A 56,132-nucleotide genomic window follows, 5' to 3' on the forward strand; every position below is an offset into this window, starting at 1 on the left:
CGCCTACCGCCAGTTCGTGGTGCGCGGTGCGGACGGCGAGGGCGCGCGCGACGACACCGAGGCCATGCACGAGGTCATCACGCGCCGGTTCAAGCGGATGGCCGCCGAGCGCGCGGGCCAGGAGGAGGTCGACGACGACGGCGTCCCGATCATCCGCGGCATCGACCCCACCACGGGACGACCGCAGCGGTTCGCCTACGCGCCGCAGCTGATCGTCGTCGACGGCGGCCCGCCCCAGGTCGCGGCCGCGCGCCGCGCCATGGACGAGCTGAACATCACCGACGTCGCACTCGTCGGGCTGGCCAAGCGCCTCGAGGAGGTGTGGCTGCCGGGGGAGGACTTCCCGCTGGTGCTGCCGCGCACGAGCGAGGGCCTCTACCTGCTCCAGCGCGTCCGGGACGAGGCGCACCGGTTCGCCATCACGCACCACCGCAAGCGCCGCGGACGTGCGATGACCCGGTCCGTGCTGGACGACGTGCCCGGTCTCGGCCCCTCCCGGCAGGCCGCGCTCCTGGCGCGCTTCGGATCGGTCAAGGCCGTGCGCGCCGCTGGGCCCGACGTCATCGCCGAGGTGCCGGGGATCGGGCCGAAGCTCGCCGTCGTGATCCACGAGGCGCTCGTGAAGCCTGGCATCCTGGAGGCATGACCGCTCCCGAGCAGCCCGAGCACGTCGAGCACGCCCAGCCCGAGCACGACCGGGACGACCCTCCCACGGTCCCCGGGGGCATCCCGCTGCTCGAGTCCGTGACCACCAAGCCCTCCTCGGAGCGCAGCGAGGTGCTTCTCGTCACCGGCATGTCGGGCGCCGGTCGCTCGCGCGCGGCCGCGGTGCTGGAGGACCTCGACTGGTACGTCGTGGACAACCTGCCGCCCCGGCTCCTGGCGCCGCTGGTCGGCATGATGTCGCCCACGGGCGGTGTGCGGCGGCTGGCCGCCGTCGTCGACGCACGCGGCAAGGAGTTCTTCTCCGAGCTCGAGGGCGTCATCGAGTCCTTCCGCGCCCACGGAATCGAGTACCGCATCATCTTCCTCGACGCCGACGACGCCACCCTCGTCCGACGGTTCGAGCAGGTCCGCCGACCGCACCCGCTGCAGGACGAGGGCACGATCCTCGACGGCATCGCGGCCGAGCGCGAGCTCACCGAGCACCTGCGTGCCCGCGCGGACGTCTATCTCGACACGTCGCGGCTCAACGTCCACGAGCTCGCCTCGCGCGTCCGCTCGGAGGTCGCGGGCGAGGGCCAGCGCCCGCTGGACATCACGGTCGTCAGCTTCGGGTTCAAGTACGGCATCCCGCTCGACGCCGACCACGTCGTCGACGTGCGCTTCCTGTCCAACCCGTACTGGGTCACCGAGCTGCGCCACCTCACGGGCAAGGACGAGGCCGTCTCCAGCTACGTGCTCGGCCTGGCGGGTGCCGAGGCGTTCGTCGAGGGGTACGCCGACCTCGTCGAACCCATCACGGCCGGCTACCTCGCCGAGCAGAAGCCGTACCTGACGATCGCGTTCGGCTGCACGGGCGGCAAGCACCGCTCGGTCGCGCTCTCGGAGCACCTGGGGGAGCTGCTGCGCGCCCGGGGCTTCTCCGTGCGCAACCTCCACCGCGACCTGGGTCGGGAGTAGCGGTGGCGGAGCGTGCGCTCGATCCGCTGCGGATCGAGCCCCTGAAGATCGTCGCGCTCGGCGGTGGGCACGGGCTCGCGGCGTCGCTGCTGGCGCTGCGCCACCTCACGCCCGACCTGACGGCCGTCGTCACCGTCGCGGATGACGGCGGCTCCTCGGGCCGGCTCCGGCAGGAGATGGGCATCCTGCCGCCCGGGGACCTGCGCATGGCGCTGGCGTCGCTGTGCGACGACACGCCTCGCGGCCGCGCGTGGCACGACATCCTGCAGCACCGCTTCGTGACCGACGGCGACCTCGACGGGCACGCGCTCGGCAACCTGCTGATCGCCGCGGCGTGGCAGCACGCCGGTTCGGCGGTCCGCGGCCTTGACCAGATCGGTGAGCTCATCGGGGTCCGCGGCCGGGTGCTGCCGATGGTCGCCGAACCCCTCGTCATCGAGGCGGACGTCACGCGTCGCGGCCAGGCGGACATCGTCGTGCGCGGCCAGAGCCGCGTGGCCGTGACCAGCGGTCGCGTCTCGAACGTGCGGCTGCTGCCGCAGGAGCCCGAGATGTGCACCGAGACCATCGAGGCGATCCGTGCGGCCGACTGGGTCGTGCTCGGACCCGGCTCCTGGTACACCTCGGTCCTGCCGCACCTGCAGGTGCGGCAGCTGCGCGAGGCCATCCACGCGGCGGGGCACCTCGCCCTCACCCTCAACCTGCAGCAGCAGGAGGGCGAGACCGACGGCTTCACCGCGGCCGACCACGTCCGCGTGCTCCGCGAGGTGGACCCCGACCTGCGTCCCGACGTCGTCGTGGCTGATCCCGGCTGGGTCGACGACGTCGGCCAGCTCGAGGAGGTCGCGGCCGAGCTCGGTGCCGGACTGCTGCTGCGCCAGGTCAGGGCCGACGACGGCACGGCCCGGCACGACCCGCTCCGCCTCGCCGCCGCCTACCGCGACGCGTTCTCGGCCACGTGGGGCGACGTCGCGCGCGAGGCCTGACCGCACGAGTTTCCCTGAGGGGAGCCTCACGCACCCCTGACGCGGCGTGGGTCCGTCAGGCGCGGAACGACGCCGCTCAGCGACGTTCGCAGGCGGGGCGGGATCGGGACCTCACGCGCCACGTGGGCCCGGCCCGTGGCAGGATGTCCGGCATGTCTCTGACCGCTGCCGTGAAGGACGAACTGGCCAGGGTCCGAGTTGATCGCACCTCCAGTCGCAAGGCCGAGGTCTCGGCGACCCTGCGTTTCGCCGGGGGCCTGCACATCATCTCCGGCCGCATCGTGATCGAGGCCGAGCTCGACAACGCCGCCGCCGCGCGGCGCATCCGCGTCGCCATCGCCGAGGTCTACGGCCACGCGAGCGACATCATCGTCGTCTCCGGCGGCGCACTGCGTAAGGGCAACCGCTACGTGGTCAGGGTCGTGCGCGACGGCGAGGCCCTCGCCCGCCAGACCGGCCTCCTGGACTCCCGGGGGCGCCCGGTGCGGGGCCTCCCGCCCCAGGTGGTCTCCGCCAGCGTGACCGACACCGTCGCCGCCTGGCGCGGGGCGTTCCTCGCGCACGGTTCGCTCACCGAACCCGGGCGGTCGGCCGCCCTCGAGGTCACGTGCCCCGGACCGGAGGCAGCGCTCGCGCTCGTCGGCGCCGCGCGCCGACTCGGCCTGGCCGCCAAGGCGCGCGAGGTGCGCGGCGTGGACCGTGTCGTCGTGCGCGACGGCGACGCCATCGCCGCCCTCCTGACGCGCATGGGCGCGCACGACGCCGTCATGGCGTGGGAGGAGCGTCGGATGCGCCGCGAGGTCCGCGGCACCGCGAACCGTCTCGCCAACTTCGACGACGCCAACCTGCGCCGCTCGGCCCGCGCCGCCGTCGCCGCCAGCGCCCGCGTGCAGCGCGCGTTCGAGATCCTGGGCGACGAGGTCCCCGAGCACCTGATCGAGGCCGGCCGCCTCCGCCTGCAGCACCGTGAGGCGTCCCTGGAGGAGCTGGGACAGCTCTCCGACCCCCAGCTGACCAAGGACGCCGTCGCCGGCCGGATCCGGCGTCTCCTCGCGACGGCCGACAAGCGCGCGAGCGACCTCGGGATCCCCGACACGGAGAGCATCCTGACGCCGGAGATGCTCGATCTCTGAGAGCCCCCGCGCCCCGGCGCGGAGCGCAGTGTGTCAGGTCTTCACGACCCTGTCCCGGGCATCTCGTCCCCGGGCCGGGAGGTGCCCGGCGTAGTAGGGTCGTGGATGGAGAAACGGGGACGACCCCCTCCGGCCGCCCGGGTAGGGCGAGCCACCGGACGACCGCGTGCACTGCACGCTTGGAGGACCAATCGTGACCATCCGCGTCGGGATCAACGGGTTCGGCCGCATCGGCCGCAACTTCTACCGCGCCATCGTCGCCTCGGGCGCCGACATCGAGGTTGTCGGTGTCAACGACCTCACCGACAACAAGACGCTCGCGCACCTGCTGAAGTACGACACCGTCCTGGGTGTCCTGCCCTCCGAGGTCACCTACGACGACGACAACATCGTCGTGGACGGCAAGGCCATCCGCGCCCTCGCCGAGCGCGACCCGAACAACCTCCCGTGGGCCGAGCTCGGCGCCGACATCGTCATCGAGTCGACCGGCTTCTTCACGGACGCCGCCAAGGCCAAGGCGCACATCGACGCCGGCGCCAAGAAGGTCATCATCTCGGCCCCCGCCTCGAACGAGGACGGCACGTTCGTCGTCGGTGTCAACCACACCGACTACGACCCCGAGACGCAGCACATCATCTCCAACGCGTCCTGCACCACGAACTGCCTCGCCCCCATGGCGAAGGCGCTCAACGACGCGTTCGGCATCGAGCGTGGTCTCATGACCACGATCCACGCCTACACGGGTGACCAGAACCTGCAGGACGGTCCCCACAAGGACCTGCGCCGCGCCCGCGCGGCCGCGCAGAACATCGTCCCGACCACCACGGGTGCGGCCAAGGCCGTCGCCCTGGTGCTCCCGGAGCTCAAGGGCAAGCTCGACGGCTACGCCCTGCGCGTCCCGGTCATCACCGGCTCCGCCACGGACCTGACCTTCACCGCCTCGCGCGAGGTCACGGTCGAGGAGGTCAACGCCGCGATCAAGGCTGCGGCCGAGGGCCCCATGGCCGGCACGCTGGAGTACACCGAGGACCCGATCGTCTCCTCGGACATCGTCGGCAACCCGCACCAGAGCATCTTCGACGCCGGCCTGACCAAGGTCTCGGGTGACCTCGTCAAGGTCGTCTCCTGGTACGACAACGAGTGGGGCTACAGCTCCAGCCTCGTGAAGCTGACGGAGTACGTCGGCGGCAAGCTCTGATCGACGGGTGCTAGCGCCGTCGTGACACCGCTGTGACTGGATGCCCGCGTCCGCACCCTCCGGGTGCGGGCGCGGGCGTCGCTACGCCGGACGCGCACCGACCCCGTCGGTCGCACCGGCCCCACCCCACTGCATCGTCCGCCCGCAGGGGCGGGGAGGAGACACCTCGTGAAGACGCTCGCCGATCTCGGTGACCTGCGCGGCAAGACCGTGCTCGTCCGCTCGGACTTCAACGTGCCGCTCGACGGCACGACCATCACGGACGACGGCCGCATCCGCGCCGCCCTCCCGACGCTCAAGGCGCTGCTCGACGGCGGTGCGAAGGTCGTCGTGACCGCGCACCTCGGCCGTCCCAAGGGCGCGCCCGAGGACAGGTACTCGCTCGCTCCCGTCGCCGCACGCCTCGGCGAGCTGCTCGGCCAGGAGGTCGCGCTCGCCGGCGACCTGGTCGGCGAGAGCGCGGAGGCCGTCGTCGCGACCCTGACCGACGGTCAGATCGCGCTGCTCGAGAACGTCCGGTTCGACCCTCGCGAGACCTCCAAGGTCGACGCCGAGCGCGCCGCCCTCGCGGGTGAGCTGGCGGCCCTCGGTGGGGGCGTCGACGCGTTCGTCTCCGACGGTTTCGGCGTGGTGCACCGCAAGCAGGCGTCGGTGTTCGACGTGGCCGAGATCCTCCCGCACGCGGCCGGCACCCTGGTCGAGGGCGAGGTCGCGGCGCTCGGCAAGGCCATCGCCGACCCCGAGCGTCCCTACGCGGTCGTGCTCGGCGGCTCCAAGGTCTCCGACAAGCTCGGCGTCATCGCCAACCTCCTGGAGAAGGCCGACACGCTGCTCATCGGTGGCGGCATGGTCTTCACCTTCCTCGCGGCCCAGGGTCACGAGGTCGGGAAGTCGCTGCTCGAGGCCGACCAGATCGACACGGTCAAGGGCTACCTCGCGCGCGCCGAGGAGAAGGGCGTCACGATCCTGCTGCCCACCGACATCGTGGCCGCCGAGGCGTTCGCCGCCGACGCGAAGCACGAGGTCGTCGCGGCCGACGCGATCCCCGCCGAGTCCCTCGGTCTGGACATCGGCCCGGAGTCCGCGAAGGCGTTCGCCGAGGCCATCAGGGCCTCGCGCACCGTGGTGTGGAACGGCCCCATGGGCGTGTTCGAGATGGACGCGTTCGCCGGCGGCACCCGCGCCGTCGCGCAGGCCCTCGTGGACGCGACCGCCGACGGCGCGTTCACCATCGTCGGTGGTGGCGACTCCGCCGCCGCCGTCCGCCAGCTCGGCTTCGACGAGTCCGGCTTCAGCCACATCTCCACCGGTGGTGGAGCCTCCCTCGAGCTGCTCGAGGGCAAGACCCTGCCCGGCCTCGCCGTGCTCGAGAACTGAGGAAGACGACATGAGCAACTCTCGCACCCCCCTGATGGTCGGCAACTGGAAGCTGAACCTGGACCACCACCAGGCCATCCAGCTCGTCCAGAAGCTGGCCTGGACCCTCGGTGACGCCAAGCACGACTACGACGCGGTCGAGGTCGTCGTCTCGCCGTCGTTCACGAGCCTGCGCTCCGTGCAGACGCTGGTCGACGGCGACAAGCTCGGCCTGAGGTACGCCGCCCAGGACATCTCCGCGCAGGAGAAGGGCGCCTACACCGGCGAGGTCTCGGCCGCGCAGCTGTCCGCGCTCGGCGTGAGCTACGCGATCATCGGTCACTCCGAGCGTCGTCAGTACCACGCGGAGTCCGACGCCCTCGTGAACGCGAAGATCCTCGCCGCCCTCGGCGCGGACATCACCCCGATCGTGTGCGTCGGCGAGGCCCTCGAGGTCCGTCAGGCGTCCGAGCACGTCGCCTTCACGCTGGCGCAGGTCGACGGCGCGCTCGCCGGCCTGAGCGCGGAGCAGGTCGCCGCGCTCGTCATCGCCTACGAGCCCGTCTGGGCCATCGGCACCGGTGAGGTCGCCACGCCCGAGGACGCGCAGGAGATCGCCGAGGCGATCCGGGCGCGCGTGGGCGAGCTCGTCGGCGCGGACGTCGCCGCCGGTCTCCGCATCCTGTACGGCGGCAGCGTCAAGGGCGACAACGTCGCCCAGATCATGGCGAAGCCCGACGTCGACGGCACGCTCGTCGGTGGCGCCAGCCTCGTGCTGGAGCAGTTCGCGGCCATCGCCGGGTTCGACCGAATCTGATCCGGCGGTCCCACCCGGGACCATCTGAACGACCTGCAGGACCCCGCACGACCGGCGGTGGGGTGCGGTGTGATGCACCGCACCCCATCGCCTATCCTTGAGTCGCCACCACGTCGGTGGCGCGACATCGAACGAAGGAACACACGCCGTGGACGCGCTTCGGATCGGACTTCAGGTGCTGCTCGTGATCACGAGCGCAGTGCTGGTCCTGACCATCCTCATGCACAAGGGCAAGGGCGGCGGCATGTCCGACATGTTCGGCGGCGGCCTCTCCTCCAGCGTGAGCTCCTCCGGTGTCGCCGAGCGCAACCTCAACCGGATCACCATCGCCACCGCCGTTCTCTGGGGTGTCGTGGTGCTCCTGCTGGGGCTCATCCAGAAGTTCGTGGTGATCTAGGGGGTTCGACCGATGGCCGGTGGAGGAAGCGCGATCCGTGGATCGCGGGTGGGCGCAGGCCCGATGGGGGAGGCCGAGCGGGGCGATGCAGCGCCGCGCGTCTGGATCTCCTACTGGTGCGCGGCGGGTCACGAGACCCGTCCGAGCTTCGCCGACGACGTCGGCACGGTCGCGCCCGAGAGCTGGGACTGTCCGCGCTGCGGTCTCCCGGCCGGGCAGGACCGAGCCAACCCGCCGTCGGCCCCGAAGAACGAACCCTTCAAGACGCACCTCGCGTACGTGAAGGAGCGCCGCAGCCCCGCCGAGGGCGCCGAGCTCCTCGAGGAGGCGCTGGGCGCCCTGCGCCGCCGCCGCGGTCGCTGAACCGCAGCACCCCTCACGCCGAGACGACGACGGCCGCCGCCCCTCAGGGGGCGGCGGCCGTCGTCGTCCTCAGGCCGAGGTGGCCTCGCGCAGCGCGGGCAGCGCCTTCGTCAGCACCTTGCCGTACACGTCGTCGGGGTCGAGGCGGCGCAGGTCCTCGATGAGGCTGTCCGAGAGCGTGCGCAGCGGCAGCGAGACCCGGTGGCTGACGCCGGAGGGCTCGGAGATCCGCAGGATGGTGGAGTCCACGGGCCGCTCCATGACGACGTCGCCGTTGGCGCGGTGCAGCGTGACACCGGTGATCGCGGGGGCGTCGTCGTGCTCCAGGTTCACCGGGATCCCGAGGCTCTGCCGCAGCCACGCGGCGAGCAGCAGCAGCGAGGGGTGCTGGGTGTTGCCGCGCACCGTGACCGCCGTCAACGGCGTGAACGGCGGCTCGTCGAGGGCGGCGGCGATGAGTCCGCGCCAGAGCGTCACCCTGGCCCACGCGAGGTCGGTGTCCCCGGGCCGGTAGCCCTCACCCAGACCCGCGAGCACGTCCCCGGGGGCGGGGCACTCGAGGGCGTCGGTGATCCGACGCTGCGCCATGGCGCCGAGCTGGTCGGTCGAGGGGCTGGCGGGCGGCGTCGCGGGCCACCACGTGACGATCGGGGCGTCGGGCAGCAGCAGCGGCATCACGAGCGAGTCGAGCTCGGTCCGGGCCTCGCCGCGCGGACGCAGCACGATGACCTCGCTCGCCCCGGCGTCACCCCCGACGCGGATCTCGGCGTCCAGGCCGTCGTCACCGTCGCCGTCGGCGCTCGGGCTGACGACGAGCACGCGGCACGGGTGCTCGCGGCTCGCGTCGTTCGCGGCGTCCACGGCGCGCTCGACGTGCTCGGGCGGCGTGCTCACGATCAGGGTGAGCACCCGGCCCAGCGCGACGGCGCCGCCCTCCTCGCGGAGGCGCACCAGTCGTGCCGCGATCTGCGAGGACGTGGTCGAGTTGAGGGTGATGATCATGGCCGCCTCCAGGCTCGTCCGTCGCGTCTCATCATGTCGTCGGCGCTCTGGGGGCCCCAGGTGCCGGGCCGGTAGGTGTCCGGCGTGCCGTGCGTGGCCCAGTACTCGAGGATCGGGTCGAGCACGCGCCAGGACAGCTCGACCTCCTTGCTGTGCGGGAAGAGCGGCGGGTCGCCGAGCAGGACGTCCAGGATGAGGCGCTCGTACGCCTCGGGGGAGTTCTCCGTGAACGCGTGGCCGTAGCCGAAGTCCATCGTGACGTCGCGGACCTCCATCGCCGTCCCCGGCACCTTCGCGCCGAACCGGACGGTGACGCCCTCGTCGGGCTGCACGCGGATGACGAGCGCGTTGGAGCCGAGCTCCTCGGTGTCCGGCAGCGCGAACGGCAGGTGCGGGGCGCGCTTGAAGACGACGGCGATCTCGGTCACACGGCGGCCGAGGCGCTTGCCCGTGCGCAGGTAGAACGGGACACCCGCCCAGCGGCGCGTGTCGATGTCGACCTTGATCGCGGCGTAGGTGTCCGTGACGGACTCGGGCGGGATGCCGTCCTCGTCGTGGAAGCCCAGGACCTTCTCGCCGCCCTGCCAGCCGGAGCCGTACTGGCCGCGGGCCGAGTGCTTGCCCAGGTTGCGGGGGAGTCGGACGGCGGAGAGGACCTTCTCCTTCTCGGCGCGCAGCGCGCTGGCCTCGAACGAGACGGGCTCCTCCATCGCGGTGAGCGCGAGCAGCTGGAGGAGGTGGTTCTGGATGACGTCGCGGGCCGCGCCGATCCCGTCGTAGTACCCGGCGCGCGATCCGATGCCGATGTCCTCGGCCATCGTGATCTGCACGTGGTCGACGTAGTGGTTGTTCCAGATCGGCTCGTACATCTGGTTGGCGAAGCGCAGCGCGAGGAGGTTCTGCACCGTCTCCTTGCCCAGGTAGTGGTCGATGCGGAAGACCGAGTCGCCGGGGAAGACCGACTCCACGACCTCCTGCAGCTCGAGCGCCGAGCGGAGGTCGTGGCCGAACGGCTTCTCGATGACCACGCGGCGCCAGGCGTCGTCCTCGCTCTGCGAGAGGCCGGAGCGCGCGAGCTGCTTGCACACGATCGGGAACGCCCCGGGCGGGACCGAGAGGTAGAAGGCGTGGTTGCCGCCCGTACCGCGCTCGGCGTCGAGCTCGGCGACCGTCGCGGCCAGCCGGTCGAACGCGTCGTCGTCGTCGAACTCGCCCTGGACGAAGCGGATGCCCTGCTCGAGCTGCTTCCACACCCGCTCGCGGAAGGGTGTCCTGGCGTGCTTCTGCACGGCCTCCTTCGTGATCTCGGCGAAGTGCTCGGCGTTCCAGTCGCGGCGCGCGAAGCCCGTCAGGCCGAAGCCGGGGGGCAGCAGGCCGCGGTTGGCGAGGTCGTAGACGGCCGGCAGCAGCTTCTTGCGCGCCAGGTCGCCCGTGACGCCGAAGATCACCAGACCGCTCGGGCCGGCGATGCGCGGCAGGCGCCGGTCCTCGGAGTGGCGCAGCGGGTTGTTGCCCGCCGAGATCGTGCGGTTGCTCATGCAGTCCTCGCGTTCGACAGGGAGGTGGTGACGGTCTCGAGCAGGTTCTCCCAGCTGGCGATGAACGAGGCGACGCCCTCGCTCGTCAGCTCGGCGAGCAGCTGCTCGTACGGGACGCCGAGACGCAGCAGCCCCGCGAGCTGTTCCTGGGCCAGGTCGACGTGCGGCGTCACCGTGTCCACCGGGCCGGAGCCCTCGGGGAGCCGGGCGTGGTCGATCGCGGCCTGCAGCGTCTTCTCGGGCATCGTGTTGACGACGTCGGGCGCGAGCAGCTCGTCCACGTAGCGCGTGTCCGCGAAGGTCGGGTCCTTGACGCCGGTCGAGGCCCACAGCGGGCGCTGCACGTGGGCGCCGGCGGCAGCCAGGTCCGTCCAGCGAGGCGAGGAGAAGATCTCCTGGAAGGCGGCGTAGGAGGCCCGGGCGCCGGCGATGGCGGCCGTACCGCGCAGCTCGGCGGCCTCGGGCGTGCCGATCTCGTCCAGGACGGGGTCCACCTTGGCGTCGATGCGGGAGAGGAAGACCGAGGCGACCGAGGCGATGGGGGCGAGGTCCACCCCCGCGGCGACGGCGCGCTCGAGACCGTCCACGTAGGCGGTCGCGACGGCGCGGTAGGTGTCGACCGAGAAGATGAGCGTGGCGTTGACGCTGATGCCCTCGGCGATCGCCTCGGTGATCGCGAGCAGGCCCTCCGGCGTCGCCGGGATCTTGATGTAGACGTTGGGGCGGTCGACGATGCGCCACAGCTCGCGCGCCTGCGCGATCGTGCCGTCGGTGTCGTGCGCCAGGCGCGGGTCGACCTCGATGGAGACGCGGCCGTCGCCGTGCGGCGGGCCGGGCAGGAGGCGCGCGAACAGGTCGGCGGCCTCGCGCACGTCGTCGGTCGTCAGCGTGCGGACGGCCGTCTCGGTGTCGGCGCCGGCTGCGGCCAGGGCGCGCACCGCCTCGTCGTAGGCCTCGCCGTCGGCGATCGCCTTGTCGAAGATCGTCGGGTTCGTCGTGACGCCGAGGACGTGACCGGCCTGGACGAGCTCGGCGAGGCTGCCGGAGCGCAGACGGGCGCGGGAGAGGTCGTCGAGCCAGGGCGAGACCCCGGACTCCACGATGCGGGCGAGGTTGTCGGCACTCATGACGTGTCTCCTGGGTCTCGAGGGTGGGACGTGCCCTGCCACCGGCACCCGGCCGCGAGGCGGCCGGGTGCCGGTGTCGAACGGTGGTGCCGGTGGTGCTGTTGGTGCTGGTCGTTCAGGTCGTGCGGTCCGTGACCTGCTGGTCAGTGACCGCCCTGGTCCCCGGTGCCCGAGGAGCCCGACGGCGCGGCGGGCCCGGGGGCGTCGTCGGACCGTGCGGCCGCGATCGACTCCTGCGCTGCCGAGACGACGGCCTCGGGCGTGAAGCCGAACTCGCGGAACAGGGTGACGGCGTCGGCCGAGGCACCGTAGTGCTCGATCGAGATGCTGCGGCCGGCGTCGCCGACCACCTTGGCCCACGGCATCGCGATGCCGGCCTCGATGCTCACGCGGGCGCGCACCCGGCGGGGGAGCACCTGCTCCTGGTAGTCCGCGTCCTGCTCGGCGAACCACTCCAGGCACGGCGCCGAGACGACGCGCGTGCTGATGCCCTGGGCCTCGAGCTGCTCGCGGGCCGCGACGGCCAGCTGCACCTCGGAGCCGGTGCCGACGAGGATGACGTCCGGCGTGCCGGTCGACCCCTCGAGCAGCACGTAGGCGCCGCGGTCGACCTGGACCTCGGCGTAGCCGTCCGTGCCGCGCGGCACGACGGGCAGGTTCTGGCGGGACAGGATCAGGCCTGCCGGGGCGTCGCGCTCGAGGACCGCGACCCAGGCCGCGGCGGTCTCGTTGGCGTCGGCGGGCCGCACGACCGCCAGGCCCGGCATCGCGCGCAGGGCGGCGAGGTGCTCGATCGGCTGGTGGGTCGGACCGTCCTCGCCGACGCCGATGGAGTCGTGCGTCCACACGTAGGTGACGCCGACGCCCATGATCGCCGAGAGGCGCACCGTGCCGCGCATGAAGTCGGAGAACGTCAGGAACGTGCCGCCGTACGGACGCGTCAGACCGTGCAGCGCGATGCCGTTGAGGATCGCGCCCATGCCGTGCTCGCGGATGCCGAAGTGCAGCGTGCGCCCGAACGGGTTGCCCGAGAACTCGTGCGTGGAGCGGTGGGCCGGGAAGAACGACGGCTCACCGGCCATCGTCGTGTTGTTCGAGCCGGCGAGGTCGGCGCTGCCGCCCCACAGCTCGGGCAGCGGGTCGGCCAGCGCGGCCAGGACCTTGCCGGAGGCGGCGCGGGTGGCGAGCGACGTGCCGGCCTCGAACGTCGGCAGGCCGGCGGCGAGGTCGGCCGGGAGCTCCCGGGCGACGAGGCGGTCGAGCAGGGCGGCGCGGTCCGGGTTGGCGGTGCGCCAGGACTGGTAGCCCTTGTCCCACTCGGCCTTGTCGGCGGCGGCGCGGTCCGCGAGGGAGCGCGTGTGGGCCAGGACCTCGGGGGCGACGTCGAAGCTCGCGGCGGGGTCGAGGCCGAGGGCCTCCTTCAGGCCGGCGATCTCCTCGCCGCCGAGCTTGTTGCCGTGCGCGTCGTGCGAGCCCTGCTTGGTCGGGGAGGGCCACGCCATCACGGTGCGCAGGTCGATGATCGACGGACGCGTGGTCTCTGCCTTGGCGGCCTCGATCGCGGCGTGCAGCGCGTCGACGTCCTCGAGGTACTCGGTGCCGCCGTTGGTCCAGTCCACGCGCTGCGTGTGCCAGCCGTACGCGGCGTAGCGGGCCAGGACGTCCTCGGTGAAGGAGATCTCGGTGTCGCCCTCGATGCTGATCCGGTTGTCGTCCCAGATCAGGATGAGGTTGCCGAGCTCCTGCGTGCCGGCGAGCGAGGAGGCCTCGGAGGAGACGCCCTCCTGCAGGCAGCCGTCACCGGCGATCGTGAAGATGTAGTGGTCGAACGGGCTGGTGCCGGCGGGGGCGTCGGGGTCCAGCAGACCGCGCTCGCGACGGGCCGACATCGCCATGCCCACGGCCGAGGCGAGTCCGGTGCCCAGCGGGCCCGTGGTGATCTCGACGCCGTCGGTGTGCCGGAACTCCGGGTGGCCGGGCGTCTTCGAGCCCCACGTCCGCAGCGCCTCGAGGTCGGCCAGCTCCAGGCCGAAGCCGCCCAGGTAGAGCTGGATGTACTGCGTCAGGCTCGAGTGCCCGGCCGACAGCACGAACCGGTCACGGCCGAGCCAGTGGGTGTCCTTGGGGTCGTGCCGCAGCACGTTCTGGTAGAGCAGGTAGGCGGCCGGGGCGAGGCTGATCGCCGTTCCCGGGTGTCCGTTACCGACCTTCTCCACGGCGTCGGCGGCCAGCGCCTTCGCGGTCGACACCGCCGCCACGTCCAGGTCGGTCCACCCCAGTGTGGTCGCGCGGGGGGCAGGTGCGTTCACGTGAGCTCCTTCGGTTCGATGCGTGGGGGCCTCTCGCGGGCGCGGAGGAGCCCTCGGGCACGTTCCGACCCTACTGCGGCGGGCGGGGACGCGGCGGGCGCGGGTCAGCATGCGAACGCTCCCGCCGTGTGCGCGATCCGACACCGCCCGTCCCCGTTCAACCGTCGGACCGTCGCCGCGACTGCCCTACGATGGAGGGACCACTGATTCCAGGGGAAGGACAACGGCGTGGCCTCGACCGACTCGCGTCCGGGACGTCTCGTGACGCCGTCGACCCCGCAGGCGGACGCCGTCCCCGGCGGTTCCTCCGAGACTTCTGCGACGGCGCCGAAGCCCGCTCCCGAGCGCTCCGGCTGGCGCCGCACCCTCGGCGCCTACGTCTCGCTGACGAAGCCGCGCGTGATCGAGCTCCTCCTGGTCACCACGGTTCCGACGATGATCCTCGCCCAGCGCGGGCTCCCCCCGATCTGGCTCATCCTGGCCACGCTCGTCGGCGGTGCCGCGGCGGCCGGATCGGCCAACGTGCTCAACTGCTACATCGACCGCGACATCGACGCCGTCATGGGTCGCACCAAGCGACGCCCGCTCGTGACCGGTGAGGTCACGCCGCGCCAGGCCCTGGTCTTCGGCACCGTGCTCGGCGTCGCCTCGATCGCGTGGTTCGCGCTGGTGGTCAACGTCGCCGCTGCGCTGCTGACGCTCGGTGCGATCCTCATCTACGTCGTCGGCTACACGATGATCCTCAAGCGGCGCACGTCGCAGAACATCGTGTGGGGCGGCGCCGCGGGCTGCATGCCGGTGCTGATCGGCTGGTCCGCCGTCACCGGTGGCCTGGAGTGGGCCGCCCTCATCCTGTTCGGGATCATCTTCCTGTGGACGCCGCCGCACTACTGGCCGCTGTCGATGCGCTTCAAGGACGACTACGCCGCCGCCGGCGTGCCGATGCTGCCCGTCGTGGCCGGCGAGCGGCGCGTGGCCGGTGAGATGGTCGCCTACGCCGTGGCCATGGTGCTGTGCTCGCTCGCGCTGATCCCGGTCGCCGGCATGGGCTGGGCGTACATCGTCGCGGCGTCCGTGGCCGGCATCTGGTTCACGGCCTCGTGCGTGCGCCTGTACCGGATCGCGATCGACCCCGAGCGTCGCGGTGTGGCCTCGCGGGGCCCGGCCATGAAGGTCTTCCACGGCTCCATCACGTACCTGACGATCGTGTTCGCGGCGGTCGCCGTCGACCCGTTCCTCCCGTGGTGACCGGCGCACCAGCGCCCGAGAACGACCCGCCCGCGCCGTCGGAGCGCGCCGTCCCGCCCCGGTCCACGTCCGGTGCGGCCGACGGTCCCTTCGCCGAGTTCCTCGGCGACTACCTGGCCCACCTCACGGTCGAGCGCGGCGTCAGCGACCACACCGCGAACGCCTACCGTCGCGATCTGACGCGCTACACCACCTACCTCGCCTCGCGCGGCCGGGACGACCTGCGCGCGGTGGGTCCGCACGACGTCGCCGAGTACGTCGAGGTGCTGCGCACGGGCGCCGACGGCGGATCGGCACTCTCACCAGCGTCCACGGGGCGCGCCGTCGTCGCCGTGCGCGGCTTCCACCGGTTCGCCGTGCTGGAGGGTCGCGCCGAGGCGGACCCCGCCTCGGAGGTGCGGCCGCCGTCGTCGACCAAGCGCCTGCCCAAGGCCATCAGCGTGGCTGAGGTCGAGGCGCTGCTCGAGGCCGCCAGCGCCGACGAGGGTCCGGCCGGGCTGCGCGACCGCGCGCTGCTGGAGCTGCTGTACTCGACCGGTGCCCGCATCACGGAGGCGGTCTCGCTCGCCGTCGACGACGTCGACCTGGACGCCGCGACGCCGCTGGTGCGGGTCTTCGGCAAGGGTCGGCGGGAGCGGATCGTGCCGCTGGGCTCGCACGCCGTGCGCGCCCTGGGTGCCTACCTCGTCCGGGCCAGGCCGGTGCTGGCCGCGCGGGGTCGCGGGGGAGCGGCCCTGTTCCTCGGTCAGCGCGGGGCGCCGCTGTCGCGCCAGAGCGCGTGGGCCGTGCTGCAGGACGCCGCCACGCGCGCCCGCCTGGACGTCCAGGTCTCCCCGCACACGCTGCGCCACTCCTTCGCCACCCACCTGCTGGCGGGCGGCGCGGACGTCCGCGTGGTGCAGGAGCTGCTGGGCCACGCGTCGGTCACCACGACGCAGCTGTACACGCACGTCACCGTCGCCACGCTGCGCGAGGTGTATGCGGCCGCGCACCCCCGCGCGCTCGGCTGAGCGGCGGATCCCGGCGGGGTCAGTCCTTCGGGGCGGTGATCGGCTTCCGCGAGATCGTCACGGCGCCGGCGTTGTCGGTCGAGGCTGCGGCCACGGCGTCGCCGTCGTCGGCGCGTCGGCGGGACTGACGCAGGTCGACGGCGGTCGTCCCACCCTCGCCGTTCGCTGCGCGCTGACGCTTGCGGTAGGCCATGTTGAACGCCTCGACGAGGATCGCGAACGCCATCGGGCCGTAGATGAGCGCCTTGTCGGCCTTGTAGCCGAAGCCGTCGGCGACCAGGAAGGCGCCGATGAGGAGCAGGAACGCGAGCGCGAGGATCTTCACCGACGGGTGCTTGTTGACGAACGTGAAGATGTGCTTCGCGGCCACCAGCATGATGCCGAACGACAGCACCACCGCGACGATGATGACGAGCAGCTCGTCGACCATGCCGACCGCGGTGATGACCGAGTCGAACGAGAACACCAGGTCCATCAGCAGGATCTGCACGAGGATCGCGCCGAACGTGGCGGTGGCGGCCTTCGAGCCGCCGTGGCCGGACTCGGTGCCCTCCATCTTCTCGTGGATCTCGTGGGCCGCCTTGTAGATGAGGAAGCCACCGCCGACGATCAGGATCAGGTCGCGTCCGGAGAAGCCCATCGAGCCGACGGTGAACAGGTCGTCCTTGAGCGAGATGACCCACGAGGCGGCGAACACCAGGCCGACCCGCATCACCATCGCGAGGGAGAGTCCGAGGTTGCGGGCCTTGGCCTGCTGCTCGACGGGCAGCTTGCTGGCGAGGATCGAGATGAAGATGACGTTGTCGACGCCGAGCACCAGCTCGAGCACGAACAGCGTGAGGAAGGCGACCAGGAGGTCGGGGGTCAGTGACACGGCGAGATCCATGAGGACAAGGTAGCGGCGCGGCCGTCACCGACGGTGGATCGACCGCGCGATACGGTGGGGCCGTGAGTGATGTTCAGCCGACCCTCGACGTCGACACCCCCGACGCGCAGGACTTCCCGGTCCCTGCGCCGCTGCCGTCGCACGGTCCGGCGCGCATCATCGCGATGTGCAACCAGAAGGGTGGGGTCGGCAAGACCACCACCACGATCAACCTCGGTGCCGCGCTCGCCGAGTACGGCCGCAAGGTCCTCCTGGTCGACTTCGACCCCCAGGGGGCCGCGTCCGCCGGGCTCGGCATCCCCGCGCACGAGCTGGACAGCACGATCTACACGGCCCTGATGGACTCCCGCGTGGACGTCCGCACGATCGTCCAGGCGACCGCGGTGCCGAACCTCGACCTCGTCCCCGCCAACATCGACCTGTCGGCCGCCGAGCTGCAGCTCGTCAACGAGGTCGGCCGCGAGCAGGCCCTGACCCGGGTGCTGCGCCCGATCATGGACGACTACGACGTCGTGCTGGTCGACTGCCAGCCGTCCCTCGGCCTCCTGACCGTGAACGCGCTGACCGCCGCGCACGGCGTGATCGTGCCGCTGGAGACCGAGTTCTTCGCGCTCCGCGGCGTCGCGCTCCTGCTGGAGACGATCGAGAAGGTCCGCGACCGCCTCAACCCCCGGCTGCGGACCGACGGCATCCTGGCGACCATGTACGACGGCCGCACGCTCCACTCGCGCGAGGTCCTCGCCCGCGTGCGCGAGGCGTTCGGGGACGACGTCTTCACCACGATCATCGGCCGGACCATCAAGTTCCCCGACGCGTCCGTGGCCACCGAGCCGATCACGTCCTACGCGCCGTCGCACCCGGGCGCCGAGGCGTACCGACGGCTCGCGCGCGAGCTCGTCGCCCGTGGCGACGTCGCCTGACGCCGCCCCGGCGGTTCGCGCGTCGCGGCCGTCCTTCGAGGTCAACCTCGACAACTTCTCCGGACCGTTCGACCTGCTGCTCTCGCTCATCGCGAAGCACCGGATGGACGTCACGGAGGTCGCACTCGCCGTCGTGACCGACGACTTCATCGCGTTCCTGCGCTCCCAGGACGTGTGGGAGCTGGAGCAGGCCAGCGAGTTCCTCATCATCGGCGCGACGCTGCTGGACCTCAAGACCGCGCGCCTGCTGCCCGGCCTGGAGACCGAGGACCCCGAGGACCTCGAGCTGCTCGAGGCGCGCGACCTGCTGTTCGCGCGGCTGCTGCAGTACCGCGCCTACAAGGACGTCGGGGCCGACATCGAGGAGCGGTGGCACCGCGGCGCGGGCTCGTTCCCGCGCAACGTCTCGCTCGAACCGCGCTTCGCCCAGCTCCTGCCCGACCTCGTGCTGGCCATCGGCCCGGAGGACCTGGCGCGCATCGCGGCCAGGGCGCTCGCCCCCCGGCCGGCCCCCGAGGTGCGACTGGACCACCTGCACGCCCCCGCCGTGAGCGTGCGCGAGCAGGCGTCGCTGATCGTCGCGCGGCTGCGGCGCCACCCCGTCACCACGTTCCGGGCGCTGACGGACGACGCCGGCTCGACCGCCGTCGTCATCGGCCGCTTCCTGGCGCTGCTGGACCTCTACCGCGAGGGAGTGCTCGCGTTCGAGCAGCCGGCCTCGCTCGGCGAGCTGACGATCCGGTGGCTCGGGGGAGCGCGCGAGGTCGAGGTGTCCTCGGACTTCGACGAGACCGCCTCCGTCGGGGCGGGCGCCGTCGGCGGGGAGGAGCCGACCGAGCCCGGCCGGGTAACCTCGTCCGGTGGCCCCAGGGATGAGTGACGACGACGGCGTCGAGCCCCGTCCCGATCCCGCCGACCTCCCCGGCGGCGAGCAGGCCGCGATCGAGGCGATCCTCGCCGTCGTGGACGAACCCGTCAGCGAGACCCGGATCGCCCAGGTCCTCGGCATCCCGCGCGAGCGAGCGCGCCACCACCTGCACGACCTGGCGGCCTCCTACCGCGGCGCCGACCGCGGCTACGAGCTGCGCGAGGTCGACGGCGCGTGGCGCCTCTACTCGGCCGCCGCGTTCGCGCCGTTCGTGCGCGACCTCGTGCTCGACGGGCAGACGGCGCGTCTGACGCAGGCGTCGCTCGAGACTCTCGCCGTCGTCTCCTACCGCCAGCCCGTCAGCCGCGGCCGGATCGCCGCGATCCGCGGTGTGAACGTCGACGGCGTGGTGCGCACCCTGGTGACGCGAGGGCTGATCGAGGAGGCGGGGCGCGACGGCGAGGGCGGCGCCACGCTGTACCGCACCACCACCTACTTCCTGGAGCGCATGGGGCTGGCCTCGCTGGACGAGCTGCCGCCCCTGGCGCCCTACCTGCCGGGCATGGACGAGCTGGACGACGTGGAGGACCTGCGGTGAACGAGGACGACGAGGGCATCCGCCTGCAGAAGGTGATGGCGGCCGCCGGGGTCGGGTCGCGGCGCGTGAGCGAGGATCTGATCGCGGCCGGTCGCGTGAGCGTCAACGGCGAGGTGGTGACGGAGCCGGGGCGCCGCGTGGACCCCACGCGCGACGTCGTGCACGTGGACGGGCTGCGCGTGCAGCTCGACGACCACCACCTGACCCTGGTGCTGAACAAGCCGCTCGGGGTGATCTCGGCGATGTCCGACGACCGCGGTCGCCCGACCCTGGAGCCGTACGTCGAGCCGACCGGCAAGCGGCTGTTCCACGTGGGCCGCCTGGACTCCGACACCGACGGGCTCCTGCTGCTGACGAACGACGGCGAGCTCGCCCACCGCCTCGCGCACCCCTCCTACGAGGTCTCCAAGACCTACGTTGCCGAGGTGCGCGGCGACGTCGCGCGCGGCGTCTCGCGTCGGCTCCGCGAGGGTGTCGAGCTCGAGGACGGTCCGGCCAGGGCCGACAGGTTCACCGTGCTGCAGCAGCGCCACGACGCGAGCGTGGTCCAGATCCAGCTGCACGAGGGACGCAACCGCATCGTGCGCCGCATGCTGGAGGAGGTCGGCCACCCGGTGACGCGCCTGACGCGCATCGCCATGGGCCCGATCCGCCTCGGTCAGCTGCGGCCGGGCCAGACGCGTCCGATCGTCTCCACCGAGCTCGGCCAGCTGATGAAGGTCGTCGGGCTGTGACGGAGAGGACGGCGACGACGGGGACCCTCAGCACCGCCGGGCCGGTCCTCGTGATCGGCTCGGGTCTGCTCGGCACCAGCGCCGGTCTCGCGCTCAGCATCGGCGGCGTGCCCGTGCACCTGCAGGACACCTCGCCGTCGGCCCGCGCCCTGGCGCGCGACCTCGGCGCCGGCGCGCTGCTGGACGACGGCGGCCTCGAGACCCGGGCCCCGCAGCTCGTCGTCGTCGCGGTCCCGCCCGACGTGACCTCCGACGTCGTGGCGCAGGCGCTGCGCGACCACCCTGACGCCGTCGTGACCGACGTGGCGAGCGTCAAGGCCGTGATCCTCGCGGAGCTGACGGCGAAGGTGGACGCGGGCGGGCTGACCGCGGCCGACCTCGCGCGCTACGTCGGCAGCCACCCCATGGCCGGGCGCGAGCGCTCCGGCGCGGCCGCGGCCGACGCGGACCTGTTCTCCTCCCGGCCCTGGGTCGTGGTGCCGCACGCGGGCAGCGCACCGGGCGCCGTCGCCCGGGTGCGTGCGCTCGCCATCGACCTCGGTTCCGTCCCGCTGCAGATGGGCGCGCAGGAGCACGACGACGCCGTCGCGCTCGTCTCGCACGTGCCCCAGGTGCTGTCCTCGCTCGTGGCGGCCCGCCTGGTCGAGGCCGACGACGGCGCGCTCGCACTGGCCGGTCAGGGGCTGCGCGACGTGACGCGCATCGCCGCGAGCGATCCGCGGCTGTGGGCCGCGATCCTCGTCGGCAACGCGGGTCCGGTGCGCGACCAGCTGCGGCTGGTGAGCGAGGACCTCGCCACGCTCGTGCACGCCCTGGACGCCGCCGCGCAGCAGGGACCGCTCACGCCGGGCGCCATGGCCGCCGCGAGCGACACCGTGCGGCGCGGCAACGCCGGCGTCTCGCGGGTGCCGGGCAAGCACGGCGGCGCACGTCGGTCCTATGCGGAGGTGACGGTGCTCGTGCCGGACTCCGAGGGCCAGCTCGGTCGCCTGTTCGCGACCGTCGGAGATCTGGGAGTCAACATCGAGGACGTCACCATGGAGCACGCCACCCAGCACCGCGTCGGCATGACGACGCTGTCCGTCGTCCCGGAGGCGGCCGACCGTCTCACCGAGGGTCTGGACGCCCGCGGCTGGCGGGTGGTGCAGGCATGAGCCTGGTCATCGCGCTCGACGGGCCCTCGGGCTCGGGCAAGTCCACCGTCGGCCGGCACCTCGCGCGGGTGCACGGCCTCGGCTACCTCGACACGGGGGCGATGTTCCGCGCCGCCGCCTGGTACTGCCACCACCGCGGGATCGACCTGGACGACGCCGCGGCCGTGGTCGACGCCGTCGCGACCCTCCCGCTCGAGCTCGACCTCGATCCCGACGCGACCGGGGTGGTGGTCGACGGCGTCGACGTCACCGCGGCCATCCGCACGACCGAGGTCACCACGCACGTCAGCCGCGTGGCCACGAACCTCGGCGTGCGCGCCGAGCTGAAGGCGAGCCAGCGCGCCATCATCGCCCGCGAGGGCACGCCGCAGGGGTGGAGCGAGGGCCGCGGGATCGTGGCGGAGGGACGCGACATCACCACCGTCATCGCGCCCGACGCCGACGTCCGCATCCTGCTGGTCGCGCGCGCCGAGGCGCGCCTCGCCCGGCGCGCGCTGGAGCTGCACGGCAGCGCCGACGACGGCGCGCTGGAGGCGACGCGCGACCAGATCGAGCGCCGCGACGCCGACGACTCCACCGTGTCGCAGTTCCTCGCGGCGGCCGACGGCGTCGTGACCCTGGACTCCTCCCACCTGTCGCTGGCGGAGACGCTGGCGGCGGCGGAGAGGATCGTCGCGGAGCAGCGCGGGTCGTGACCGGTCCGCGGGGCGATCGACGACGGGCGCGACGGTCGGGTTCGCTGGTCACTCCCGACGTGCTGCGGCGCGGGGGACCGTCGTGGTCGCGGCACGTGGGTCGGGTCCTGGACCACGTCTGGTGGCGCACCGACGTCGTCGGCGCCGAGCACGTCCCCGCGACGGGACGCGTGCTGATCGCGCCCAACCACACGGGCGTCGTCGACGGCCCGCTGGTGCACGGCGCGATCCCGCGCACCTCCCACTTCCTCGTGAAGCAGGAGTTCTTCACCTCCCGGCTCGGCTTCCTCATGGACTGGGCCGGTCAGATCCCGGTCGACCGCAGCGGCGGCGGGCCCGCGCTCGCCGTCGCACGCGCGCTGCTGGAGGAGGACCGCTGCGTGGGCGTGTTCCCCGAGGGCACCCGCGGCCGCGGCGACGTGCAGGCGGCCCGTGCCGGGATCGCGTGGCTCGCGGTGCACACGGGTGCGCCGATCGTGCCGTGCGCGGTCCTCGGGACACGCCCCGCCGGACGCCCCCGCGGCTGGGTGCCGCCGCCGCGGACGCGGCTGCACGTCGAGTTCGGGGAGCCGATCCCGGTCGCGGCCGGGGGTGGGCGGCGTGAGATCGCCACCACGATGGCGACCCTCCAGCGAGCGATGCAGGACCTGCTGGAACGGGCGCAGGCCCGGACCGGGGTGACCCTGCCGAACGCCGACGCGCACGACTGATCGGTCACTTCTCCCTCCTGGGCGGCGCTCCGGCATCGGGAGCGTCACCAACCTGGGATGATGGGTCGGTGACTGACTTCAACACGCCCGATCAGCCGGCCGCCGGCGACGAGCTCCACGACGACGAGACCATCGTCATCGACCTCGCCGAGACCGAGGACGACATCCGTCAGGCCGAGGTCATGCGCCTCGGCCTGGAGGACTACGAGCTCGACGAGGAGGACGCCGCCGTCCTGTCGGGCGTGCGCGAGCTGACTGCCGACGAGATCCCGGACGCCGCGCTGCCGGTGCTGGCCGTCGTCGGCCGCCCGAACGTCGGCAAGTCCACGCTGGTCAATCGCGTGCTCGGTCGCCGCGAGGCCGTCGTGCAGGACACGCCCGGTGTGACGCGCGACCGCGTGCGCTACCGCGCCGACTGGGCTGGACGCCCGTTCATCCTCGTGGACACCGGCGGCTGGGAGCACGACGCCCGCGGCCTGAACGCGCGCGTGGCCGACCAGGCCGAGGTCGCGGTGTCGCTGGCCGACGCCGTCATCTTCGTCGTGGACGCCACCGTCGGACCGACCGCCACGGACGAGAAGGTCGTCCAGGTGCTGCGCCGCTCCGGCAAGCCCGTGCTGCTCGTGGCCAACAAGGTCGACAGCCCGCGCGACGAGGCCGACGCCGCCACGCTGTGGTCGCTCGGTCTCGGCGAGCCCTACCCCGTCTCGGCCCTGCACGGCCGGGGGAGCGGCGACATGCTCGACGCCGCGATGCTGCTGCTGCCCGAGGTCTCCGCGGTCGGCGGCGTGCCGATGGGTGGCCCCAACCGCGTGGCGCTGGTCGGCAAGCCGAACGTGGGCAAGTCCAGCCTCCTGAACTCGATCATCGGCCACGAGCGCGTGGTGGTCGACGACGTCGCCGGCACGACGCGCGACCCGGTCGACGAGCTCGTCCAGATCAACGGCAAGCCGTGGGTCCTGGTGGACACGGCGGGCATCCGCCGCCGCGTGAACCAGACGCAGGGCGCCGACTTCTACGCCTCGCTGCGCACGCAGGCCGCGATCGAGAAGGCGGAGGTCGCCGTCGTCCTCATCGACGCGAGCCAGACGATCACCGAGCAGGACATCCGCGTGATCCAGGAGGTCATCGACGCCGGTCGCGCGCTCGTGGTCGCCTACAACAAGTGGGACCTGATGGACGAGGACCGCCGCCCGTTCCTCGAGCGCGAGATCGAGCAGGGCCTCGTGCAGATCCCGTGGGCGCCGCGCGTCAACGTGTCCGCCAAGACGCGCTGGCACGTGGACCGCATCGGCAAGCACCTCGACTCCGCGCTCGACGGTTGGGAGACGCGCGTGCCGACCGGCCGCCTCAACGCGTTCCTCGGCGAGCTCACCGCCGCGACGCCGCACCCCGTGCGCTCCGGCAAGCAGCCGCGCATCCTGTTCGGCACGCAGGCCGACACGCGTCCGCCGCGGTTCGTGCTGTTCGCGACCGGCTTCCTCGAGGCCGGCTACCGCCGGTTCATCGAGCGTCGCCTGCGCGAGGAGTTCGGGTTCGTCGGCACGCCCATCGAGATCAGCGTCCGGGTGCGCGAGAAGCGCAAGCGGTGACGAGGGGCGACGGCGGGGGCAGGTCGGACACGTCCGGGAAGGACGACCGCACGCGTCCCGCCGCGCTCCTGCGCTGGGGCCTGCCGCGCGACCACCGCGCGATGGAGCACGTCATCACGTTCGTGGTGCTGACGCTCGCGACCATCCTCGTCACGCGCCTGTTCCTCATCGCGACCGGCTACCCGCAGGTCGGGGGCGACGGTCTGCACATCGCCCACGTGCTGTGGGGCGGCGCGCTGATGGTGGTGGCGTTCGTGATGCTGCTGCTGTTCATCGGCCCGGTGGTACGCCCGGCGGCGGTGCTCGTGGGCGGTATCGGGTTCGGTCTGTTCATCGACGAGGTCGGGAAGTTCCTCACCGACGACAACGACTACTTCTACGAGCCGGCGTTCGCCATCATGTACGCCTGCGTCGTGGCCATCGTGGTGGCGGCGGACCTGGTGGCGTCGCGACGCCGTCGCGCACCCTCCGAGGACGTGGCCGCAGCCGCGGACATCGCGGTGACCGGCCTCGTGGGTGGGCTGTCCGTCCGCCAGCGGGCGGTCGCGGGCGAGCTGCTGGAGCGGGCCTCCGACGGGTCGGACGGCTCATCCGGTGCCGCCGGTGCCGTGCGTGGTGCCGACGAGGTCCGGGCGCTGCTCGAGGCCATCCCGGCCGACGACGACGAGCTCCCCGACCCGGTCCGCACCCTCACGCACCGGACGGCCGCCGCCGCGCGCCGCGTCGTCTCCGAGACCAACGGCTGGCGGATCGCGCTGTGGGGGACGGCGGTCATGCTCCTCGCCTCCGTGGTGGTGGCCGTCACGGACGTGTCCGCGGCGATCGAGAGCGGCGTGGCGTTCCTCGTCGTGGTCTCCGGCCTCTCGCTCGTCGGGTCGTGGGCGCTGTGGTTCCTCGCGTTCCGCTCCCAGCGGTCCGACGGCGGAGCACCCGCCCGCCGTCGTGCGCTCGACCTGCTGCGCGGGGCCGTCGCGACGAACCTGCTCGTGACGCAGGTCGCGCTGTTCCGGTTCGACCCGTGGCAGGCAACGATCCTGGTGATCGTCGGGATGGTCCTGCTGCTGGTGCTGTGGGCGGAGCAGCAGCGCCGCCACGCGGGCGCACCGGCCGCCTAGCTGCCTGCCCCTCCGCCGCCCCCACCCCGCGGCGCCGCTGCCCCCACCCGCACCCCTCCGCCGAGAACGTCCCTCCTCGCGGTATCGACGCCGATACGCGAGCTGCGACGTTCTCGCCGGGTGCGGTGGCCGGGGAGCGCGCTTACCGTGGACGGATGCCCGTCGTCGTCGCCGCGAAGCCTCGCCACTGGAGCGACGTGGTGTTCGTCCCTGCGGGACTGATCGGTGCGCTCGTCATCGCGCCGGACGAGGTGTGGTGGATCCGCCTCCTGGCGGCACTGGCCTCGATCGTCGTGGCCGGCGTGATCCTCTGGGTGATCCGTGGCTGGCGGACTCACGCGATCGTGGCGATCGACGACGCGCTCGAGCTGCGACGCCGGTTCGGGACGCGCTCCATCCCTCGTGAGCAGATCACCGCGGTGCGCGGCGACCACCCGACCCGACAGCGATGGTCGACGCGAGCCTTCGTCGAGGTGGGTGACGACCGGGTGGAGCTCCCGCTGTTCCTGGACGTCAAGGCCGCCGACGTCGTGGAGAGGCTGCAGGAGTGGCACGGCAGCGCCCCGGCTGACGGTGACGCGCCCCCGCCGTCGCCCCCGTCCCCGCTGATGTGACCCTCGCCCTCGGGTCGCCAGGTCTCGGGTGTCGTGCGAGGGTCGAGGAATGGAGCCGCTGCCGAGGAACGAACCCGTGCGTGTTGCGGGCCCGCCGTCCTGGGTGCTGGCGTTCGGTGTGATCTTCCTGGCGCTGGGAGTGCTGCGGCTGACACTGCTCGGCGGCGGGTCGTGGGAGCCGGCACTCGGTCTCAGCCAGATCGGTATCGGTCTGCTGTGGCTGGCCGGATGGCTGCGGATGAGACAGCTCTCCCGTCGTCCGACGCGCGGGCCGGAACCGCACGTCCCGCCGCACCCCGCTCGGCACAGCACCCGGGCTCCTCGCCAGTGACCGGCGACGTCGACGCTCCCGGCGAGGCCGTCGTCGCGAGAAGGCGGTCCTTCGGTCCGGTGGAGGCCCTCGGCATCCTCCCCGCCGTCTACTTCGGATCGGGTGTCCTCGCCTCAGGCGGCGGTCGCGTGCTGGCAGCGGCAGCGATAGCCGTCGCGCTCCTGGGGCTCTCGTGGCTGATGCGTGGCTTCGCGACCCACGCCGTCGTAGTCACGCCGACGGCCCTCGAGCTGCGACGCCGCTACAGGTCGGTCGTCGTCCCGCGCGAGACGGTCCACCGCGTCCGCGGGAGCAACGCGCAGCGGCCGGAGTGGTCGTTCCGGGTGTTCCTCGACACCGACCGCGGGAGGGTCACCATCCCGGACCTCTCCAAGCCGCCGGTGACCGAGGTGCTGACGCAGCTGCAGGCGTGGCACGCCGACACCGCGGTGGACGAGCAGGCCCGCGACTGATCCACGCCCCTCGCAATCCCCGAGAACGTCCCTGCTCGCGGTATCAGCGCGGATACCGCGAGCTGGGACGTTCTCGTCAGAGGGGCAGTGGGGGACTAGTCCAGCCCGACCGCCTCGCGCGGGGCGCGCAGCAGCGCGGCCACGGGCGAACCGTCGACGAGGTCCGCGTTGCGCACGGCGTGCACCGTGCCACCCGTGTTCAGCACCCGCGCGGCGATCTCGTCGACGAGCGCGTAGGTGCCGGGGCCGGGGGACTCCGCCGTCGTGATCGCTCCGAGGTCGTCGATGCTGCCCTCGGTGTGGTCGTCCATGTCGAAGTGCAGGTCGTCGACCTGGCCCATCGTGGCCGCGATCGCGACCTCGGAGAGCTTGCTGGTGGCGCGGCCGTTGCTGCGGGCGGTCCCGAAGTGCTCGCGCCAGGTGTCGAGCTGCTGCGCGTAGGTCGCGTCGAGGATGGCGCGGGCCTTCTCGTCCACGCTGTCGGCGTCGAGCGAGGTCGGGTGCACGTCGATGCGCTCCTCCAGGAGCGTCGGGTGCGTGTTGATCGCGCGGTAGGCCGGGTCGAACTCGGGGCCGGCGGCGAGGATCAGCGGGAGCTCGTCCTGCATGTGCGGGAGCGCGGCGTCCTGCACGGCACGCGCGAACCGCTCGCGCTCGGGCCGGTCGCCGAGGTTGCCGCGTGCCCGGCCCCGGTCCGCCTGCCCGTGGTTCTCGGCGTGCGTGAGGAGGAGCTGGAGGTCGTCGGGCAGGTCGAGGTGGACCTCGTGGGCGCGCGAGTCGGCGGTCAGCGCCCAGAGGTGCACGTCCTGCTCCGCCAGACCCAGCACGTACCCGCCGTGCGGGAACGTGCGGGCGCGCAGCAGGGCACCGAGGTCGTACCGGTCGCCGACGCGCACCGAGTCCTGCACGCGGTTCGCGAGGCGGTAGGTGCGCAGATCGCCGTCGGCCGAGAAGATCGCGAGCGAGTGCGCCTGGTGGCGCCAGAACTCGTGGTCGCCGTCCAGCTCGCGGATCGGGTCGAGGGTGCGGGCGGCGACGGCGTCGCTCGTCCCCGCCGACGACAGCTCCTTCTCGGCGTCGCTGATCGCGTTGCGCAGCGCGAGCCGGATGCGTTCGTGGTCGGCGGGGACGGGGGAGGACGCGAGGTAGATGCTCACGCTCGCGTCGTTGCGGGCCCCCATGAGGGCCGCGAGGTCGGAGGTCCTGGGAAGATCGACGGGAAGCATTCTTTACCGTACGCAGATCATTCCCAGGAAATCCAGTCCTAGGAGGTCGGGGCCTTCGGCGAGCGCGCGGTGTCCCGTCCGAGGGACTCGAGCATCCGCAGCCACACCTCGCTGAGCGTGGGGTAGGCGGGCACGACGTGCCACAGGCGGTGCAGCGGGACCTCGCCGACGACGGCGGTGGTCGCCGCCTGCAGCAGCTCGGCCACGTCCTGGCCGACGAACGTCGCGCCGAGCAGGACGCCGCGGTCGGTGTCGACGATGAACCGCGCCTGCCCCTCGTAGCCCTCCGCGTGCACGCTGCTGCCGGCGACGGAGGCGAGGTCGTAGTCGACCACCTTGGTGGCGCGCTCGTCCTCCTCCGCCTGCGCGGCCGTGAGCCCGATCGAGGCCACCTCCGGCTCGGTGAAGACGACGGCGGGGACGGCCTCGTGGTCGGCGGTGGCGACGTGGGCGCCCCAGGGGGCGTCGTCGACCGTGCCCCCGGTGGCGCGCACGGCGATGACGTCGCCCGCGGCGCGGGCCTGGTACTTGCCCTGGTGGGTCAGGAGGGCGCGGCCGTTGACGTCGCCGACGGCGTAGAGCCACTCGATCGGCTCACCGCTCGTGTCGAGCACGCGCAGGGTGTCGTCGGTCTCGAGCGTCTGACCCTTCTCCAGGCCGACGGTGTCGAGCCCGAGGTCGTCGGTGGCGGGCCGGCGGCCCGTGGCGACCAGGATCTCGTCGACCTCGAGCGTGGAGCCGTCGGTGAGGGTGAGCGTGGCGGGGTTGGCGCTGGTGGTGGCGTCGGCCGGGTCCGAGCCGACGGCGGCCGCGGTCCCGCCCCCGGCGCGCGACACCTCCGACGCGCTGGTGCCGGTGCGGACGTCGGCACCCGCCCCCGCGAGGGCCTTGGCGACGAGCTCGCCGGCGAACGGCTCCAGGCTGCCGAGCAGCCCGTCGCCGCGCACGAGGACGGTGACGTCGCTGCCGAGGGCCGCGAACATCGTGGCGAACTCCGAGGCGACCACACCGCCGCCGAGGATCGCCAGGCGCGGCGGCACGGTCGACGTCGCGATGGCCTCGCGGTTGGTCCAGGGGCGTGCCTGCGCCAGGCCGGGGATGTCGGGGACGACGGCGACGCTTCCGGTGCTGACGGCGACGGCGTGGCGCGCGGTCAGGGTGCGCGTCTCGCCGTCGTGCTCCACCTCGACGGCGAGGCGACGCGCGAGGCGGCCGTGGCCGCGGACCAGGGTGATGCCGGCGCTCTCGAGCCACTCGGCCTGGCCGGAGTCGTCCCAGCTCGCGGCGGCGCCGTCGCGGAAGGCGAACGCGGACTCGACGTCGAGCTCACCCGTGACGGCCTCGCGCGCACCGGGCACGCGGCGCGCGGCGGTGAGGGCGTGCGCGGGGCGGAGCAGGGCCTTGGTCGGCATGCACGCCCAGTAGGAGCACTCGCCGCCGATGAGCTCGGACTCGACGATGGCAACGGTCAGACCGCCCTGGACGGCGCGGTCGGCGACGTTCTCGCCGACGGGGCCGGCCCCGATGACGATGAGGTCGAACTCGGACGTGGACTCGGGAGACGCGGTGGTGTCGGTCATGGGTCGAAAGTACGCCGGGATCGGTGCCACCGGGAGGATTCCGTTCGCCCTGGGAGGAACGGGAACACCGACGGCGGGGTCGGGGGTTGTCCTTGGGGTGAAGCTCAGCGTGCTCGACCTCATCCCCGTCCGGACCGGCCAGACCTCCCGGGAGGCGCTGCTGGCCAGCGCAGCCATGGCGCGCGAGGCGGATGCGCTCGGGTTCACGCGCTACTGGGTGGCCGAGCACCACAACATGAGCGCCGTCGCGAGCTCGGTGCCGGGCGTGCTGATCCCGTTCCTGGCGCAGGGGACGTCGCAGATCCGCTTCGGCTCGGGCGGCGTGATGCTTCCGAACCACGCCGCGCTCGCGATCGCCGAGCAGTGGGCGCTGCTCGAGGCCATGCTGCCGGGACGCATCGACCTCGGCATCGGACGCGCCCCGGGCTCCGACCCCGTGACCGCCTACCTGCTGCGCGGCGGGGCGCAGGGCGCCGGCGTCGACACCTTCGAGCAGGACGTGACGCTCGCGTCGGCGCTGCTCGGGATCGGTGGCGACCCGGGGGGGTCGGTCGGCATCTCAATCTCCGGCCGTCCGTACGAGCTGCGCGCGACGCCGCGCGGTGAGTCCTCGCCCGACCTCTGGCTCCTGGGCTCCAGCGACTACAGCTCCGCGCTCGCCGCGCGGCTCGGCCTGCCGTACGTGTTCGCGAACCACTTCGGGATGCCCGGGCTCGAGATGGCGCTGGCGCGCTACCGCGCGGAGTACCAGCCGTCGGAGGCCTATCCCGAGCCGCGGACGCTGCTGCCGCTGAACGTGGTGGTTGCTCCGACCGATGCCGAGGCGATCGAGCTCGCCGGACCGCAGCTGGTGCAGATGGTGCGGCTGCGGAGCGGCGCGCCGCTCGGACCGCAGCTGAGCGTGGAGGAGGCGGCCGCGTATCCGTGGACCGACGCCGAGCGCGCGATGGCCGACCAGGTCCGGGCCGGATGGTTCGTGGGTGAGGTCGGCGCGGTCGCTGGTCGCCTGCGCGAGGTCGCGGAGCGGCACGGCGTGGACGAGATCATGATCGCGCCCGTGGCCGGGATGCGGGAGACCGACCCCAAGGACGCGGTGCCCTCGCGCGTGGAGGCGTTGCGGGTGCTGGCGGGGGAACTGCTCGGCTGAGGACGGATCGGCGACGGCGGAGGGCAGGTCTCCCGCGCGCGGCGGCCGGTTCGGGGCCCGTGTGGTCGGGGGCGGTCCGCGGGCTGTGTAGACTACTGGAGGCCCAAAAAGCCGCTGGTTCGCCAGCGGATCCGAGGGTCGGCGGGCTGTGGCGCAGCTTGGTAGCGCACTTGACTGGGGGTCAAGGGGTCGCAGGTTCAAATCCTGTCAGCCCGACCGCGAACGGCGAGCTTCCTGAGGAAGCTCGCCGTTCTTCTTGCCCGGGTGCGAGCCCGTCTCGGGACTGCAGCAGCGGTCACTCACCCGCGAGCACTCTCCTCACCGCGTCGTACGCGGGCGTCGGCTCGTCGTCGCTGAACAGCAGGTCACGGCCCTGCTGCAGGTCGCCGTCGTCGTCGACGAACCAGTCGTACCGGTCGTCCACACCCCAGGTCGTGTAGGAGACGCAGGCGTCCGACCGGAGGCAGGTGGCGAGGACCGTGGCGTACTGCTCCGCCTGGACGTCCTCGCCCTCGTCGTCCGTGACGTCGTTCTCGGAGATGCGGACGTCCAGCCCGGCATCCTCGAAGGTGGCGAGCGTCGTGGCGAGATCCTCGGCGGAGATGGCGTCCGTGTCGAGGTGGTAGACGTGCGACTGGAGGCCCACCCCGTCGATGTGCCCACCCTGCTCGTTCGTCTCGACGGCGAGCCGGAGCAGGGCATCCTGGCGTGGACCCGGCACATCGGCGCCGTTCTCGTTGATGAGCTGTCTGACGTCCGGGTCGGCGTCGTGGACCGCCTGCGAGACCGCCAGCGGATAGGTCGGTCCGAAGACCCGGTGCCAGACGTTCTCCTGCAGACCGGTTCCCTGGTCGACGTCGAACGGTTCGTTGACGACGTCGAGGGAGTCGAGGCGACCTCGGAAGTGGGTGACGACGGTGGTCACGTAGTCGAGCAGGACCGCGGCGCTGGCCCGGCGCTCCTCCTCCGAGCCGGTGGGCAGCGTCTGCATCCAGCGGGGCATCGCCTCGGTGAAGGCGATGGTGTGGCCGTGCACGGCCATTCCCCTGCTCTCCGCGAGGTCGAGGAGGGCGTCGGCCTCCTCGAAGGTGTACTCGCCCTGGCGGGGTGCGAGCGCCTGCGGCTTCATCGCGTTCTCCGGGGTGAGCGCGCCGAACTCGCCCACGACGTGGTTCGCGTAGCCGGCGTCCGAGACGAGCGGACCGAGCGCCACGGCCGCGCCGATCAGGAAGTCAGGGCGAGCACGAGCGGTGAGAGCCTGCAGACCTTCCGGAGACGGTGCGGCGTGGGCCACGACGGGACCGGCCGCGGCCAGGGAAGCGCCACCCGGCGCCGAGGCGGTCAGCGACGTGACGGTGAAGGACCCCTCCTCGCTGGACAGTCCCAGCCAGAGCTCGCCCGACCCGAAGACGTCACCGACCGGCAGGGAGGAGAGTGGCTCACCACCACTGGCGATCTCGAGCCGGTCGCCGGAACGTTGGACGGAGAGCTCGGCCTCGGGGTCGACAACCGTGACGTTCTGCTCCTGCAGCGGCCGAGGGTCGTCGGCGACCTGCGGGGCAGAGCCGTCGACGACCCTGATGCGAAGCACGTCACCGCGGAGGGTGAGGTGCAGTCCCGCGGGCTCGATCCGGAACTCGTCCGCGATCACCGGCGGGCTGTCGTAGACGGCCAGCGTGGCGTCCGCGGTCACGTCCGCGAACGACACCCCGAGAGAGAAGTCGTCGGTGGCCACCAGATGCGTCCCGGCAAGGTTCACCGGCGGATCCGGCTGGCCTCCGCCGCCGTCCTGCCCGACGATGCTTCGTCCCGTCGCCGCCACGCGGAGGCCGTCGTCGTGCGCGACGATGCCGGGAACCTGCCGCCAGTCCTGCTCCAGCAGATCGATGACGGTGACGTGCTCCGACGGCGTGACCGCCGAGGTGCAGCCCGCCAGGGCGACGAGAAACCCGGCGGTTGCCGCGCTCACGACGCGCCCGCGCCCTCGCTCGCGCCGAACGGTCATGCGAGGAACCTAGCGGACGCTCCTCGACCGCCCGCGCGCTCGCGACGTCCGGCGACCGCCAGGGCCCGTCCAGCGTCCGGCGACGGCGATGGCGACGGCGCCGGTGCGCCGGCGTCGACGACGACGTGTCAGACCTGCTGCTGCCCCTGGTCGACGCGGAAGGTCTCACGCTCGCGCTCGTGCGCGCGCAGTGCCGAGCGGGTCGCGCTCCTGACGATCAGCCACTGAATCACGGAACCGATGATCAGCGCCGGCAGCCAGTACGGCAGGTTGATCATGATGGTGTCGAAGAGGCTGTGTCCCATGGACGCCAGCCTAGGGTCGGCGACCGAGCCGTGGGGGAGCGGTCACGTGGGCAGCAGCCGCGCCGCGTCGCGCAGCGCCGCCACGGTCGCCGCCACCGCGGGCACACGAATCAGGTCGGGACTGGTCAGCGCCTGCACGCTCCGCACCGACACGCCCGTCACCTCGCGCACCACGACGCCGGGGTGCCGCTGCGCGATCGGCCGCACCAGTCCCGGGAGCAGCGCGACCCCGAGCCCGGCCGAGACGAGGCCGAGCACGGCCGAGTAGTCGTCCGTCGCGTAGGTGATGCCCGGGGAGAAGCCGGAGGCCTGCGCCGCCGAGAGCAGATGCTGGCGGCAGCGCGGGCAGCCGGCGATCCATTCGTCCCGGGCCAGCTGAGCGAGGTCGAGGCCGGCGACCTCCGCCAGCGGGTGGCCGGCCGGGAGTGCGACGGTGGTGACGTCGTCGAGCACGTGGGTGGTGACCAGGCGCGCGGCGTCGTCGGCGCCGGTCGCCGCGGCGTCGCCCTGCCCGGACCCTCGATCGGTGCCCGGGTAGGAGAACGCGAGCACGACGTCGCACTCGCCCGCACGCAGCATCGCGAGCGACTCGGGCGGCTCGACCTCGGCCAGCCGCACCGTCAGGCCCGGGTGGGCGGCGCGCAGGGCGGCGAGCGCGGTCGGCACGAGGGTCGCCGTCGAGGACGGGAAGGCCGCGAGGCGCACGACGCCGGCGCGCAGCCCCGCGAGCGCCTCGACCTCCAGCAGGGCGGCGCGCAGGGTCGCGTTCAGCGACTCGCCGTGCCGCGCCAGCGCCGCGCCCGCGGGGGTGAGCCGGGCCGCGCGGCCGACGCGCTCCACGAGCGCGGTGCCGAGGCGCCGCTCGAGCCGGCGCACGTGCTGGCTCGCGGCGGGCTGGCTCACCCCGGTCTCACGGGCGGCCGCGGTGATCGACCCGTGCTCGCCGACGGCGTGCAGGAGCTGGAGCGAGGCGATGTCGAGCGGGGAGGCGGCCACCCCCTCACCATAACGTCGGCCAATGGATGCGTGTCCGAACTGCCGCTTGATCGGGGTGATCGTTCTCGCAAGGGTGGAGGCATGACCTCGGCGCTCGACACCCTCAGAGCCGCGTACACCCCGGTGCGCGGCCACCTCGACGCCGCCACGTGCGGCCTGCCCACCATCGGCACGGCGACGGCGATGCACCGCGCCGTCGACCTGTGGCAGGACGGCGGCGCGTGCGCGGTCTCGTACGGCCGCGCGGTCGAGGAGGCTCGCGCCCACGCGGCTCGCGTGTTCGACGTGCCGCTCCCGTGGCTCGCCGTGGGGTCGCAGACCTCCGTCGCGGTGGGGATGGTCGCCTCGAGCCTGCCCGACGGCGCCCGCGTGGTCGTCGTCGAGGACGACTTCACCTCCGTCACCTACCCGTTCGCGCAGCACGCCGAGCGCGGTGTCGAGGTCGTCGTCAGCTCGCTCGACGCGCTGGCCGAGACGGTGGCGCGCGGGTGCGACGCCGTCGCGTTCTCGCTCGTGTCCTCGCGCACCGGGCGGGTGGCCGACGGCGACGCCGTCGTCGAGGCGGCCCGCGCCGTCGGGGCGCTCACGCTCGCCGACCTGACCCAGGCGGCCGGTTGGCTCCCGCTGGGGACCCGGCGCTTCGACGTCACCGTCACCTCCGCCTACAAGTGGCTGAGCTGCCCGCGCGGCACCGCGTTCACGACGATCGCCCCGCACGCGCTGGACCGGCTGCGGCCGACGAGCGCCGGCTGGTACGCGAGCGAGTCCCCGTGGGACGGCGTGTACGGGACGACGCCGCACCTCGCCGCCGACGCTCGACGCTTCGACGTGTCCCCGGCGTGGCTGCCGTGGGTCGGGGCCGTTCCCGCGCTGGAGGCGTACGCCGCCGTGCCTGCGGAAGACATTCAGGCGCACGACGTCGGCCTCGCCAACGCGCTGCGTGACGGACTCGACTTGGCGCCGAGCGACAGCGCCATCGTGACGCTGCCCGACCCCGACGGCGAGCTGCGCGCACGCCTCGAGGCGGCCGGGTGCCGGGTGGCCGGCCGGGGCGGTGGCGTGCGGATCGCGTTCCACGTCTGGAACGACGTCGACGACGTCGAGCTGGCGCTGGCCGCGCTGGTGGGGGCCCCGGCGTCGGTCGCCTGAGGGGGTGCCGGGCCGGTTCCGCTGTCGGCCCGTTGACTGTCACGCCTGGACCGGGCAGGCCTTCGTGAACCGGACGGACCGTGACAGCGACCGGGATGGTGGGCCGATCAGCTGACGGCCTTCCAGGTCGTCAGGGCCCTGTGGAGGGCGTCGAGCGACCTCTCCCACGTCTCGTCCGTGGATGGCGTGCGGTGCGCCAGGGCGCCCGCGCGCCCGAGGGTGACCAGACCGTTGACGACCGATCCCAGCAGGCGTGCCGCGTGCACCTGCTCGTCCGGCGGCAGGCCGTAGGCGTGCAGCGAGGCGAGCACGAGTGCCGCGACGCGGGCGGCACCGTCGGAGGCGACGGTCGAGGCGGAGGCGGGCCGTTGCAGCGCCTCCCAGAGGCCCGGGTGGTCGTGCGCGAGGGTGCGGTGCGCCGCCGCGAGGCCGGCGAGGGCGGCGCGACCTGATCGACCGGCGAGCTGGTCGGCGAGGCGGGTCGCGAGGTCGTCCAGGGCCCGGCGGTGCAGCCGCCCGAGCAGGTCCTCGCGTCCGGACACGTGGGAGTACAGGCTCGCGGGCTGGACTCCGAGGCGACGCGCGACGGCGGCGACCGTGACGGCGTCGTAACCCTCGGTGTCCGCGATCGCGGCGGCGGTCTGCGTCAGGACGGCCGGGGTCAGACCGGCGCGGGTCACCGGGATCCGCCCGTGGTGTGCCCGACGACGGGTGCGAACGGCGCGTGGCGGGACCGGGCGTGCTCGACGAAGCGCCACGCGATCAGGTGGTGCGTGGCGGTGTCGGGGTGGAGACCGTCGGGCAGCGGAGCGGCGCGCTCGTCCGCAGCGCCGTAGAGCTCGAGACCGTCGAGCAGGTGCAGGTGCGGGTCGTCGGCGCGGTGGGCGACGACGTCGGCCAGCACCTCGCGCACCGCCTCGAGCGTGAGGCGTCCGAGCGCGGTGTCGCCGGTGGTGCCGGTGGCGAGAAATCGCAGCCGTCCGGTGGCGAGCGCCGCGGGGTCGATGCCGCCGGGGCCGGGGGTGCGCTCGTGGATCTCGCAGTGGAGCGGGGTGATGAGGAGGATCGGCGCGGTGGGGTGGCCGTCGCGCACCGTGTCGAGAAAGCCGTGGACGGCCGCCAGGAGGGTGCGACGGCGCATGCCGTCGAGATTCACGACGTTGATGCCGAACGCGAGGCTGATGACGTCGGCGGAGGCGTCACGGATGACGCGCGCCAGGGCCGGATCGACCAGCGCGCTGCCGCCGAGCCCGAGGTTGCGCAGGTCGAGGCCCAGGGCCTCGGCGGCCGCGATCGGCCAGACGTCACGCGGTCCCGCGGCGTTCGACCCCTGGCTGATCGAGCTGCCGTGATGGATCCAGCGGGGGCCTTTGCCGGGGGCGCTGTCGACGACGCCGTCCGCCCGGAGTGCGACCAGCTCGACGCTCTCCTGGTGGGGGAGCCACAGCTCGACGGTCGTGGTGCCGCTCGGCAGCTGAACGTCGGTGCGGTGGTGCTCGCCGCGGACGATCGTGGGGCTGCCCGTCGCCAGGTCGACGACGGTGAGGTCGCCGCCAGTGAGCTCGTCGCGGAGGACGTGCTCGCCGTCGACGGTGACGTCGACGTGACCGCGGGGGCGATCGACGCCCGCGAACGTGGTGCGCGAGGGGTGCAGCACGAGCTCCACGCGCGTGGCGTCGGTGCGGAACCGGAGGCGGACGCCGGACGGCTGCCGCTCGGCGGTGAGGAGCTGCGGATCGGGCATCTGCGAGCGGACCCAGGAGGGCAGGCGGTGGGGGAGGAGGCCGTGCTCGCCGGGTTCGAGCACGGCGGCACCCTCGACGACCACGGTGAGGTCGGGAACGGCGATCATGCGGTCAGCCTACGATGCGTAGGTTGCAGACTGCGACACGAAGGTTACAAGGGGGGAACCGCTCCCACCCGAGAACCTGCCTCGGTCCGACCGCGACAGCGCACCTGCACCGGGATCCTGACCCGAACTAAACTCTCGCTGAATCGTTGACTAACCCGGTTAAGTCCGTTTCCGTGACCGTCGTCGGCGCAGCGCCGACGGCTTTACTCGACGACGAGGAGTGCCATGTCTCGGTTCACAGGTTCACGCAGGGGAGTCAAGCGAGCATGGGCGGTCACGGCCGCCGCAGCGGCAGCCGTGGTGGGGATGACGGCCATGACCGCCGCCCCCGCCGCCGCGAAGACGGGTCCGGTGTCCGTCGCGTACATCGAGGTCAACGACCAGCAGCTGTCGAACGTCGGGAAGTACACGCTGCCCGACGGCTCGAACGTGTTCGACATCGCGATCATCTTCGCCGCGAACATCAACTCCGACGGCCAGGGCGGCGCCGACCTGTTCCTCAACGACCAGGTCAAGGCGACGCTGAACAACGCCGCCACGCAGATCCGCCCGCTGCAGGCCAAGGGCATAAAGGTCACGCTCTCGGTGCTCGGCAACCACCAGGCCGCCGGGTTCGCCAACTTCTCCAGCCAGGCGAAGGCCGAGGAGTTCGCCGACGAGGTGGCCGCCGTCGTGGACCAGTACGGCCTCGACGGCGTCGACATCGACGACGAGTTCGTCACCTACGGCTCCGGCGGCACGCCCGCTCCGAACGCGAGCTCGGCGTCCTGGCTCGTGAACGCGCTCGACGCCAAGCTCCCCTCGGACAGCCTCATCACGCTGTACGACATCGGTCAGGCCGCGACGCAGCTCAAGCAGGCGTCCAGCACCACCATCGCCAAGCTCGACCACATCTGGAACCCCTACTACGGCCAGTACAACGTGCCGCAGTTCCCCGGCGTCGCGAAGGCCAAGCTCGGTGCGGCCGCCGTCGACATCTCGGCCACGTCCAGCTCGACCGCCGCGAACCTCGCGACCCGCACGAAGAACGACGGCTACGGCGTGTTCGTGACCTACAACCTGCAGGCCGGGGACAAGAGCTCCTACGTCTCGAGCTTCACCCAGCCGCTCTACGGTCAGAACGCGGTCTACACGCCCTGACCCTCGCGACGGCGCGCGCCCAGCGCGTCGGTCGCCGACCCGCGATCGCCCCGCCCTCCCGCCCGAGCCCCCTCGGCGGGAGGGCGGTGGCCTGTCCGGACCTCCCCGGTCGCCGTTGACTAATACGGTTAAGTCGACCACGCTCGATCGGGTGACGACGCCGACGCCCTCACTGTCCACCGGAGCTCCGGACGACGCCCCCGCAGCGACGCCGGAGAGCGATCCCCACCGCTACCGCCGCCTGGACACCCCGGCCGGTGGAGGCGCCCTCACGCTCCCGCCCCAGCCGGATCTCGAGGACCACGTGATCGCCGACGGCGACGAGCTCGTCTACGACCACCTCCCGGTCGCGGGGGAGCGCGATCGCTACGGCGCGACGGCGTTCTCCCTCGACGTCGTGCTCGACGACGGCACCCGCCTCGCCGCTCTGGGCGCCCGTGACCAGCACGGCACCGATCTCGACCCCGTCGCGCAGGCCGAGGCGAAGCGCTCCTGGGTCGACCAGTGGAACCGCCGGACCGTCGACCTGACGCCGTGGCGCGGCCGGCGCGTGACGGCGGTGATCGCCGTCGTCGGTCCGACGGCGGAGCCCACCACCGTCTTCCTCGGCGACGTCGTCGTCCGCCCGCGACCCGCACGCCCGACCGACCTGCTCGGCTGGGTCGACACGCGCCGCGGCACCCACGCCTCCGACCGGTTCTCGCGCGGCAACGACGCCCCCATCGTCTCGGTGCCACACGGCGGGCTGTTCGGCCTGCCGATGACCGATGCGTCCTCGCGCAGCTGGCCCTACCGCTGGCAGATGTCTGCGCCGAGCCTCCAGGCGTTCGCGACCAGCCACATCCCGAGCCCGTGGATCGGCGATCGGGGCGTCCTCCAGCTGATGCCGAGCCCGTCGGCCGCCCCGTCCACCGACCGCGTCGCGCGCGCGCTGGCGTTCGACCGCGACACCGAGCACGCGGGCCCGGACCGCTACGAGGTGGAGCTCGACGGCGTCGCCGTCGTCCTGGCGGCGGCGCGCCACGCGCTCGGGCTGCGGCTGCGGTCGCGCACGGCGGACCTGGCCGTCGTCGTCGACCACCTCGGCGAGGCCGTCGCGGCCACGTGGCGCCACGACGACGGCGGCACCCTCCTCCTCGACGTCCTGCTGCGCGACGAGGGCGACGGCCCCGACCACCACGTCCACGTCGTGCTGCCGCACGTGGCCCGGCACGACCTCGCGCACGAGGACGGACGGCTCCTCGGCGTCGTCGCCTTCGACCGGACCGACGTGGACGTCCTCGTCGGCGTCTCGACGATCGACGCCGAGCAGGCGCGCCGCAACGCCGTCGACCCCGGTGGCCTCGACGCGATGCTCGAGATCGCCGCCGACGCCTGGCGCGCCGTGCTCGCGCGCGTCGAGGTCCCCGACGCCGACGCGGTCCCGGCCGACGTCCTCCGCTCGATCGCCGGCGGTCTCGGCCGACTGCACGCCTACCCCAACGCGCACGACGAGGACGGCCCAGACGGGCCGCGCTACCGCAGCCCCGTCGACGGCGTCGTCCGCGAGGGCACCTACGCCTCCAACAACGGCTTCTGGGACACCTACCGCACCGCGTGGCCGCTGCTCGGCCTCCTCGCACCCGCGACCACCGCCACGCTCGCCGACGGCTTCGTGCAGCACTTCACCGACGCCGGCTGGGTCGCGCGGTGGAGCGCCCCCGGCCCGGTGGACTGCATGACGGGAACCACCAGTGACACGGTGTTCGCGGGACTCGCCGCGCAGGGCGTTCCGCTGCGCCTGGACGCCGCCCACCGCTCGGCGCTGCAGCACGCGAGCGTCGCCGCGGCCGACGCCCGGGTCGGCCGCAAGGGGCTGCGACCGGGCATCTTCCGCGGATACATCGACACCCGTGTGCACGAGGGCATGTCCTGGACCCTCGACAACGCCATCAACGACGCCGCGGCGGCGCGCCTGGCCCGCGCGCTGCTGGCGCGTGGCACGGACGACGACGGCGCCCCCCTCGACGGGCGGCGCCGCGAGCGGCTCGCCGCCGAGGCCGACCACCTCTCGCGCCGCGCCCTTGGCTACCGCGCCGTGTTCCACCGCGACCTCGGCTTCTTCCTCGGCCGCGACGCCGACGGCGCCTGGCGCGTGCCCGAGGCGGACTTCGACCCGGCCGAGTGGGGTCACGACTACACCGAGACCAACGCCTGGGGCACGGCGTTCACCGCGCCGCACGACGGCGCCGGACTCGCAACGCTGCACGGGGGAGAGGCCGGTCTCGGTGCCGCGCTCGACGCGTTCTTCGCGACGCCGGAGACCGCCGACCCGGGCCTGGTGGGTTCCTACGGTGTCGTCATCCACGAGATGTCGGAGGCGCGCGACGTGCGCATGGGCATGCTCGGCCTGTCCAACCAGCCGGCGCACCACATCCCGCTCACGTACTGCTTCGCGGGGCGGCACGACGACGCGCACCGCATCATCGTCGAGGCTCGCGACCGGCTGTTCGTCGGCTCCGAGCTCGGCCAGGGCTATCCCGGCGACGAGGACAACGGCGAGATGTCGGCCTGGTACCTGTTCGCGGTGCTCGGCCTCTACCCGCTCGTGCCCGGCACCGGCGAGCTCGTGCTGACGCCGCCGCTGCTGCCGCGCGTCGTGCTCCACCCCGAGGGCCGCGCCCACCCGCTGGAGATCACGGCCGAGAACGCCGGCGCTCCGTACGTGCGCGAGGTGCGGGTCGACGGCGAGCCGTGGGACCGCATCGCGCTCCCGGCCGCGGTGGTGGCGACGGCGCGCAGCATCGCGTTCGTGCTGTCGGACGAGCCGACGGGGTGGGCGGCGGACACGCGTCCGACGTCGGCGAGCGCACCGGTGCGCGACGGCGGTCTCGGCGTCGACCGACCGCTGCGCGACCTGCTCGCGGTCGCCCCGGGAACGGTCGCCGACGACACCGGCGACGTCGTGACGGTGCTGGAGCCGGGGGAGAGCGTCGACCTCGCGCTCGAGGCGCCGGCCGCCGTCGGGCTCACGACCGTGACCCTCGCGGGAGGACCGGCGGGGCTGCCGGTCGTCGCGACGCCGGTGACCGTGTCGTGGCGGCTCGACGGCGTCACCGCGTCGGGCGACGTCGTCACGCTCGACGAGCGCGCGGAGACGTTCGACGTCGCGGGCCAGACCCGGCCGTTCCACGTACGGCCCCGTGCGGGCGTTGACGACGACGCGGCGCGCCCGACCATCGTGGCGGTGCGCCTCACCGCCCTGTCCCGGATCGAGCTCGCCCAACTCGAGGTGTTCGATGCGTAGACCGACCAGCCGGGCGGTGTCGCGCGGGCTGTCGCACATGCGTGAGGTACGCGCTCGTTCAAGGAGTCAGGCGGCTGCGTCGTGGGTGCTGTTCGAAGCGCTCAGCCTGCCCGACCGCGACCCGTCACGACCCTGGCTGTGTCTCCTCGACGACGAGGTCCAGCCTCGCGTCGGTGCAGGAAGTGGACGGCGGAGCCGCCCGTCGGCTCGTTGTGTGTCCGGATGCGGCCGTCTTCGGGTTCGCTCGTCCAGACCGGTACTGCGATAACGCACGATCAGTAGTCGTCCGGCCGTTCGGCGACGGCCGTCTCGGACGGCTCAGCCGGTCGATGCCGAAGCTCGAGGTGCTTCTATCGGCTCTCGCCGTTGGAGTGGGTGTACAACGCGGCCACCCAGTAGACGTCGTCAGCGGCGTCAACCTCGACGGCGCTCTCGGAAAGGGTCCGGGTGATGTTGTTCTCCGAGTCAACGCCATAGGCCCCCAGGACGAATGTCGAGTCCTCGCACGTGTCGGAGAAGCGCTCCTCACCGTCGATCTTGACGGTCATCTCACCTGCGCTGATGCACCGGATGATCACGCTGCGGGCGGACTGGGTAGCCATGAACGTGAACTCGGCGGACCCTCGTCCGGGCCGGGGCTCGACCAGGACGTCCTCCAGGCCTTCGAAGTCGGACAGCAGCTCGTCGGCAGTATCGAGGGCTTCATCGAGAGTGGGCGGTGCAGGTTCGGACGGACTGCACGCCGCGAGCAGGAGAGCAGCGACGCCGGCGATGGCGGCGATGGCGGCTCGGGCAGGAGCGCGCGTGTGATTGGTCCTGTGGTGTGTCGTCATCCAGCGACGTTACCTTCGTGCCTCGCCAGCTGCACACGACGCCCTCTGGGCAGCGCTGACGCGAAGTCCGAGAACGGTTGGCACCGTACGACCTCCTATCCGAACTTTCGACGCCGGGCATGGTGCGGACGTGTCCAAAGACCATTCTGTCACGCTCGACGAGCGCAGGTCCGCAAGCGCTGGCACGATCACTGGATGCGACGTCGTGCCGCGGTGGCTCTATCCGTCTTTGCCATACCCCTTATTCAGTGACGTCCTGACTGTCGTGGCTAACGGAAGGGCGGGTCTGGACACCGGTCGGATAAAGGAGCCGGAGCGAGACGGATGGTTCCAGCTGGCAGCTAGCATCCTTGAGCGGCTCCCGGCAGGGAGCAATCACCCCGTTGGTGGGGCGATAGGGAAGCGACAGGCCGCGGCTCCTCATGACCCCTGCAGGTACGAACCCACCGCGATCGATTCTGCGGAATGGCACGAGATTTCGCTGGAGGTCTACCGCGCTTGCGAGGGGGCCGGCCACGAGCCGCCGACCCGCATATTTACGGGTGGGTGACAACCGCAAGCCCGCGCGGGGGAAGGAGTCAGCGACACCAAACAGGTTCTCGCACGCGTTGCGCGAAGGGTCCTAAGGCCTGCGGGGTAGGGGTTCCGTGGTCACTTCGAACGCCGGGCCGAGCTCGGCACCGAGCGCGCCCGCCAGTTCGCGCTGGAGAGCCTCATACTCGCGTTGAGCACGGTCGGACCGCCACCCCTGCTCAGGCAGAACCCCTTCCTGGAACATCCGCGACAGCTCGAACAACTTGCGTTGGAGGCTGTCACTCACCCCGAGTGATGAGAGGTCTTCGACAAGTCCGTCCATCCACACCGGGGTCATCGCTCCGTAGTCAGCCGCCACCCTCACACGCTTTGGAGACATGACACGATCTAGTCACGCCAGGTCGACAGGCGCAACAGCGGGAGCGCAGTGTGACGTCTACGCGGTCTCCTCAGACGGTCGCTCGTGGGCTGGGCTGGACCGCTTGCACGTCTTTGTCCTCATCGCCCGTGGAGCCCGAGGGGAGACCCGGACACCGCCTGAGACGTCGACGGGGTGCGCCTTGAGCGTGGCCCTCATTGCGCGGGTACTGGCGCCTCGTGGTCGTCGAGTCGGGCGACGATCGCTCCGTGTGGCCTGTGTCCGGGGGCGGTGCGTTGGTGGGTTTCGATCACCGTGAGGCCGGCCTGCTCGGCGACGGCGGCCAGTTCGGTGGTGGGCCACTGGTTGGCCGGGGTGACGGCGTGGTCGAAGGCCTGAACCGAAGTCCCCGCGAAGTGGCCGAGGATCAGCACGCCGCCGGGTGCCAGGACGCGGGCGAACTCGATCAGCGGCCGGTGGATCGTGTCTGGGGTGTGGTGGATGGTCGAGTACCACGACAGCACGAGGGCGAACGTGTCGTCCGGATGGGGGATGTGGTCGATGTCGGCGATGTCGAAGTGCGCGCGAGAGAAGGTGCTGCGTGCGTGGTCGATGAAGTCGGGGGTGAGGTCGATCCCGTACGCATTCAGACCGTGGGAGGTGAGGTGGTGGGTCCAGTGGCCGGGGCCGCATCCCGCGTCGAGCACCGGCCCCTGGGTCTGCGTGGCCCAGGTCTCGACCAGGAGGCGGTCGGCGGGGTGCACTACGGCCATCGAACCCAGCTTGTCCGTGTACTCGGTCGCGCGTCGGGCGTACGCGTCAGCGGCGGCTTGCATCCAACGACGGTACTGGCGTCGGTGCCTCGTCGACGGGCGTCCGGCAATGATCATCTGCGGACGCGGTGTCGACATGCCGAGGTGGACTCGTGTCAGGAGGGGGTTGTAGTGAACGTCGTCGCGACCCAGTAGGCGTCGTCAGCGGTGAGGAGCTGCACCTGGACCGGGGTCTGTGTCTCGATCACGGTGCCATCACCATCTGCACCCAGGCCCATCCCGACGGTGCCGTCATCGCACCGTTGCTCGGTAACGAGATCGCTTCCATCGACCCGGAGGGTGACCACGCCCTCACCCAAGCAGGACATCTTGAAGAACCGTCCAGAGTCTGACCCTGGGACGTCGAAGGTGGAGCCGCCGCGCCCTGCGTGGGGGTGATGAGGACGTCCTCGATCTCGGACTCCCCGCTGATAAGGGCGCCAGCGGCCTCGATGGCTCAGTCGAGAGTCGGCCCCTCGGGCTCGGCTGGTCCCGAGCATCCGGCAGCGGTCACCGCAAGGGCTCCGGCAATCGCGGTAAGTGCGATCGGGGACAGGCTTGGTCGTGTCGTCATCGGACCACGCTACGTGACCTTTTCATTCGTTCATCTGGACCTGTCTAGCCGCAATCGCAAGGGTGGCCGCAAACGATCGATTTCGGAATTTGGCCTGTTCGACAGGTGGCAGCCCTCGGGGAAGCCGTCCATGCTGGGTGGATGGTCACGCTTTGGTCTGGGTTCTAGGTGGCGCGATGCGGCCACATGACGATTGCGCCAACACAGGATGGGCCGTCGCGCTGCTGCTCGCCACCTCGCTGCTCGTAGCGGTCCGTCCCCCCTCAGGCATCGAAGAGCGTAGATTCCAGGGCCTGCCTGACGGCGTCAGCCCTGCGATCTACGGCGACGGAAACTACGGCGTCGTGTGGGGACCCGGCCCTGGAACGATCTACCTCATCGTGCGCAGCGGCGGCAACTGCCCAGCCCTCGCCACGGAGATGGAGTGGCCCCACCCTGACCACGTCGAGCTCAACATGGAACGGTTCGACAGCCTGGCCTGCACGGGGAACCTCGCTTCCCAGACGAGTCTGATCGATCTCGGCGACGACTACGACGGTGCAGGCTTAACGGTAGAGATCGTGTCATCCAGGTACCCCGACGAACACCACACGTTCCACCTCGAGACACCCTGACGCCGACCAACCGCGCCCATGATCGTCCGGCTTTCAGGGCTCAGCACCATCGGCTGAGCTGCTCCAGCCTCGTCGGTGACCAGAGCCCTTCCCGGCGACGCCTCAGAGCGACGCGGTAGACGTCCAGAAACGTCGTATCCGGACGGCCGGTGGTGGCGCTCCGCCCGAAGGCGAGGTGCCGGGAGGCAGTTGCTTCTTGGTTCTGAGGGTCGTAGCTGGCTAGTCACAGCGAGAGGATTCGCCGGAGGTTTTCCTTCTCTCGCTTGAGTGCTCGTAGTCCGTGCGTGGTGATGGTGGCGTAGGTGCGAGTGCCTTGGGAGGTGGTGGTCTTCTCTACCGCCACTAGGCCCGCCTTGGCGAGTACTTCGAGGTGACGGCCGAGGTTGCCGTCGGTGAGGCCCAAGGTGCGCTTGAGGTGCGTGAAGTCAGCCGTGCGTGCCTCAGCGAGAAGGGCCATGATGCCTAAGCGTGAGCGCTGGTGGACGACCTCGTCGAGGTCGTGGTCGTCATCGTTCAAGGGTGCGCGTTTCCTGCCGCCAGGCGAGGACGGCCGCGGCAGCAGCAGCAAAGACTCCGAGGACCGCGAGGACCGAGTCCGCGACGGCGTAGGCCTCGTAGGGGAGCTCGCGGATCTTCGAGAACAGGCCTGGACGAACGATCAGCGCTACCAGGACGAGCGCGGCGGCGGCGATGCCGGCGTAGCGCGACCTCTCCACAGCTGAGCAGATCGCAACGCTCACGGCGAGCACGCCGAACGGGCTCGCATAAAGGAAGACGAAAGGTCCAAGGGGAACGAATAGCAGGAGAAGGAGGGCGGCTGCGGCGATGTAGAAGCGACGGACTCGCGCGAACCCGCGATCGCGCTGCCGTAGGTGCTGAACAGCGGCGATCACAACGAACGCCAGGGCCGGAAGGAATAAGCTGCCGCTTGTGTAGTTCCCGTCCAGAGTTCCCAGTGTCAGAGCCCCGAACACCGTGGCGGAACCTGCCATGGTCGAGTCGAGTCTGACCCGCGCGCGCTCACGAGACCGGACCTCGTGGAAGTAGTCCTGCATCACCATCTTGCTAACTCTGCCACACAGAGTGATCCGCGCCGAGCCCTCCACCGCCCCCGGAACCGCAAGAGAGCCGTCTCCGCGGTGGCCGTCTAACCCGTCGGAGGCCGGCGCGGAGTCCTCGGAGACCGCGCCGCGCCCGCGGGCAGCGACACCGCTAGGCGGCCCGCGTCCGTAAACGATCCTTTGTGGACACTCGACTCCCTCGGCGCTGTCGTCTCAGCGTCGAGACGCTGACCGCCAGACGAGGCCGAGGGTCGCGGCGGTCAGCAGGGCTACCAGGCTGATGACGAGTGTCTCGTGTACGTGGGCCATTCGTTCGTAGGCCATTTCCCACCCCTCGGCGGGTCCGTCCGGCACGGTGGGCAGGATGGCGACGGCCACGTACCAGCGGTTGGCCCAAGCGATGAGGTGCCACACGGCTACGGCGGCGGCCGCGGAGGCCAGGAACCCTACGAGGGGGACCAGGCGGGATATGGGGCGAGGCGACGGGGGCGCCACGCGCGTGGCGGTGTGACCACGGCTGCCGACGCGGCTACTTGTTGCTCCATCGCAGGCGCCATCGTCGGGATTCATGTTTTCAGTGTGCCGCATGACCAATATCGATGGGGTTCGGAAGCACCTCAGCCCTCCGACTGCTAGTTACACGAGCGCGTGAAGACACCGCATCCCCGTCCGCCGCGTTCATTGAGCGTGAGCTGCACGTGCTCGATCACCGCATCACGCGGCCCCCAGAAGGTGTACGTTCCACCGTTCTCGTTGTCCCACAGCACCGCGACGACGCCCGCTGCGCCACTGTTGGCGAGCTCGTAGGACAGCGAGCCGTCACCGCCGCGTTCTTCGGATCGAACACCGTAGCTGGGCACCTGTCTGGTGTACCCGTCGGGGAACTGCACCAACTGCCCGTCCATAGTGCAGGTGGCGAAGTCGAGGCCAGCGAGGTCAGCGACCGGTACAGGCGCACCCGACGTGCAGGGCGGCAGCCCCTCGGGTTGTGGCTGAAGGTTGGGTCGCTGGTACTGCGCGAGATAGAGCAGACCCGAGAGCACCAGGAGCAGCACGACAGACACCACGCTCACCACGATGAGAGGCCGCTTGTAGTTGGTCACCGCAGAGTCGTTCACATCGCGGAGCGTAGCGGCGCTGCCAGCTGACACCGCCACGCCAACGACGCACCAGCGCGGCCCACATGCGGTAGCCGATCCATAGACGTTCCGATGCCGAGGGTCACTCGGACCCAGAGGTGACCCAGTATGGCGGAGGTAGCTCCGCCTGTAGATCCAGCACAAGTTGCTCGCGAAGACGGTTGTACTTCACACGCGCCTGCGGCGAACTCCACCCGTGCTGCCAGTCGACGTTCTCGTCGAAGTGGGCAGCGAGCCTCCTCAGTCGAGCGGCGAGCGTTGCGCTGATCCCCAGCACTCCTTCAAGATCCACCACCAGACCGCCCCCGAACCAGACAGGCGTCTCGGCCGAGTAGTCGCTAAAGACCCTGACATGGAATCGCTCATCTGGGCTCACCGGGCCAACCTACGTTCCGGGACACGAACACTCAGTAGAGACCCCAGGCCGCGCGATAGGCGATCCGCAACTGCCGCGGCCGACCTCACAACTCCCGGAGATTCACCGAGCCCGTGCGTGCGTACTGCTGGGCGAGTCGTATGCACGCCCTCCAGCCGGAACCATGTTGCGTCTTGCCCACGTACAACGGTCCGTAGAAGCGCTCTTGGCCGTCATCGGCTGGCGGAGTACAGCCGGTCACTCGGAGTCCGCCCTGAGTAAAGATCTCAATTCTTGTCGCTGCTCGACGCATCGGTACTAGTCCGCGGACGTCATCGAGGGTGGGCTCGTGGGCGCCGCGCCACGGCAACAGCGCGTAGACCAGGTCGGTGCGAGACCGTGGAGCGAGTTCGACAACCTGCAAGCACGCCCACTGGCCGTCTGGGTCGGGCACGGGGACGATGTCGCCGACCCGGAGCTGCGTGGCACTAGTCGGTTGGTGGGGGTAGGACGAAGAGCGAGACATCGGAAGCTCCTGAGGACAGCCGGGCTCTGTGCTAGAGGACGAGCGCTGAGGGCACGCCCTCCAGAGCTTGGTAGGGATCCCCCACCATGCACTCCACAGCCCCTCCTGACACCTAGGCGTGTGAGTCGCGGCGCGATCTGTCGCGCTTCTGGCGGTGCTGTCTGTCGCGGCTCGCTCGTCGCGTCCGCAATCGATCGTTTCCGGACGCCCGGCTAGCAGGGCCGTCGTCTGGCACGCTCGGTTGCGTGAACAGATTCCCTGAACCCCCTGCCCTCGACCCCGAGGTCGTTCGTGGCCTCGTCCGGTACGCGCAGAACGTCGTCAAGTACTTCGAACGAGAGGCGGCGGAGGCTCAGGCGCGCGGCCTGGATAGCTCCATGGACACCGAGCTGGTCGCCGGCTGGAAGTTTGTCAGTACCGCCATAGCGGAGAGCTACGACACCCGGGGCTGACGTCAGCGCGCACAACCCGTCCGCAAACGGTCGTTTCCGAACGCCAGCAGGGGGTGCTGGCGGGCTGGTCGGACAGGGGCGGCCTGGCCGACTAGGCTCCGCACGAGTGGTCGCGACGTCGTTACGCCCCGTAGCGCTTCGATGTTTCGGAGGTAGTCCTGAACACTTTCTGTCGATCATCCCGGCGCGGCGCAACATCGATGATGTAGTACTCGTACGGGGCTTCATCCGGCCCTGGTCCGCCGCCATCGAAGTTCACGTCCCTCCCGAGTGCTGACACCCTCACCGCTACGGGGCCAGCTGTGAGCGTGAGAGCGATGGAGTTCTGACCCATTCCACCCGCGACCGTGAATCTCCCGCCTGGCCATGACGGGATGATGATCTGAGCGATGTCTTCCCACGGCTCGACGTCGAGCTCCGGCTCAGGAAGCATTGTCCACTGGCGAAGTACCACGTTGACGTCGCCCGAAGCGATGCCCGTCAAGATGTTCGCGCTGAGGCCGTCGCCACTCAGGGAGACAAGGCCGCCGACCGCCTGGTCGGGAGTGTCTGACGCGACCCAGTCGACGCCGCCAGCGATCAAGGCGTGGTAGTCAACATCGATCGCGGTATGGGCTGCGACGTCTACCGCTTCGGGAGTCATCTGGCGACCCTAACGGTGAACTGAAAGGAGCGCCGCTGGCACGGCGCCTGCCCGTGTCCGGAAACGATCGATTCTGGCCATGTGTGGAGTATCTACAAGCACGAATGGTGGGCCACCATGCTGCGTCGCTCGGACGTGAACGATCCGATGTCAGAGGTCGGTGCGACGCTCTTGGTATGAGCGCACCAGAGAACGGTGACCCGACCGCCCCGACCGGCGGTAGGAGCGATGCGGCGTTCTTCGACCTGCTAGTCAGGTTGTCTCTTGAGTACGACGCCGACGAAGGCACAATCGGGAGACTTAAGTACGGCACGTTCGACCCGGACGGGGCGCGGCGCCTGCTGTCGCTACTAGCGCAGGTGCCCACCGAGGGGCCCGTGAACCGTGAGCTCATACAGCTGCTCTGGATGATGCCTCCCATGGTCGGGTGGCAGGCGCAGCGACGCGAGGACGCCGGTGACGAGACGGCAAGAGACCTGCGGATGTTCGCGGACAGCATCGTCGACGAGGGATTGAGGATCTTCGGACCACCCCCTGTCATCAGCCACGACTAGCGTTCGCTGGTCCAGGCGTCCGGGAACGATCGTTCTGGGCACCGGTCACGGGCCTGGCCGCGGCGGCGTCGCCTGGCCGAACTACTCCACGACGCGGTCCGCGGCCGGCCACTCCCGGTCGTTCCAAGTCGCAGACGTCGCGCCGAGCGGGCCGAACTCGATTGCTGGGTCGTCGCTCTGCACCAGGCACATCCATCGGCCCCCGAACAACGACGCCACCCTGGACTGAGACGCTACGAGGTCCAGAAGGAGCTGCGCGCTGCGTGGGCTGGAACGAGCGAGGGCGTCATACCGGGTCAGGATGAGGACTAGTCCTGCCGCTCCGGGCGACCAGCCGTACCGGCGTTCGGCGACATCGCTGAGGCAGTCGTTCAGCGCGTCGAAGTTCCGGCCGTAGTACGCGGGAAAGTCCAGCGCCGTCGCTACAGACTGGTGCAGATCAGCGTCGGACGCCCACGCTGATGCATCCAGGGTGACGATCTGATAGCCATCGGCCGCCAGGTCCTCGATCGTGCTGGTGAGAACCTCAGTGCGCCAGAACAAGGTGACGGGGCCGTTCATCAGTAGGCGGAACGCTAAGTCCTGGTAGATGTCGTCGTTCGGGTCAAAGGCTCCCATGCTTGCGCATACTAGGCCGCCATCGCGTTCGCCTTCACCACCGCCGCCTGAGCGACGACCGTTGCCGTCAGCTCACCCGGGCACGCTGCCAACGCGTCGGCTCGCCCGGTGCATGCGACAGCCTCCGTCAACGATCGTTTCCGGACGGCCGGACTCACCGGCCCACGACCTCACCACCGCAACCCGCACCGACCCAGAAGTACAACCGTCGGCACCGCCGCCGCCGCTCGCTGTCTACACGCGCAGGCCCCGGCCGAAACTCCGCCGACACGCCGAGGACCGAAACCCTGGCCGGAACCAAACCGCCTCATACACGGGGCGCGTACTGACCACCGTTTCGGGCACCCGCCACTCCGCACGGCCTACGCACCGCCAGCACTGGCCGAAAACGATCGTTTGCGGTCAGGTGGCCCAAGCGCTCTCCGATCACGGGTCCTGTCGTCCGCTCGGTCGTGAAGCAGGAGTCCCGCCATCCCGGGGTTTGGCTCGCAGGCTCGTCAGCCCCACATAGAAGCTGAACGGCATCAAGACCAGCAGTGCAAGGTAGGACGATGGGTTGTCAGTGTTGATGATCAGGTTTACAACGCCAAGCAGGAACATCGGCACGGCCACGGCGACACAGAACCAGGCGAGAGGTCGAGGTAACTGTCCTAGCTTCACGTCTGCAGCCTAGGGGGCATGCCCCACGAACTCCTCGCTACTCTGCGGAGATGGCTGACTCGACGCGGCACCCAGCGTGGTGGGCGATCGCCCTTACGGCGCTGCCTCTCGTGACATGCACCGGCACTGACCCGGACGTCGCCCCGCCGTTCGCCGTCTACACGCCCTCCCCCGACTCGGACGTACCCCAGGCCGAGATCAATGGAGCCCTTACCCTGACTGATGGATGCCTCACCGTGTCCGGCTACCCGCTATCCCTCCCCGACGACGCAGTCTGGGACCCCGAAGCTCGCTCCCTGTTGGTCGACGGCAACGTCTACGCAACAGGCAACATCGTCACTTGGGGCGGCGCCTACAGCAGCACTGACCGCGCCGGCGACCTTCCCCCTGGCTGCCCATCAGGCGAGCTGGCCCAGGCGTACACCTTCAACTGAGCAGACGTGCCCGCACAACCGAACCCACTCGCCGAGCCTGTCTCACAAACGACCGTTTGCGGACGCAGGGGGCGGCGTTCGGGAGCGCTGTACGACCAGCTCGGCGTGCAGCTCCGCCTCCGAGGCGTGCTCTGACCCGCACTCGTCCACGTCGTCCCCTCGTGAGACTCACCTGGCCGTGCCGTCCGCCCGACCGCCATGATGACGGGGTGACCTTGAGCCCCTTCCCGCCGGACCTGACCGGACCGTGGATCATGCGCCAGACGTGGGCCGACCTGACCTTCGTGCACTGGGCGGTCGACCCCGAGCGGGTCGCCCCGATGATGCCGGCCGGTACGCGCCCTGACGTCCGGGACGGGGTGACGTACGTGGGACTCATCCCGTTCGTGATGCAGCGGGCGGGATTCGGTCGCGGCCCGGCTGTCCCGTGGCTCGGCGACTTCCTCGAGACGAACGTCAGGCTCTACTCCGTCGACGACGAGGGGCGGCACGGCGTGGTGTTCCGGTCGCTCGAGGCGAATCGGCTCGCGGTCAGCCTCGGGGCGCGTCTCGCGTTCGCGACGCCCTACACCTGGGCGCGGATGTCGTTGCACCGCGAGGGGGACGTCCTGGACTACCGCACCCGCCGCCGGTGGCCGTCGCCCCGCGGGGCCGGCGGACGGATCACCGTCCGCCGAGGGCCGGTGATCGCCGAGCCGGACGATCTCTCGGTGTTCATCAGTGCGCGGTTCGGGCTGCACACCCGACACCTCGGGCGCACGTGGTGGGTGCCGAACACCCACGCGCCGTGGGGCCTGCGACAGGGCGAGCTCCTCGGCCTCGACGACGACCTCGTGGCCGCGGCCGGTCTGCCGGGACTTGCGCACGAGGCCCCGGCGTCGGTGCTGGTGGCTGATCCCGTGCACACGAAATTCGGCCTCCCCCGGCTCGTCGCGGACCGCGGCTGAACCACATTCACGCGCTGGTGCCCGTCATGGCTCTCCACCTCACGGCGGCGGTCGTGCGGGGGCGATCAGAGTGCGACGGTGGCCGGCCGTCGCATACGTGTACCGCGGAGCATCGGAGTGAAGCCGGCCTTCACGTAGGCCTCCCAGGGTGCGCGGTAGTAGGGCAGTGGGGCCGTGTTGATGAAGACCTCGCGGGCGCCGTGGCCCGCCGCCCGTCGGCACACCTCCAGCGCCAGCACCTGTGCCAGGCCGCGGCGACGGTGCTCGGGGACGATACCCAGCGGTTCCATCTCCACCCATCCGCTGGATGGGTCGAGCCAGGCGGTGCAGGAGCCGGCCAGCGACCCGTCGGGTGCCTCGATCACCAGATCGAGGTCGCGGCGGTAGAGCGGAGAACTCTGCATCCTGCGGAACTTCTCGGCATCCATCCTGCTCTCCGCGTCTGGAGAGATGCTGTCCCCGGTGTCGTCGGTGAAGGGAAGGTCGGACGGCTTCCACGCCGTCCGGTGGACCTTCACGCGACAGGCCTCTTCACCCTCGTCCAACGGTCGGATGCGGTACCCGGTGGGCGGCCGGTTCCCGGTGTCTCCGGCGGGGTGGCTCAGCCCTGCGAGGGGCACGTCCTCGTCGACGAAGCCCTGGTCCGCCAGGATGTCGCGGAGTCTCTGCTGCTCGCGGTGGACGGCCACGCTGACGGTGGATGTGCCGGCCGTGTCGAGCAGCCAGTCGGCGAGCAGCTCGGTGGTGGCTTCGTCGCGGGACGCGCACTCGACGCGTGAGTCCTCCGCGGAGAAGGCCGCCCAGCCGGCGACCTCACCCGCCTGCCATGCCACGGCGAGCTCGCCGGGGAGCTGTCCGGTGGCCTCTTCCCAGGCGAACCCTCCGGGGTGGGTCGAGGAGGGGAACCATGCGGAGAGGGATCGTTGGATCTGGCTGGCAACTTCTTCGATGCTCCCGCCGTACTCGGTCAGCCCACGTGCTTCTCTGCTCACCACATCAACCTAGGTGACCTTGTCCAGAGGTTTCGTCGGCCGAGGTCCCCGATGCATCTCCGCGGGCAGACCGAGAACGTTCGTCTTCGGACGGTCACAGCTGGCGTGCTGGACGTTTTCGGCTGACGCAGATCGAGGGCTTCGAACCTTGCCCAGACCTCAACCGTTCCGTGGTGGTAGAAGAGATGGATGACGAGTCCGACCTGGTCGCTGCGGGCAGCGGCAGAGCTCCAGCGGGGGATCGAGCTCGACCGCGTTCACGGTGTCCCCTCCTGGGTCACGGTTGAGCGAATCACGACGACCTCGGACACCTCACTGGAGGTCGTCTACCGTGTCCGTGGCGAGACGAACTCACGCGGCCTGCGTATGGATGAACTCTCGGCTGAGCATGGTCCGGACCTCTTCCGTGACCGGACGCCCGAGGAAGTCGGCTTCTACCTCGCACACACAGGGGTCCTCGAACCCAGCGACCTCTCTTCGTTCCTTCCGGTGGACGCCGACGGAATCGCCTGGATGACCCCGGCGATGTGGATGAAGGACGTCGCTTGGGAAGACCGGCCCTGAAGGCGACCCCCGCGCCCTCATGCTCACGACGTCCGTCCGCGAGCGACGCGCGCAGTGGCTACGGCCGCGCCGACCGTGTCGTCCGGGAGCGGTCGTCTCGGAGTACCCGTGACCGCCCGCTCAACACCGGTGGGCGATCGTCGACGGGCGAGATACTGGCTGCATGACAGCCACCCTGCAGGTCCGGGCTGTGTCCGGAGTCGTAGCGCTTGACTCCGCGCGGCGCGTGCTCATGGTTCGGCGTAGCGACGACAGCACCTGGGGTCTGCCCGGAGGCGGCGTAGAGCCGGGTGAGACGTGGCAGGCGGCGGCGGTAAGAGAGTGCGAGGAGGAGACCGGATGGCGGGTGAGCATCGATGGGCTTCTCGGCGTCTACAGCGACCCGGGCATGCAGGTCCACCGCTATCCAGGTGGGCGGTGGCGGCACTTCTTCGGCGTCGTCTTTCGAGCCCGCGTACTCGAGCGTCGTGGCGAAGGCGACGGGGAGGCGCGCGAGGTGGCGTTCTTCGCGCTGGACGAGCTCCCGTCACCGCTGTTCGGACCAGACGCGCCCGTGCTCAGGGATGCGGCGGCCGGTGGCGCCGGACCGTTCGTGGGGTGAACGCAGACGTCCGGAAACGACTGCTTCTCGACGATTGGTGACCGACGCAGAGCTGTCTTCTACGGTCGATGCATGTTCACGAACCCGGAACGGTCGTCCATCCGCTCGCAGCTCGTCGAGCTAGCACGAGTGGACCCATCGGTGGTCGGGGCTGCGCTCGTCGGGTCGGGTGCACGTGACGCGGAGGATGACTGGTCGGACATCGACCTCGTGCTGCAACTGGCGCCGGAGCGGATGAGCCCGCTGTTGTGAAGGACTGGTCGGCATCGGTCTCGACGATCGGTGACGGAACCTCGGACACCCTCGACGTCTTCGCCGGGAACGTGCGCTACCGAGTGTTCCTCTTGCGATCGTCCATGCAGATCGATCTCTCCTTCTGGCCGTTCGAGCAGTTCCGGGCCACAGGCGGCGAGCCGTTCACCCTTCTGTTCGGCACTCCCGGCGAGGCTGCCGCGCCTGGCCCTGTCGACACCGGACGGGTGATCGGCACGGGTTGGCTCTACGCGATCCACGCCCGCTCGGCGGTAGCTCGCGGTCGGCTCTGGCAGGCGGCCGGGATGTTTCCATCACACGCGGTTGATGGCTGAGGTAGCGCTGAACGTCCCACCTGGAGTACAGGTCAAGAACGAACGGCGCGTCGCTTGGGGTCCAACCTCGAAGCCTTGCTCGTTCACCGCGCAGCTCGATCACCGTAAGAGCCTAGGTGCCGGGCAGGCTGTCCCTCGGTCCACCCGCAGCGGTGGCCGCGCAGCGGGTCAAGGTGCCCTGCCGAGAACGGTCGTTCACGGACGCCCGCCGAAGGACGCCGGCACCGTGACGCCATTGCTTCCCCAACCCGTGTCCGAGACTCCGAGCCGGCCACCCCCCGCCCCGCCGAGTTCCGTACGCTCCCGGTACGGCCGACCGCAGGAACACTGCCGCACCCCACCGGAGGAGTCGACGCATGAAGCTGCACACGGAGCATCACGGATCCGGACCCGAGACGGTCGCCCTCGTGCACGGCCTCGGCAACGACGCAACGGTCTGGGGTGACCTCGTCGAGCTCGCCGCGGCGACCGGGCGGTACACCGTCGTCACCGTCGACCTCCGCGGTCACGGCCGCTCGGACCGGGCGAGGACCTACGCCCTCGCGGACTTCGCCGACGACCTCGTCGAGACGCTTCCCACGGAGCTGCACGGCGTCGTCTCGCACTCCCTCGGTGGCGCCGTCGTCGCCCGCGCGGTGGATCGGCTCTCGCCGGCGCGGGCGGTCTACCTGGACCCCGGGTTCAGGCTCGCGCTGCCGGACACCGGGCTCGGTGGCCTCCTCGTCCGTCGCGCCCGCTGGTCGATACCGCTGTTCGCCGCTGCGCGCGGCAGAGGTGTGCGCACCCCCGCGCTGAGCCCCGAGGCCAAGGCG

Annotated in this window: 58 protein-coding genes and 1 tRNA gene (2 of these 59 cut by a window edge); 38 read left to right on the forward strand and 21 right to left on the reverse strand. The window is 71.3% G+C overall.

Going from position 1 to position 56,132, the window contains the following annotated elements:
• From uvrC to SERN_RS10925, 9 genes are all read left to right on the forward strand, one after another.
• Positions 1-646, forward strand: the 3' end of a protein-coding gene (uvrC, locus tag SERN_RS10885) for an excinuclease ABC subunit UvrC (RefSeq protein WP_135850146.1). It extends 1,292 nt beyond the left edge of the window; the window shows 646 of its 1,938 coding nt (coding positions 1,293-1,938); its start codon lies off the left edge, out of view; it ends in the stop codon at positions 644-646.
• Complete coding sequence (gene rapZ / locus SERN_RS10890) at positions 643-1,623, forward strand: RNase adapter RapZ (RefSeq protein WP_135850147.1); 981 nt, start codon at positions 643-645, stop codon at positions 1,621-1,623. The genes uvrC and rapZ overlap by 4 nt, the downstream gene beginning before the upstream one ends.
• Positions 1,624-1,625: 2 nt before the next feature.
• Positions 1,626-2,609, forward strand: a complete 984-nt coding sequence (locus SERN_RS10895; protein WP_135850148.1) for a gluconeogenesis factor YvcK family protein — start codon at positions 1,626-1,628, stop codon at positions 2,607-2,609.
• Between the two features lie 152 nt (positions 2,610-2,761).
• Positions 2,762-3,742, forward strand: coding sequence for a DNA-binding protein WhiA (gene whiA / locus SERN_RS10900; protein WP_135850149.1), 981 nt, complete (start codon positions 2,762-2,764; stop codon positions 3,740-3,742).
• Between the two features lie 193 nt (positions 3,743-3,935).
• Positions 3,936-4,940 (forward strand): type I glyceraldehyde-3-phosphate dehydrogenase, encoded by a 1,005-nt coding sequence (gene gap / locus SERN_RS10905; protein WP_135850150.1) that lies wholly within the window; start codon positions 3,936-3,938, stop codon positions 4,938-4,940.
• Positions 4,941-5,108: 168 nt separating this feature from the next.
• Positions 5,109-6,317, forward strand: a complete 1,209-nt coding sequence (locus SERN_RS10910; RefSeq protein ID WP_135850151.1) for a phosphoglycerate kinase — start codon at positions 5,109-5,111, stop codon at positions 6,315-6,317.
• 10 nt (positions 6,318-6,327) lie between these two features.
• The gene (gene tpiA, locus SERN_RS10915) at positions 6,328-7,113 is read left to right on the forward strand and encodes a triose-phosphate isomerase (protein WP_135850152.1); all 786 of its coding nucleotides are present in this window, start codon (positions 6,328-6,330) and stop codon (positions 7,111-7,113) included.
• Positions 7,114-7,261: 148 nt separating this feature from the next.
• Positions 7,262-7,510 carry a preprotein translocase subunit SecG gene (gene secG / locus SERN_RS10920; protein ID WP_135850153.1) on the forward strand — a complete coding sequence of 83 codons (249 nt, stop codon included), beginning with the start codon at positions 7,262-7,264 and terminating at the stop codon, positions 7,508-7,510.
• A gap of 12 nt (positions 7,511-7,522) precedes the next feature.
• Complete coding sequence (locus tag SERN_RS10925; protein WP_135850154.1) at positions 7,523-7,873, forward strand: RNA polymerase-binding protein RbpA; 351 nt, start codon at positions 7,523-7,525, stop codon at positions 7,871-7,873.
• Positions 7,874-7,942: 69 nt separating this feature from the next.
• Here the strand turns inward: SERN_RS10925 and SERN_RS10930 are convergent, their stop codons facing one another.
• The 4 genes from SERN_RS10930 to tkt form a co-directional block, all read right to left on the reverse strand.
• Positions 7,943-8,875, reverse strand: a complete 933-nt coding sequence (locus tag SERN_RS10930; protein WP_135850155.1) for a glucose-6-phosphate dehydrogenase assembly protein OpcA — start codon at positions 8,873-8,875, stop codon at positions 7,943-7,945.
• Complete coding sequence (zwf, locus tag SERN_RS10935) at positions 8,872-10,413, reverse strand: glucose-6-phosphate dehydrogenase (protein ID WP_135850156.1); 1,542 nt, start codon at positions 10,411-10,413, stop codon at positions 8,872-8,874. The genes SERN_RS10930 and zwf overlap by 4 nt, the downstream gene beginning before the upstream one ends.
• Complete coding sequence (tal, locus tag SERN_RS10940) at positions 10,410-11,540, reverse strand: transaldolase (protein WP_135850157.1); 1,131 nt, start codon at positions 11,538-11,540, stop codon at positions 10,410-10,412. Before tal ends, zwf begins: the two co-directional genes overlap by 4 nt.
• A 143-nt stretch (positions 11,541-11,683) precedes the next feature.
• Positions 11,684-13,849, reverse strand: a complete 2,166-nt coding sequence (gene tkt, locus SERN_RS10945) for a transketolase (RefSeq protein WP_199241596.1) — start codon at positions 13,847-13,849, stop codon at positions 11,684-11,686.
• A 228-nt stretch (positions 13,850-14,077) separates the two neighbouring features.
• Here tkt and SERN_RS10950 point away from each other — a divergent pair, with 228 nt between their 5' ends.
• Positions 14,078-15,097, forward strand: a complete 1,020-nt coding sequence (locus SERN_RS10950) for a heme o synthase (protein WP_269846139.1) — start codon at positions 14,078-14,080, stop codon at positions 15,095-15,097.
• Entirely contained in the window at positions 15,091-16,107 is a 1,017-nt protein-coding gene (gene xerD, locus SERN_RS10955; protein ID WP_408640868.1) for a site-specific tyrosine recombinase XerD, read from the forward strand. The genes SERN_RS10950 and xerD overlap by 7 nt, the downstream gene beginning before the upstream one ends.
• Before the next feature lie 19 nt (positions 16,108-16,126).
• Here xerD and SERN_RS10960 read toward each other — a convergent pair whose 3' ends face one another.
• The gene (locus SERN_RS10960) at positions 16,127-16,981 is read right to left on the reverse strand and encodes a TerC family protein (RefSeq protein ID WP_233251623.1); all 855 of its coding nucleotides are present in this window, start codon (positions 16,979-16,981) and stop codon (positions 16,127-16,129) included.
• 74 nt (positions 16,982-17,055) lie between these two features.
• On the opposite strand from SERN_RS10960, the gene SERN_RS10965 reads away from it, so the two are divergent.
• The 12 genes from SERN_RS10965 to SERN_RS11020 all read left to right on the forward strand — a co-directional run bounded on the left by SERN_RS10965 (position 17,056) and on the right by SERN_RS11020 (position 26,776).
• On the forward strand, positions 17,056-17,913 hold the full coding sequence (locus SERN_RS10965) for a ParA family protein (protein ID WP_135850161.1): 858 nt from the start codon (positions 17,056-17,058) through the stop codon (positions 17,911-17,913).
• Positions 17,897-18,793, forward strand: a complete 897-nt coding sequence (locus SERN_RS10970; protein WP_135850162.1) for a segregation and condensation protein A — start codon at positions 17,897-17,899, stop codon at positions 18,791-18,793. Before SERN_RS10965 ends, SERN_RS10970 begins: the two co-directional genes overlap by 17 nt.
• A complete protein-coding gene (gene scpB, locus SERN_RS10975; protein WP_135850163.1) occupies positions 18,786-19,379 on the forward strand; it encodes an SMC-Scp complex subunit ScpB in 594 nt (197 codons plus the stop codon). The genes SERN_RS10970 and scpB overlap by 8 nt, the downstream gene beginning before the upstream one ends.
• On the forward strand, positions 19,376-20,113 hold the full coding sequence (locus SERN_RS10980) for a pseudouridine synthase (protein WP_233251624.1): 738 nt from the start codon (positions 19,376-19,378) through the stop codon (positions 20,111-20,113). The genes scpB and SERN_RS10980 overlap by 4 nt, the downstream gene beginning before the upstream one ends.
• Entirely contained in the window at positions 20,110-21,267 is a 1,158-nt protein-coding gene (locus SERN_RS10985; protein WP_135850164.1) for a prephenate dehydrogenase, read from the forward strand. Before SERN_RS10980 ends, SERN_RS10985 begins: the two co-directional genes overlap by 4 nt.
• Positions 21,264-21,962: a (d)CMP kinase gene (gene cmk, locus SERN_RS10990; RefSeq protein ID WP_135850165.1), complete on the forward strand. Its 699-nt coding sequence runs from the start codon at positions 21,264-21,266 to the stop codon at positions 21,960-21,962. Before SERN_RS10985 ends, cmk begins: the two co-directional genes overlap by 4 nt.
• Positions 21,959-22,672: a lysophospholipid acyltransferase family protein gene (locus SERN_RS10995; protein WP_233251625.1), complete on the forward strand. Its 714-nt coding sequence runs from the start codon at positions 21,959-21,961 to the stop codon at positions 22,670-22,672. Before cmk ends, SERN_RS10995 begins: the two co-directional genes overlap by 4 nt.
• A gap of 182 nt (positions 22,673-22,854) precedes the next feature.
• Positions 22,855-24,264 carry a ribosome biogenesis GTPase Der gene (gene der, locus SERN_RS11000; protein ID WP_135850525.1) on the forward strand — a complete coding sequence of 470 codons (1,410 nt, stop codon included), beginning with the start codon at positions 22,855-22,857 and terminating at the stop codon, positions 24,262-24,264.
• Positions 24,261-25,379 carry a hypothetical protein gene (locus tag SERN_RS11005; RefSeq protein ID WP_135850166.1) on the forward strand — a complete coding sequence of 373 codons (1,119 nt, stop codon included), beginning with the start codon at positions 24,261-24,263 and terminating at the stop codon, positions 25,377-25,379. Before der ends, SERN_RS11005 begins: the two co-directional genes overlap by 4 nt.
• A 155-nt stretch (positions 25,380-25,534) precedes the next feature.
• Positions 25,535-25,993: a YdbT family protein gene (locus SERN_RS11010; RefSeq protein ID WP_135850167.1), complete on the forward strand. Its 459-nt coding sequence runs from the start codon at positions 25,535-25,537 to the stop codon at positions 25,991-25,993.
• Between the two features lie 76 nt (positions 25,994-26,069).
• Positions 26,070-26,324, forward strand: a complete 255-nt coding sequence (locus SERN_RS11015; RefSeq protein WP_135850168.1) for a hypothetical protein — start codon at positions 26,070-26,072, stop codon at positions 26,322-26,324.
• Positions 26,321-26,776 carry a hypothetical protein gene (locus SERN_RS11020; protein WP_135850169.1) on the forward strand — a complete coding sequence of 152 codons (456 nt, stop codon included), beginning with the start codon at positions 26,321-26,323 and terminating at the stop codon, positions 26,774-26,776. Before SERN_RS11015 ends, SERN_RS11020 begins: the two co-directional genes overlap by 4 nt.
• 95 nt (positions 26,777-26,871) lie before the next feature.
• On the opposite strand, the gene SERN_RS11025 is transcribed toward SERN_RS11020, so the two are convergent.
• Both SERN_RS11025 and SERN_RS11030 read right to left on the reverse strand, forming a co-directional pair.
• The gene (locus SERN_RS11025; protein WP_135850170.1) at positions 26,872-28,002 is read right to left on the reverse strand and encodes a baeRF11 domain-containing protein; all 1,131 of its coding nucleotides are present in this window, start codon (positions 28,000-28,002) and stop codon (positions 26,872-26,874) included.
• A 38-nt stretch (positions 28,003-28,040) separates the two neighbouring features.
• Positions 28,041-29,582, reverse strand: a complete 1,542-nt coding sequence (locus SERN_RS11030) for a dihydrolipoyl dehydrogenase family protein (protein ID WP_135850171.1) — start codon at positions 29,580-29,582, stop codon at positions 28,041-28,043.
• Between the two features lie 109 nt (positions 29,583-29,691).
• Here SERN_RS11030 and SERN_RS11035 point away from each other — a divergent pair, with 109 nt between their 5' ends.
• Together SERN_RS11035 and SERN_RS11040 are read left to right on the forward strand one after the other, a co-directional pair.
• Positions 29,692-30,729, forward strand: a complete 1,038-nt coding sequence (locus SERN_RS11035; protein ID WP_233251626.1) for an LLM class flavin-dependent oxidoreductase — start codon at positions 29,692-29,694, stop codon at positions 30,727-30,729.
• A gap of 142 nt (positions 30,730-30,871) precedes the next feature.
• A tRNA-Pro gene (locus SERN_RS11040) sits at positions 30,872-30,945 on the forward strand.
• Positions 30,946-31,024: 79 nt separating this feature from the next.
• Here the strand turns inward: SERN_RS11040 and SERN_RS11045 are convergent.
• The 3 genes from SERN_RS11045 to SERN_RS11050 form a co-directional block, all read right to left on the reverse strand.
• Entirely contained in the window at positions 31,025-32,734 is a 1,710-nt protein-coding gene (locus SERN_RS11045) for an endo-1,4-beta-xylanase (RefSeq protein WP_135850173.1), read from the reverse strand.
• 128 nt (positions 32,735-32,862) lie between these two features.
• Positions 32,863-33,039, reverse strand: a complete 177-nt coding sequence (locus SERN_RS15350) for a hypothetical protein (RefSeq protein WP_158292638.1) — start codon at positions 33,037-33,039, stop codon at positions 32,863-32,865.
• Between the two features lie 42 nt (positions 33,040-33,081).
• Complete coding sequence (locus SERN_RS11050) at positions 33,082-34,035, reverse strand: LysR family transcriptional regulator (protein WP_233251627.1); 954 nt, start codon at positions 34,033-34,035, stop codon at positions 33,082-33,084.
• Between the two features lie 81 nt (positions 34,036-34,116).
• Here SERN_RS11050 and SERN_RS11055 point away from each other — a divergent pair, with 81 nt between their 5' ends.
• A complete protein-coding gene (locus tag SERN_RS11055) occupies positions 34,117-35,184 on the forward strand; it encodes an aminotransferase class V-fold PLP-dependent enzyme (RefSeq protein WP_135850174.1) in 1,068 nt (355 codons plus the stop codon).
• 107 nt (positions 35,185-35,291) lie between these two features.
• Here the strand turns inward: SERN_RS11055 and SERN_RS11060 are convergent, their stop codons facing one another.
• A complete protein-coding gene (locus SERN_RS11060; protein WP_158292639.1) occupies positions 35,292-35,864 on the reverse strand; it encodes a TetR/AcrR family transcriptional regulator in 573 nt (190 codons plus the stop codon).
• Entirely contained in the window at positions 35,861-37,036 is a 1,176-nt protein-coding gene (locus SERN_RS11065; RefSeq protein ID WP_135850176.1) for a GDSL-type esterase/lipase family protein, read from the reverse strand. Before SERN_RS11065 ends, SERN_RS11060 begins: the two co-directional genes overlap by 4 nt.
• A 315-nt stretch (positions 37,037-37,351) precedes the next feature.
• Between SERN_RS11065 and SERN_RS11070 the strand changes: the two genes are divergently transcribed.
• Entirely contained in the window at positions 37,352-38,176 is an 825-nt protein-coding gene (locus tag SERN_RS11070; RefSeq protein ID WP_233251628.1) for an endo-beta-N-acetylglucosaminidase H, read from the forward strand.
• A gap of 151 nt (positions 38,177-38,327) precedes the next feature.
• Positions 38,328-41,462 (forward strand): glycoside hydrolase domain-containing protein, encoded by a 3,135-nt coding sequence (locus SERN_RS11075; RefSeq protein ID WP_135850178.1) that lies wholly within the window; start codon positions 38,328-38,330, stop codon positions 41,460-41,462.
• A gap of 350 nt (positions 41,463-41,812) precedes the next feature.
• Here the strand turns inward: SERN_RS11075 and SERN_RS11080 are convergent, their stop codons facing one another.
• Together SERN_RS11080 and SERN_RS11085 are read right to left on the reverse strand one after the other, a co-directional pair.
• Positions 41,813-42,295, reverse strand: a complete 483-nt coding sequence (locus tag SERN_RS11080; RefSeq protein WP_135850179.1) for a hypothetical protein — start codon at positions 42,293-42,295, stop codon at positions 41,813-41,815.
• Positions 42,296-43,402: 1,107 nt separating this feature from the next.
• The gene (locus SERN_RS11085; RefSeq protein WP_135850180.1) at positions 43,403-44,023 is read right to left on the reverse strand and encodes a class I SAM-dependent methyltransferase; all 621 of its coding nucleotides are present in this window, start codon (positions 44,021-44,023) and stop codon (positions 43,403-43,405) included.
• Positions 44,024-44,749: 726 nt separating this feature from the next.
• Here SERN_RS11085 and SERN_RS11090 point away from each other — a divergent pair.
• Positions 44,750-45,187 carry a hypothetical protein gene (locus SERN_RS11090; protein ID WP_135850181.1) on the forward strand — a complete coding sequence of 146 codons (438 nt, stop codon included), beginning with the start codon at positions 44,750-44,752 and terminating at the stop codon, positions 45,185-45,187.
• 223 nt (positions 45,188-45,410) lie between these two features.
• On the opposite strand, the gene SERN_RS11095 is transcribed toward SERN_RS11090, so the two are convergent.
• The 4 genes from SERN_RS11095 to SERN_RS11110 form a co-directional block, all read right to left on the reverse strand.
• Positions 45,411-45,704: a transcriptional regulator gene (locus SERN_RS11095; protein ID WP_233251629.1), complete on the reverse strand. Its 294-nt coding sequence runs from the start codon at positions 45,702-45,704 to the stop codon at positions 45,411-45,413.
• Positions 45,694-46,248, reverse strand: a complete 555-nt coding sequence (locus SERN_RS11100) for a hypothetical protein (protein WP_135850182.1) — start codon at positions 46,246-46,248, stop codon at positions 45,694-45,696. The genes SERN_RS11095 and SERN_RS11100 overlap by 11 nt, the downstream gene beginning before the upstream one ends.
• A gap of 632 nt (positions 46,249-46,880) precedes the next feature.
• Entirely contained in the window at positions 46,881-47,351 is a 471-nt protein-coding gene (locus tag SERN_RS11105; RefSeq protein WP_135850183.1) for a hypothetical protein, read from the reverse strand.
• 118 nt (positions 47,352-47,469) lie between these two features.
• Positions 47,470-47,763 (reverse strand): hypothetical protein, encoded by a 294-nt coding sequence (locus SERN_RS11110; protein WP_135850184.1) that lies wholly within the window; start codon positions 47,761-47,763, stop codon positions 47,470-47,472.
• Positions 47,764-48,513: 750 nt separating this feature from the next.
• Here SERN_RS11110 and SERN_RS11115 point away from each other — a divergent pair.
• Entirely contained in the window at positions 48,514-48,720 is a 207-nt protein-coding gene (locus SERN_RS11115; protein WP_135850185.1) for a hypothetical protein, read from the forward strand.
• Positions 48,721-48,841: 121 nt separating this feature from the next.
• On the opposite strand, the gene SERN_RS11120 is transcribed toward SERN_RS11115, so the two are convergent.
• The gene (locus SERN_RS11120; protein ID WP_135850186.1) at positions 48,842-49,363 is read right to left on the reverse strand and encodes a hypothetical protein; all 522 of its coding nucleotides are present in this window, start codon (positions 49,361-49,363) and stop codon (positions 48,842-48,844) included.
• Positions 49,364-49,539: 176 nt separating this feature from the next.
• On the opposite strand from SERN_RS11120, the gene SERN_RS11125 reads away from it, so the two are divergent.
• Positions 49,540-49,917 (forward strand): hypothetical protein, encoded by a 378-nt coding sequence (locus SERN_RS11125; protein ID WP_135850187.1) that lies wholly within the window; start codon positions 49,540-49,542, stop codon positions 49,915-49,917.
• Between the two features lie 81 nt (positions 49,918-49,998).
• Here the strand turns inward: SERN_RS11125 and SERN_RS11130 are convergent, their stop codons facing one another.
• Entirely contained in the window at positions 49,999-50,535 is a 537-nt protein-coding gene (locus tag SERN_RS11130; protein ID WP_135850188.1) for a barstar family protein, read from the reverse strand.
• 710 nt (positions 50,536-51,245) lie between these two features.
• Between SERN_RS11130 and SERN_RS11135 the strand changes: the two genes are divergently transcribed.
• Both SERN_RS11135 and SERN_RS11140 read left to right on the forward strand, forming a co-directional pair.
• Positions 51,246-51,629 carry a hypothetical protein gene (locus tag SERN_RS11135; RefSeq protein WP_135850189.1) on the forward strand — a complete coding sequence of 128 codons (384 nt, stop codon included), beginning with the start codon at positions 51,246-51,248 and terminating at the stop codon, positions 51,627-51,629.
• 209 nt (positions 51,630-51,838) lie between these two features.
• Positions 51,839-52,576, forward strand: a complete 738-nt coding sequence (locus SERN_RS11140; protein WP_233251630.1) for a YqjF family protein — start codon at positions 51,839-51,841, stop codon at positions 52,574-52,576.
• A 65-nt stretch (positions 52,577-52,641) separates the two neighbouring features.
• Here SERN_RS11140 and SERN_RS11145 read toward each other — a convergent pair whose 3' ends face one another.
• A complete protein-coding gene (locus SERN_RS11145) occupies positions 52,642-53,568 on the reverse strand; it encodes a GNAT family N-acetyltransferase (RefSeq protein WP_135850190.1) in 927 nt (308 codons plus the stop codon).
• A gap of 189 nt (positions 53,569-53,757) precedes the next feature.
• Here SERN_RS11145 and SERN_RS11150 point away from each other — a divergent pair, with 189 nt between their 5' ends.
• The 5 genes from SERN_RS11150 to SERN_RS11170 all read left to right on the forward strand — a co-directional run.
• Positions 53,758-54,132 carry a hypothetical protein gene (locus SERN_RS11150; protein ID WP_135850191.1) on the forward strand — a complete coding sequence of 125 codons (375 nt, stop codon included), beginning with the start codon at positions 53,758-53,760 and terminating at the stop codon, positions 54,130-54,132.
• Between the two features lie 163 nt (positions 54,133-54,295).
• Complete coding sequence (locus tag SERN_RS11155) at positions 54,296-54,733, forward strand: NUDIX hydrolase (protein WP_135850192.1); 438 nt, start codon at positions 54,296-54,298, stop codon at positions 54,731-54,733.
• Positions 54,734-54,805: 72 nt separating this feature from the next.
• Positions 54,806-54,985 carry a hypothetical protein gene (locus SERN_RS11160; RefSeq protein ID WP_135850193.1) on the forward strand — a complete coding sequence of 60 codons (180 nt, stop codon included), beginning with the start codon at positions 54,806-54,808 and terminating at the stop codon, positions 54,983-54,985.
• The gene (locus SERN_RS11165; protein ID WP_135850194.1) at positions 54,982-55,320 is read left to right on the forward strand and encodes a hypothetical protein; all 339 of its coding nucleotides are present in this window, start codon (positions 54,982-54,984) and stop codon (positions 55,318-55,320) included. Before SERN_RS11160 ends, SERN_RS11165 begins: the two co-directional genes overlap by 4 nt.
• A 356-nt stretch (positions 55,321-55,676) precedes the next feature.
• Positions 55,677-56,132, forward strand: the 5' portion of a protein-coding gene (locus SERN_RS11170; RefSeq protein WP_135850195.1) for an alpha/beta fold hydrolase. The gene runs 267 nt beyond the window's last position; the window shows 456 of its 723 coding nt (coding positions 1-456); it begins with the start codon at positions 55,677-55,679; its stop codon lies beyond the right edge, outside the window.

It is taken from the genome of Serinibacter arcticus, assembly GCF_004786095.1.
GTDB lineage: Bacteria > Actinomycetota > Actinomycetes > Actinomycetales > Beutenbergiaceae > Litorihabitans > Litorihabitans arcticus.

Excerpts from the sequence above, each read along its gene's own strand:
- whiA (WP_135850149.1), top strand. The coding sequence starts at position 2,762 with ATGTCTCTGACCGCTGCCGTGAAGGACGAACTGGCCAGGGTCCGAGTT.
- zwf (WP_135850156.1), bottom strand. The coding sequence starts at position 10,413 with ATGAGCAACCGCACGATCTCGGCGGGCAACAACCCGCTGCGCCACTCC.
- SERN_RS11100 (WP_135850182.1), bottom strand. The coding sequence starts at position 46,248 with ATGGTGATGCAGGACTACTTCCACGAGGTCCGGTCTCGTGAGCGCGCG.
- SERN_RS11045 (WP_135850173.1), bottom strand. The coding sequence starts at position 32,734 with ATGACCGTTCGGCGCGAGCGAGGGCGCGGGCGCGTCGTGAGCGCGGCA.
- der (WP_135850525.1), top strand. The coding sequence starts at position 22,855 with ATGCGCCTCGGCCTGGAGGACTACGAGCTCGACGAGGAGGACGCCGCC.
- SERN_RS11090 (WP_135850181.1), top strand. The coding sequence starts at position 44,750 with ATGCGGCCACATGACGATTGCGCCAACACAGGATGGGCCGTCGCGCTG.
- SERN_RS11135 (WP_135850189.1), top strand. The coding sequence starts at position 51,246 with ATGGCTGACTCGACGCGGCACCCAGCGTGGTGGGCGATCGCCCTTACG.
- SERN_RS11080 (WP_135850179.1), bottom strand. The coding sequence starts at position 42,295 with ATGACGACACACCACAGGACCAATCACACGCGCGCTCCTGCCCGAGCC.
- SERN_RS11065 (WP_135850176.1), bottom strand. The coding sequence starts at position 37,036 with ATGATCGCCGTTCCCGACCTCACCGTGGTCGTCGAGGGTGCCGCCGTG.
- SERN_RS11055 (WP_135850174.1), top strand. The coding sequence starts at position 34,117 with ATGACCTCGGCGCTCGACACCCTCAGAGCCGCGTACACCCCGGTGCGC.
- SERN_RS15350 (WP_158292638.1), bottom strand. The coding sequence starts at position 33,039 with ATGGGACACAGCCTCTTCGACACCATCATGATCAACCTGCCGTACTGG.
- tpiA (WP_135850152.1), top strand. The coding sequence starts at position 6,328 with ATGAGCAACTCTCGCACCCCCCTGATGGTCGGCAACTGGAAGCTGAAC.
- rapZ (WP_135850147.1), top strand. The coding sequence starts at position 643 with ATGACCGCTCCCGAGCAGCCCGAGCACGTCGAGCACGCCCAGCCCGAG.
- SERN_RS11150 (WP_135850191.1), top strand. The coding sequence starts at position 53,758 with ATGACGAGTCCGACCTGGTCGCTGCGGGCAGCGGCAGAGCTCCAGCGG.
- SERN_RS11155 (WP_135850192.1), top strand. The coding sequence starts at position 54,296 with ATGACAGCCACCCTGCAGGTCCGGGCTGTGTCCGGAGTCGTAGCGCTT.
- SERN_RS11030 (WP_135850171.1), bottom strand. The coding sequence starts at position 29,582 with ATGACCGACACCACCGCGTCTCCCGAGTCCACGTCCGAGTTCGACCTC.
- SERN_RS11085 (WP_135850180.1), bottom strand. The coding sequence starts at position 44,023 with ATGCAAGCCGCCGCTGACGCGTACGCCCGACGCGCGACCGAGTACACG.
- SERN_RS11120 (WP_135850186.1), bottom strand. The coding sequence starts at position 49,363 with ATGACTCCCGAAGCGGTAGACGTCGCAGCCCATACCGCGATCGATGTT.
- SERN_RS10930 (WP_135850155.1), bottom strand. The coding sequence starts at position 8,875 with ATGATCATCACCCTCAACTCGACCACGTCCTCGCAGATCGCGGCACGA.
- cmk (WP_135850165.1), top strand. The coding sequence starts at position 21,264 with ATGAGCCTGGTCATCGCGCTCGACGGGCCCTCGGGCTCGGGCAAGTCC.
- SERN_RS11010 (WP_135850167.1), top strand. The coding sequence starts at position 25,535 with ATGCCCGTCGTCGTCGCCGCGAAGCCTCGCCACTGGAGCGACGTGGTG.
- SERN_RS11160 (WP_135850193.1), top strand. The coding sequence starts at position 54,806 with ATGTTCACGAACCCGGAACGGTCGTCCATCCGCTCGCAGCTCGTCGAG.
- SERN_RS10925 (WP_135850154.1), top strand. The coding sequence starts at position 7,523 with ATGGCCGGTGGAGGAAGCGCGATCCGTGGATCGCGGGTGGGCGCAGGC.
- scpB (WP_135850163.1), top strand. The coding sequence starts at position 18,786 with ATGAGTGACGACGACGGCGTCGAGCCCCGTCCCGATCCCGCCGACCTC.
- SERN_RS11070 (WP_233251628.1), top strand. The coding sequence starts at position 37,352 with ATGACCGCCGCCCCCGCCGCCGCGAAGACGGGTCCGGTGTCCGTCGCG.
- SERN_RS11025 (WP_135850170.1), bottom strand. The coding sequence starts at position 28,002 with ATGCTTCCCGTCGATCTTCCCAGGACCTCCGACCTCGCGGCCCTCATG.
- SERN_RS11125 (WP_135850187.1), top strand. The coding sequence starts at position 49,540 with ATGAGCGCACCAGAGAACGGTGACCCGACCGCCCCGACCGGCGGTAGG.
- SERN_RS11130 (WP_135850188.1), bottom strand. The coding sequence starts at position 50,535 with ATGGGAGCCTTTGACCCGAACGACGACATCTACCAGGACTTAGCGTTC.
- tal (WP_135850157.1), bottom strand. The coding sequence starts at position 11,540 with ATGAGTGCCGACAACCTCGCCCGCATCGTGGAGTCCGGGGTCTCGCCC.